This window comes from Glutamicibacter sp. V16R2B1 (genome assembly GCF_005774635.1).
Lineage (GTDB): Bacteria > Actinomycetota > Actinomycetes > Actinomycetales > Micrococcaceae > Glutamicibacter > Glutamicibacter creatinolyticus.
This window is the reverse complement of sequence record NZ_VATX01000006.1, coordinates 1-55932: the sequence shown is the minus strand read 5'-3', so window position 1 is coordinate 55932 and position 55932 is coordinate 1. Positions and strand designations below refer to the sequence as shown.

The 55932-nt window shown below is 64.6% G+C and carries 54 protein-coding genes; 17 read left to right on the top strand and 37 right to left on the bottom strand.

Features of this window, described 5'->3' with window-relative positions; translation table 11 throughout:
• Positions 1-19: 19 nt before the first annotated feature.
• The 3 genes from FDN03_RS04140 to argH form a co-directional block, all read right to left on the bottom strand.
• Complete coding sequence (locus FDN03_RS04140; RefSeq protein WP_249354271.1) at positions 20-553, bottom strand: adenine phosphoribosyltransferase; 534 nt, start codon at positions 551-553, stop codon at positions 20-22.
• A 171-nt stretch (positions 554-724) separates the two neighbouring features.
• Entirely contained in the window at positions 725-1465 is a 741-nt protein-coding gene (locus FDN03_RS04135; RefSeq protein WP_138174389.1) for a maleylpyruvate isomerase family mycothiol-dependent enzyme, read from the bottom strand.
• A 136-nt stretch (positions 1466-1601) separates the two neighbouring features.
• Positions 1602-3020 carry an argininosuccinate lyase gene (argH, locus tag FDN03_RS04130; RefSeq protein WP_138174387.1) on the bottom strand — a complete coding sequence of 473 codons (1419 nt, stop codon included), beginning with the start codon at positions 3018-3020 and terminating at the stop codon, positions 1602-1604.
• Between the two features lie 191 nt (positions 3021-3211).
• On the opposite strand from argH, the gene FDN03_RS04125 reads away from it, so the two are divergent.
• From FDN03_RS04125 to FDN03_RS04100, 5 genes are all read left to right on the top strand, one after another.
• Complete coding sequence (locus tag FDN03_RS04125; RefSeq protein WP_138174385.1) at positions 3212-3622, top strand: ankyrin repeat domain-containing protein; 411 nt, start codon at positions 3212-3214, stop codon at positions 3620-3622.
• Between the two features lie 171 nt (positions 3623-3793).
• Complete coding sequence (locus FDN03_RS04120; protein ID WP_138174383.1) at positions 3794-4345, top strand: O-acetyl-ADP-ribose deacetylase; 552 nt, start codon at positions 3794-3796, stop codon at positions 4343-4345.
• A gap of 947 nt (positions 4346-5292) precedes the next feature.
• Positions 5293-6336: an acyl-CoA desaturase gene (locus FDN03_RS04115; RefSeq protein ID WP_138174381.1), complete on the top strand. Its 1044-nt coding sequence runs from the start codon at positions 5293-5295 to the stop codon at positions 6334-6336.
• Positions 6337-6858: 522 nt separating this feature from the next.
• Positions 6859-7377, top strand: coding sequence for a hypothetical protein (locus FDN03_RS04105; protein ID WP_138174377.1), 519 nt, complete (start codon positions 6859-6861; stop codon positions 7375-7377).
• A gap of 268 nt (positions 7378-7645) precedes the next feature.
• Positions 7646-8905, top strand: coding sequence for a diacylglycerol kinase family protein (locus tag FDN03_RS04100; RefSeq protein ID WP_249354269.1), 1260 nt, complete (start codon positions 7646-7648; stop codon positions 8903-8905).
• Between the two features lie 48 nt (positions 8906-8953).
• Here the strand turns inward: FDN03_RS04100 and FDN03_RS04095 are convergent, their stop codons facing one another.
• Positions 8954-9196: a lipopolysaccharide assembly protein LapA domain-containing protein gene (locus tag FDN03_RS04095; protein ID WP_249354273.1), complete on the bottom strand. Its 243-nt coding sequence runs from the start codon at positions 9194-9196 to the stop codon at positions 8954-8956.
• Positions 9197-9529: 333 nt separating this feature from the next.
• On the opposite strand from FDN03_RS04095, the gene FDN03_RS04090 reads away from it, so the two are divergent.
• Positions 9530-9982: a PGPGW domain-containing protein gene (locus FDN03_RS04090; protein WP_138174373.1), complete on the top strand. Its 453-nt coding sequence runs from the start codon at positions 9530-9532 to the stop codon at positions 9980-9982.
• Positions 9983-10213: 231 nt separating this feature from the next.
• Here FDN03_RS04090 and FDN03_RS04085 read toward each other — a convergent pair whose 3' ends face one another.
• From FDN03_RS04085 to argC, 6 genes are all read right to left on the bottom strand, one after another.
• On the bottom strand, positions 10214-10717 hold the full coding sequence (locus FDN03_RS04085; RefSeq protein WP_054821945.1) for an arginine repressor: 504 nt from the start codon (positions 10715-10717) through the stop codon (positions 10214-10216).
• A 1-nt stretch (position 10718) separates the two neighbouring features.
• On the bottom strand, positions 10719-11678 hold the full coding sequence (gene argF / locus FDN03_RS04080; protein WP_138174371.1) for an ornithine carbamoyltransferase: 960 nt from the start codon (positions 11676-11678) through the stop codon (positions 10719-10721).
• Between the two features lie 3 nt (positions 11679-11681).
• Positions 11682-12935: an acetylornithine transaminase gene (locus tag FDN03_RS04075; RefSeq protein ID WP_138174369.1), complete on the bottom strand. Its 1254-nt coding sequence runs from the start codon at positions 12933-12935 to the stop codon at positions 11682-11684.
• Positions 12932-13849, bottom strand: a complete 918-nt coding sequence (argB, locus tag FDN03_RS04070; protein WP_138174399.1) for an acetylglutamate kinase — start codon at positions 13847-13849, stop codon at positions 12932-12934. The genes FDN03_RS04075 and argB overlap by 4 nt, the downstream gene beginning before the upstream one ends.
• 88 nt (positions 13850-13937) lie before the next feature.
• Entirely contained in the window at positions 13938-15137 is a 1200-nt protein-coding gene (gene argJ / locus FDN03_RS04065) for a bifunctional glutamate N-acetyltransferase/amino-acid acetyltransferase ArgJ (protein WP_138174367.1), read from the bottom strand.
• A 47-nt stretch (positions 15138-15184) separates the two neighbouring features.
• The gene (gene argC, locus FDN03_RS04060) at positions 15185-16216 is read right to left on the bottom strand and encodes an N-acetyl-gamma-glutamyl-phosphate reductase (protein WP_138174365.1); all 1032 of its coding nucleotides are present in this window, start codon (positions 16214-16216) and stop codon (positions 15185-15187) included.
• A gap of 223 nt (positions 16217-16439) precedes the next feature.
• Here argC and FDN03_RS04055 point away from each other — a divergent pair, with 223 nt between their 5' ends.
• The 5 genes from FDN03_RS04055 to FDN03_RS04035 all read left to right on the top strand — a co-directional run bounded on the left by FDN03_RS04055 (position 16440) and on the right by FDN03_RS04035 (position 19892).
• Positions 16440-17411: a quinone oxidoreductase gene (locus tag FDN03_RS04055; protein ID WP_138174363.1), complete on the top strand. Its 972-nt coding sequence runs from the start codon at positions 16440-16442 to the stop codon at positions 17409-17411.
• A 111-nt stretch (positions 17412-17522) separates the two neighbouring features.
• On the top strand, positions 17523-18041 hold the full coding sequence (locus FDN03_RS04050) for a GNAT family N-acetyltransferase (RefSeq protein WP_138174361.1): 519 nt from the start codon (positions 17523-17525) through the stop codon (positions 18039-18041).
• A 94-nt stretch (positions 18042-18135) separates the two neighbouring features.
• Entirely contained in the window at positions 18136-18768 is a 633-nt protein-coding gene (locus FDN03_RS04045) for a rhomboid family intramembrane serine protease (RefSeq protein ID WP_138174359.1), read from the top strand.
• Between the two features lie 67 nt (positions 18769-18835).
• Positions 18836-19210, top strand: a complete 375-nt coding sequence (locus FDN03_RS04040) for a PH domain-containing protein (RefSeq protein ID WP_054821355.1) — start codon at positions 18836-18838, stop codon at positions 19208-19210.
• Between the two features lie 166 nt (positions 19211-19376).
• Positions 19377-19892 carry a phosphoribosyltransferase gene (locus tag FDN03_RS04035; protein WP_138174357.1) on the top strand — a complete coding sequence of 172 codons (516 nt, stop codon included), beginning with the start codon at positions 19377-19379 and terminating at the stop codon, positions 19890-19892.
• A gap of 119 nt (positions 19893-20011) precedes the next feature.
• On the opposite strand, the gene FDN03_RS04030 is transcribed toward FDN03_RS04035, so the two are convergent.
• Positions 20012-20926, bottom strand: a complete 915-nt coding sequence (locus FDN03_RS04030; RefSeq protein ID WP_138174355.1) for a helix-turn-helix transcriptional regulator — start codon at positions 20924-20926, stop codon at positions 20012-20014.
• Between the two features lie 134 nt (positions 20927-21060).
• Between FDN03_RS04030 and FDN03_RS04025 the strand changes: the two genes are divergently transcribed.
• Positions 21061-22293, top strand: coding sequence for an MFS transporter (locus tag FDN03_RS04025; RefSeq protein WP_138174353.1), 1233 nt, complete (start codon positions 21061-21063; stop codon positions 22291-22293).
• A 69-nt stretch (positions 22294-22362) separates the two neighbouring features.
• Positions 22363-23409 (top strand): alcohol dehydrogenase catalytic domain-containing protein, encoded by a 1047-nt coding sequence (locus FDN03_RS04020; RefSeq protein WP_138174351.1) that lies wholly within the window; start codon positions 22363-22365, stop codon positions 23407-23409.
• Between the two features lie 31 nt (positions 23410-23440).
• Here the strand turns inward: FDN03_RS04020 and FDN03_RS04015 are convergent, their stop codons facing one another.
• The 11 genes from FDN03_RS04015 to infC form a co-directional block, all read right to left on the bottom strand.
• The gene (locus FDN03_RS04015; protein ID WP_138174349.1) at positions 23441-24961 is read right to left on the bottom strand and encodes a DUF5129 domain-containing protein; all 1521 of its coding nucleotides are present in this window, start codon (positions 24959-24961) and stop codon (positions 23441-23443) included.
• A gap of 441 nt (positions 24962-25402) precedes the next feature.
• Positions 25403-28093 carry a M14 family zinc carboxypeptidase gene (locus FDN03_RS04010; protein ID WP_138174347.1) on the bottom strand — a complete coding sequence of 897 codons (2691 nt, stop codon included), beginning with the start codon at positions 28091-28093 and terminating at the stop codon, positions 25403-25405.
• 757 nt (positions 28094-28850) lie between these two features.
• Positions 28851-31391: a phenylalanine--tRNA ligase subunit beta gene (gene pheT, locus FDN03_RS04005; protein ID WP_138174345.1), complete on the bottom strand. Its 2541-nt coding sequence runs from the start codon at positions 31389-31391 to the stop codon at positions 28851-28853.
• Between the two features lie 4 nt (positions 31392-31395).
• A complete protein-coding gene (gene pheS, locus FDN03_RS04000; protein WP_171021123.1) occupies positions 31396-32475 on the bottom strand; it encodes a phenylalanine--tRNA ligase subunit alpha in 1080 nt (359 codons plus the stop codon).
• A gap of 110 nt (positions 32476-32585) precedes the next feature.
• On the bottom strand, positions 32586-33236 hold the full coding sequence (locus tag FDN03_RS03995) for a hypothetical protein (RefSeq protein ID WP_138174343.1): 651 nt from the start codon (positions 33234-33236) through the stop codon (positions 32586-32588).
• A 181-nt stretch (positions 33237-33417) separates the two neighbouring features.
• Entirely contained in the window at positions 33418-33852 is a 435-nt protein-coding gene (locus tag FDN03_RS03990; protein WP_138174341.1) for an NUDIX domain-containing protein, read from the bottom strand.
• A gap of 25 nt (positions 33853-33877) precedes the next feature.
• Positions 33878-34870: a cation diffusion facilitator family transporter gene (locus FDN03_RS03985; protein WP_138174339.1), complete on the bottom strand. Its 993-nt coding sequence runs from the start codon at positions 34868-34870 to the stop codon at positions 33878-33880.
• Positions 34871-34961: 91 nt separating this feature from the next.
• Complete coding sequence (locus tag FDN03_RS03980; RefSeq protein ID WP_138174337.1) at positions 34962-35843, bottom strand: RNA methyltransferase; 882 nt, start codon at positions 35841-35843, stop codon at positions 34962-34964.
• 143 nt (positions 35844-35986) lie between these two features.
• Positions 35987-36685, bottom strand: coding sequence for a 50S ribosomal protein L20 (gene rplT, locus FDN03_RS03975; protein ID WP_138174335.1), 699 nt, complete (start codon positions 36683-36685; stop codon positions 35987-35989).
• Between the two features lie 112 nt (positions 36686-36797).
• On the bottom strand, positions 36798-36992 hold the full coding sequence (gene rpmI / locus FDN03_RS03970; RefSeq protein WP_138174333.1) for a 50S ribosomal protein L35: 195 nt from the start codon (positions 36990-36992) through the stop codon (positions 36798-36800).
• Between the two features lie 179 nt (positions 36993-37171).
• Positions 37172-37852: a translation initiation factor IF-3 gene (gene infC / locus FDN03_RS03965; RefSeq protein WP_138174331.1), complete on the bottom strand. Its 681-nt coding sequence runs from the start codon at positions 37850-37852 to the stop codon at positions 37172-37174.
• A gap of 291 nt (positions 37853-38143) precedes the next feature.
• Between infC and FDN03_RS03960 the strand changes: the two genes are divergently transcribed.
• The gene (locus tag FDN03_RS03960; RefSeq protein WP_138174329.1) at positions 38144-38509 is read left to right on the top strand and encodes a DUF1844 domain-containing protein; all 366 of its coding nucleotides are present in this window, start codon (positions 38144-38146) and stop codon (positions 38507-38509) included.
• A gap of 108 nt (positions 38510-38617) precedes the next feature.
• Here the strand turns inward: FDN03_RS03960 and FDN03_RS03955 are convergent, their stop codons facing one another.
• The 11 genes from FDN03_RS03955 to FDN03_RS03910 form a co-directional block, all read right to left on the bottom strand.
• Positions 38618-39955: an MFS transporter gene (locus FDN03_RS03955; protein WP_138174395.1), complete on the bottom strand. Its 1338-nt coding sequence runs from the start codon at positions 39953-39955 to the stop codon at positions 38618-38620.
• Positions 39956-39998: 43 nt separating this feature from the next.
• Positions 39999-40883: an SseB family protein gene (locus tag FDN03_RS03950; RefSeq protein WP_138174327.1), complete on the bottom strand. Its 885-nt coding sequence runs from the start codon at positions 40881-40883 to the stop codon at positions 39999-40001.
• A 169-nt stretch (positions 40884-41052) separates the two neighbouring features.
• The gene (locus tag FDN03_RS03945; RefSeq protein WP_138174325.1) at positions 41053-41223 is read right to left on the bottom strand and encodes a DUF4236 domain-containing protein; all 171 of its coding nucleotides are present in this window, start codon (positions 41221-41223) and stop codon (positions 41053-41055) included.
• 77 nt (positions 41224-41300) lie between these two features.
• Positions 41301-42026: an HNH endonuclease family protein gene (locus FDN03_RS03940; RefSeq protein WP_246049778.1), complete on the bottom strand. Its 726-nt coding sequence runs from the start codon at positions 42024-42026 to the stop codon at positions 41301-41303.
• Positions 42027-42133: 107 nt separating this feature from the next.
• Positions 42134-43072, bottom strand: coding sequence for an excalibur calcium-binding domain-containing protein (locus FDN03_RS16730; RefSeq protein ID WP_246049777.1), 939 nt, complete (start codon positions 43070-43072; stop codon positions 42134-42136).
• 475 nt (positions 43073-43547) lie between these two features.
• Positions 43548-44288, bottom strand: a complete 741-nt coding sequence (priA, locus tag FDN03_RS03930) for a bifunctional 1-(5-phosphoribosyl)-5-((5-phosphoribosylamino)methylideneamino)imidazole-4-carboxamide isomerase/phosphoribosylanthranilate isomerase PriA (RefSeq protein WP_138174323.1) — start codon at positions 44286-44288, stop codon at positions 43548-43550.
• Between the two features lie 33 nt (positions 44289-44321).
• Positions 44322-44471 carry a hypothetical protein gene (locus tag FDN03_RS16385; protein WP_171021122.1) on the bottom strand — a complete coding sequence of 50 codons (150 nt, stop codon included), beginning with the start codon at positions 44469-44471 and terminating at the stop codon, positions 44322-44324.
• 2 nt (positions 44472-44473) lie between these two features.
• Positions 44474-45109, bottom strand: coding sequence for an imidazole glycerol phosphate synthase subunit HisH (gene hisH / locus FDN03_RS03925; protein ID WP_138174321.1), 636 nt, complete (start codon positions 45107-45109; stop codon positions 44474-44476).
• The gene (gene hisB, locus FDN03_RS03920; protein WP_138174319.1) at positions 45110-45730 is read right to left on the bottom strand and encodes an imidazoleglycerol-phosphate dehydratase HisB; all 621 of its coding nucleotides are present in this window, start codon (positions 45728-45730) and stop codon (positions 45110-45112) included.
• Positions 45731-45742: 12 nt separating this feature from the next.
• Positions 45743-46867, bottom strand: a complete 1125-nt coding sequence (locus FDN03_RS03915) for a histidinol-phosphate transaminase (RefSeq protein WP_138174317.1) — start codon at positions 46865-46867, stop codon at positions 45743-45745.
• Positions 46868-46940: 73 nt separating this feature from the next.
• Entirely contained in the window at positions 46941-47297 is a 357-nt protein-coding gene (locus FDN03_RS03910) for a LysM peptidoglycan-binding domain-containing protein (protein ID WP_171021121.1), read from the bottom strand.
• 260 nt (positions 47298-47557) lie between these two features.
• Between FDN03_RS03910 and lexA the strand changes: the two genes are divergently transcribed.
• Entirely contained in the window at positions 47558-48277 is a 720-nt protein-coding gene (gene lexA / locus FDN03_RS03905) for a transcriptional repressor LexA (protein WP_138174313.1), read from the top strand.
• Between the two features lie 126 nt (positions 48278-48403).
• On the opposite strand, the gene FDN03_RS03900 is transcribed toward lexA, so the two are convergent.
• Together FDN03_RS03900 and FDN03_RS03895 are read right to left on the bottom strand one after the other, a co-directional pair.
• Positions 48404-48877 (bottom strand): NUDIX domain-containing protein, encoded by a 474-nt coding sequence (locus FDN03_RS03900; RefSeq protein WP_138174311.1) that lies wholly within the window; start codon positions 48875-48877, stop codon positions 48404-48406.
• Positions 48874-49947, bottom strand: a complete 1074-nt coding sequence (locus FDN03_RS03895; protein WP_138174309.1) for a glycoside hydrolase family 76 protein — start codon at positions 49945-49947, stop codon at positions 48874-48876. The genes FDN03_RS03900 and FDN03_RS03895 overlap by 4 nt, the downstream gene beginning before the upstream one ends.
• A 141-nt stretch (positions 49948-50088) precedes the next feature.
• Between FDN03_RS03895 and FDN03_RS03890 the strand changes: the two genes are divergently transcribed.
• Positions 50089-51072 (top strand): NADPH:quinone reductase, encoded by a 984-nt coding sequence (locus tag FDN03_RS03890; RefSeq protein WP_138174307.1) that lies wholly within the window; start codon positions 50089-50091, stop codon positions 51070-51072.
• 25 nt (positions 51073-51097) lie between these two features.
• Here FDN03_RS03890 and FDN03_RS03885 read toward each other — a convergent pair whose 3' ends face one another.
• Both FDN03_RS03885 and hflX read right to left on the bottom strand, forming a co-directional pair.
• Positions 51098-53089: an ATP-dependent DNA helicase gene (locus FDN03_RS03885; protein WP_138174305.1), complete on the bottom strand. Its 1992-nt coding sequence runs from the start codon at positions 53087-53089 to the stop codon at positions 51098-51100.
• Positions 53082-54650, bottom strand: coding sequence for a GTPase HflX (hflX, locus tag FDN03_RS03880; protein WP_138174303.1), 1569 nt, complete (start codon positions 54648-54650; stop codon positions 53082-53084). The genes FDN03_RS03885 and hflX overlap by 8 nt, the downstream gene beginning before the upstream one ends.
• Before the next feature lie 430 nt (positions 54651-55080).
• Between hflX and FDN03_RS03875 the strand changes: the two genes are divergently transcribed.
• Entirely contained in the window at positions 55081-55686 is a 606-nt protein-coding gene (locus tag FDN03_RS03875) for a methyltransferase (RefSeq protein ID WP_138174301.1), read from the top strand.
• Positions 55687-55932: the final 246 nt, after the last annotated feature.

Here is a 55932-nt window from a genome sequence, read left to right as displayed (position 1 = left end):
GCGGATTCGGGCGCGCGGATCAGACCAGCTGCAGGCTGTGCACGTTGTATCCGGTCAGCTGCTGGCGGCCCTTCAGCTCGTCCAGTTCCAGCACCACGCCGATCCCGGCCACCGTCGCACCGGTGCGTTCGATCAGCCGGGCCGCGGAACCCACGGTGCCGCCGGTGGCCAGCACGTCGTCCAGGATCAGCACGCGGGTGCCGGGGCGGACTTCGTCGCGGTGGATCTCCAGGGACCCCGACCCGTACTCCAGGGTGTAGTCGTCGCGGTAGGTGGGCCGGGGCAGCTTGCCGGCCTTGCGGATGGTGAGCATGCCGGTGCCGGTGGCGTAGGCGGCGGCCGCGGCCAGCACGAACCCGCGGGCCTCCAGCCCAGCGACGATGTCGAACTGCCCGGCGAAGCGGGAGGTCAACTCGTCGACGATCCGGCGCAGCCCATGCGGGTCAGCGAACACCGGGGTCAGGTCCTTGAAGGACACCCCCGGTTGCGGGTAATCGGGCACGATCGCGCAGAGGCGGTCCAACAGGTCACTGATGCTTTCGTTATTCGTCACCCGTCAATTTTAGGCCGTCCCGGCAGTTCCCGCGGCACCCCGCCCGCCCGGGGCGGGTACCGGTGCAGCACAACGCCCGCGTTTCCGGCCCCTGCAGGGGCGGAAAACACGGGGCGGGAGGTGGTTCGGTGAGGCCGTGAATCAGCGCCGATCAACGTGAATCAGCCGGTCTCAGCGTGGCAGCAGCTGTCCCGAGGGCCAGGGCAGCAGCGTCGGGAAGTCGGAGAGCTCGGCGTCGGAGGAGGCCTGCACCACGCCCTGCGGCGGTCGTCCGGCCAGCCAGGCGGCCAGGTCGAAGTCGGTTCCGGTCAGCACGTAGGAGTGCGCCCCCTCCCCCAGCACGATCGGCTCCTTGCCGTGGGGCTGCAGCACGATCCGGTCGGTCTCGGCCACGCGCGGCTGCAGCGCACGGATCAGGTGCTCACTAAAGCTGCGCGGCCAACTGGCGGCCGGACGCTTGAACTCGTTCAGGTCGGTTGCGTGGATCAGCATTTCCCGCCAGGTGGCGTGCATCATGTCGGCCACCGTCGCCCCGGGGCGGTACCCGACGTTTTCCTCCCACTTCTGCACGGTGCCGGGCAGCACGGCGCGCAGCTCGTCGAGCGAATCCAGGGCCAGCGGGCGCAGCGAGTCCGGGCGCATCAGCGCGGCCATGTTGATCGCCTCCACGCGCCCGGCCATGCCCCCGTCGTACATCTCCGGCGGGTTGGCACTGCCGGCGTTCGCGAACTGGCGGATCGCGGCGCGGGCGAAGGAATGCAAGTGCGCGACCAGCTGGGACACCGTCCAGTCCGGCAGCGAACTGGGCTTGGCGAAATCCTCATCGGGAAGTGCGCGCAACTGGGCTTGGAGCTCATCCAATGCCCGGGTGACCTCAGTGATCAGTTCCTCGGGCGACAAATGCTGTGTCATGCTCCACACTGTATCGGCTGCACCGGGAAAACCACCAGCACCACCTGCGAGGCCACAAGGACCACAGCCCGCCGGCACCCGTGGAGGGGCGCGGCGGGCTGTGCTCAAAGCACTGCGGGATGCGGCAGGTGCGCGATCAGCTCCCGGCCCAGGTGCGCACGTCCTGCAACTGGCGTTCGAACTCCTCCAGTTGGGCCTGCACGGCGCTCGGAGCGGTCCCGCCCTGTCCGTTGCGCGCGTTCAGCGAACCCGCGGTGGAGAGCACCTCACGCACCGCCGGAGTCAGGTGCTCGGAGATCGAGGCATAGTCCTCATCGCTCAGATCCCACAGCTCCACGCCGCGCGACTCGGCCAGCTTCACTGCCGCCCCGGATAGCTCATGGGCGTCGCGGAACGGCACGCCCTGGCGCACCAACCATTCGGCGATGTCGGTGGCCAGCGCGAACCCCTGCGGGGCCAGTTCGGCCATCCGCTCGGTGTTGAAGCTCAAGGTGGCGATCATCCCGGCCACCGCGGGCAGCAGCAGCTCCAGGGTGTCGGCGGCATCGAACACCGGCTCCTTGTCCTCCTGCAGGTCACGGTTGTACGCCAATGGCAGGGCCTTCAGGGTGGCCAGCAGCCCGGTCAGGTCCCCGATCAGGCGCCCGGCCTTGCCGCGGGCCAGCTCGGCGATGTCCGGGTTCTTCTTCTGCGGCATGATCGAGGAGCCGGTGGAGAACGCATCGTGCAGGGTCACGAACGAGAACTCCTTGGTGGCCCACAAGATCACTTCCTCGCTGATGCGCGAAAGATCCACGCCGATCATGGCCGTAATCCAGGCGAACTCGGCGAAGACGTCACGTGCCGCGGTTCCGTCGATCGAGTTGTGCACGGCCGAATCAAAGCCGAGTTCGGCGGCGACGAAGTTCGGATCCAGCCCCAGGGTCTGGCCGGCCAGGGCACCGGAGCCATACGGTGAAACCGCGGCGCGCTTGTCCCAGTCCACAAACCGCTGCACGTCGCGCAGCATCGGCCAGGCGTAGGCCAGCAGCAGATGCGAGAGCAGGATCGGCTGGGCGTGCTGCAGGTGGGTGCGCCCCGGCATGGGCGCGTAGGGGTGGGCCTTGGCTTGGGCGACGAGCGCGTCCATCGTCTCGATCAGGCCCTTGGCGATGATGCGCGCATGATCGCGCAGGAACATCCGACCCAGGGTGGCGATCTGGTCGTTGCGGGAACGGCCGGCGCGCAGCTTCCCGCCCAGTCCGGCGCCCGCCCGCTCGAGCAGGCCGCGCTCCAGCGAACCGTGGACGTCTTCATCGGACTCGGCGGCCACGTAGCGCTCGGTCTTGACGTCCTCCTCCAGCTGGTCCAGTGCAGCCAGCATCCCGGAAAGTTCGTCGTCGGTGAGCAGGTTTGAACGATGCAGGACCTTGGCGTGGGCGCGTGAACCGGCGATATCGTAGCTGGCCAGTCGCCAGTCGAAGTGCGTGGACTTGCTCAGTGCCGCCATGGCTTGTGCTGGGCCACCGGAGAAGCGGCCGCCCCATAGCGAACCTTCGTTGGTTGAAGAGCTCATGCCTAGTTCCTTTCAGCAGACACCACGTGGTGGACCGCAAGCTTTATATTCATTGGTAAACACTCTAACAAAGTTTATGCATCGAGGCTCATAAATATTCAACACAGCCCGTCCCAGGCTATTGGGATCCAGTGTCAAAGGCCCTCCGACACATCCTCGTCGCGTGTGCCGTGGCTCGTTAGACTAAAACCATGACTGATACCCCACGACAGCCGGAACTCTCCGACGAGCAAATAGAATTCCTGAACAAGGTTCTGGACATGGCCCGCCAGGGCAAGGTTCAGATGCTCAGCTCAGTAATTGACCAGGGGATTCCGGCAAATCTGACCGACGGCAAGGGCGACTCTCTGCTGATCTTGGCCGCCTACAATTCGCAGCCCGAAGTCGTGAAGGCACTGATTGAGCGCGGTGCGGAGCTGGACCAGCTCAACGCACGCGGGCAAAGTGCGCTTACCTGCGCGGTCTTCAAGCAGGACGAGGAGTCCACCCGGATGCTGTTGGAGGCCGGTGCTGACCCGAAGCTCGGGCCACAGAACGCCTTGGCGGTGACCGAGATGTTCGATCTTCCACGGTTCCGCGCCATCATCGAAGAGTACCTATAGACCCTCCTGCGCCCTGCCAGGCTTCCCGAAAGCTCGCCCCCGACACAGATTTACTGTGGTGGGGGCATACTTTTGCCTGCAGTTACCTGCAAAACCCTTCCACTGCCCATGGCCGCCGCGTAAGGTGATCTTACACATAGAGGAATACGGAGATTCTTGGAGGTTCGACCCATGGAAATCCAACTCGTACGCGGGGATATCACGCGAGTCGGGGCTGAGGCAGTGGTGAACGCCGCCAACCCGTCACTGCTCGGCGGCGGCGGTGTTGATGGTGCCATCCACGAGGCCGCTGGCCCTGAACTCTTGGCCGCGTGCCGGGCAGTGCGCAAGAACCAGTACCCCGATGGCATCCCTTCAGGCATTGCTGTTGCGACCAAGGCAGGAAAGCTGGATGCGCGGTGGGTCATTCACACAGCAGCGCCCAACCTGAATCTAGGCAAGGCGAACCCGAAGATCCTCTCGGATTGCTTCACCAACTCGCTGTACGTGGCTACTCGGCATGATGCTCATTCCGTCGCATTTCCCGCCATCGGCGCGGGAGCCTTTGGCTGGCCAGCACAGCAGGTCGCCGAAATTGCTGCCAAGGCCATCGGCGACTGGGTTGAGACCAACAAGCACGTTACTTCCATTCACCGAATCATTCTGGTTTCCCACACGGATCAGGTGCAGAAGGCATTCGAGAATGCTTTTGGTATGGAGTCTGTCGAGGAGCTGGCTGCATAAAAACGTTTAACGTAGGCGTAGGTACCCCAAGACACGTAGAACAGCTCCCCTTGGGGTAACCCGCCGACCACGGGCGTCGCTGGCGCCCGTGGTGATGCAGTCACAACCATACCGGGAACTTTCTGTCTGGAAAGCGTCGTTGCTGTCGTCTTCGTGGCTGAAGCCAACTGCTTGAAACTCCTACTCTGCGCCTTGCTATCAGGCAGCGTCTGAGCACTGACCGTGGAATTTCCCTGTTTAGGAAAATGGCTGCAACCCAAACCGGCAAAACCGACCGGAAATTCTTCTGGTCCTGCAGTCTTCTGATCGGTTAGTACATGCATCGGCTGGAAGCGGCGCGGCCATACGAGAGGCCGGAATCACCACCCACGGATAAACCCGAGAGTACGCGTTTCAGCGCTCCTGACGGGTCGGGCTATAGAACACCTGTGCACATATTAACCCCGGCCCTGCTCGCGTGCGGGGCGCCGCAGATCGGTTCCCATAGCGGGTTCAAGGGGTACCAAGTGTTCCTGCCGCTGGCTGAAGACGCCAACTAATCTCAAGAGTGAATAGTTGTCAGGGAATCGGAAGTTCTCAGCCTCCTGGGCGGCCCGCCCAGACCTGGCCCAAATAATCGACGCGAGATGGCCACCTGTCGGCGACGCGCAACCTAACAGGTGATACGCCAACGCAGCCTATTCCAGAAGGAACCGCCCAAAGCTTCATGTGTCCTCCTGCCAGTCACGGGCAGCGCTGTCCGCAACAAAACATGAGCCAACCGTCGGTACTGGTCAACCACAGGCGTGTTCGAAAGCTTGAGTGCTTCCACCCTTAGATTCTTCTGTGAAACCTACAGGAATGAAAACTGGCTTCTTAAGATCGCTATATGAAGATCAGACCGTGCGGATAGGCCAGCAAGTCATCGGGTTGAGGACGACATGTCGGAGCACGGGCGAGGAGTGGGCATGAAGGCTGAACAATTTAATGAGGCCTACCGGGATTTGAGTGCGGCCGTACATGAAGCAGGGTTGGTGCGTCGCCGATACAGATTTTATTGGGCAATGCTCATAGGTTGGCTAACGACTCTGGTCCTGCTGCTCGCGGGCGTTTTCGTCCTCGGCGACTCATGGTTCCAGCTGATTATAGCGGCCCTCCTTGGAATCGCGGCTGTCCAATTCGGATTCTTGTCGCATGAAGCAGCCCATAGGGAAATATTCGCTTCACGCGCGTGGAACGAATGGGCTTCCCGCCTCATATCTGCGCTTCTTCTAGGTCTCAGCTACAGCTGGTGGATGGCCAAACATAATTCCCACCATGCTAATCCGAACAAAGAAGAAGCAGACCCCGATGTGAAGTCTAACGTGCTGGCCCTCACTCCGGATGCAATGGCCCAGCGGAATGGCCTTGCCGCAAAAACCTCCCGATACCAAGGATGGTTTTTTATCCCCTTGCTTTCACTGGAAGGACTAAATCTTCACGTATCGTCGGTGAGGATGCTTCTCAGCGTCCCAGGCGTGCGGCACCGCTTCACAGAACTGAGCATGATCACCATCCGCCATGTGGGGCTCCTCGTCCTCGTTTTCGCGGTTCTATCCCCTGGCAAAGCTGTGGCTTTTCTTGGCGTTCAAGTAGCTGTATTTGGGATCAATCTCGGCGGGGCGTTTGCCCTTAACCATATCGGAATGCCGATAGTGCCGGCGGACATAAACCTTGATTTTTTGCGACGTCAAGTCGCCATGTCTCGAAACATCACCGACGGCCCCTTAGTGAGATTCTTAATGGGCGGCCTGCAGTATCAAATCGAACATCACCTCTTTCCTATAGTTCCCCGGCCGAATCTCCCGCAGGTGCAAAAGATGGTCCGAGAATATTGTTCGCAATTAGATATCCCGTATACCGAGCGCACCCTGACCAATGCCGGCACAACCGTGGTGGCGTATCTCAACCAAGTCGGTTTGAAGAACCGCGATCCCTATGTCTGTCCACTGGTACAGCGGTTCCGTGGTTGACTTCTGCTTCTTCCGAAAGGACCCAATCAAATGAAAGTCAGAATTCATTCTGCTATGTGCGTCGCTTCAGGCAACTGTGGTCTTGTAGCACCTGGTGTCTTCCAAAACCCCACAGAAAACGGTGGATTTGTTGAGCTCCTCCAAGATCAGCCGCATGGTGCCGATGCCCTGGCCGCTCGTCGCGCAGAGTACCTTTGCCCTTCAGGGACGATTCAGATTGACGATCACTCCATACCGTCCCGGATGTCTGAAGGACAATAAGCGCCACGGTAGTTAGGTACTTCTTCGACGCCCAGGTCTGACGAAACGATAGTAGGCTCACGGCAAGACGGCATGTTCTTAATCAATCGGTAGCTCACGGGGCAGTCTCCTGCGGGTGAACGACCGATGATCAGAACCTATGGATGGTCTTCGGTGGGGCGATATGCAGGTGTCGTACCTTCCCAGGAACGATCTGAAGCACGAAGATAGCCTGGGCACAGGGCCGGCGTTGAAAGAGCGCTGGTTCGGGAAGGTAGACCCATGCTAAAGGTAGTTCACGATACCAAAATAGTAGACGAGAACACCGCCGGCGAGTCGTTGCTGGCCGTTGCCGTCCGCGTCGGCGCCCAGCAGATTCTGGGCGTCAGTTTGCAGCTGGAATGCTACGCCTACGGCGACGCCCATAGTGGCGAGGTAGGCCAGTACGGTCGCCAGTTCGTGGTCCGCATCCACCATCACGAACCGCTTCAAGTCACTACCGTCGCCGGCGCCGTCTCAGTGCACCAGCCACGGAGTGTCGACAAACGCACGGACGACACCACGGGAAAACCTCGCCGGTTCGTCTCAGCGATCCTGCCAGCGTGGGCCAGAAAGTCCCCGCAGGTGTCCGAAGAACTGCCGCTGCTTTACCTCCCCGGCCTGTCCTCGGATAACTTCGCGCCGGCAGCGCAGTTCCTCGGCTCCACGGCCGGGTTATCCCCGACCACGATCACCCGAATGTATGGCAAAGTGAAACCACAGGCTTCAACCAAGGCTCACCTGCCAACACCGCCTACGTAATTCATGTGGACGACGGAATCCACCGCAAGGTTTGCCTTAAGCAGGAGAAGGTGTGCTTGCCCGTTATGAAAGGGTCCGCCCCTACTGCACGAAGGAAATGATTGCTCCCGACGATGGCCACCGCGAGTCCACCGGGTCGTGGGTGGATCTACTCCGCTCCTGCAAGCACCGTGCTACAACCTGCCGAGTGTTGGCCGTGGGCGGCAGCGCCTCGGGGTTCTGGGCACTGACGCGTGAGGTCTTACCTGACGCTGCTGGGCCGTGAAACTTGTTTCGCAACGCAGCGAATGACCTCAACTACTTGCCAAACTCGGCGCAACCGGGCCAAAAATCAGCCTTGGCTGCGAATCGGAATGCCAAGGACACGAGCGATACCACCGGTGTAGCCAAGGCATTCGCTGTCGAATACGACGCCGCGTGGCACAAAGCTGCGGCGACGAGCATGCATGCTCTCGACGTGCTGCGGGAGTTCTGCAACTTCCCCCTCGAGCACCGAGTTCACCTACCCACGACAAATCCGACTGAGTCGATCTTCGTCACGGTCAGGCAGCGCCCGCGTCTGAACCTGGAGGTTTGCGATGATCTTGCTCCGCAGGGCAATGCCCCAGCCATGTTTGCTTATGCTTTAGTAATGGTTGATAAGTATCGTTCACGGTTCGACCGTATCGTCCTCATCTACAACCCGAGCCCAGCCAAAATCCCGATGTATCTTGCTCAAGAACTGCACGAGACTTTGTCGAAACGCCTTCCGGCAGTACCCGTGCTCGATCGTCCCACCCAATACGCGGGCCATGCCAGGAAAATAGCACGCGAGGAAGCGCAATTCGGGGACCCGTTGCTCGTCTCCATCAGCGGCGATGGAGGATTTAACGAGGTAGTCAATGGCGTCTTGGATATCCCCACCAGCAATGCTGTTTGCGCTGTAATGCCCGGTGGCAATGCCAATGATCACCACCGGAACACGAACAGTAGGCCGCTAGTAGAAGCGATTCTGCACGCCCCTATCAAGAATATTGATCTGCTCCGGCTCACCGTCAGCAATGGATCAGAGGATTGGTCGCGCTTAGCGCACTCCTATATCGGATTCGGTTTAACCCCGTTAATGGCCATCGGCATTGAAGCAGGGCGCAAAGGGGCCCTGCACGAGCTTATTTCCGTAGCCCGCACCATTCGCGGTTTGCGGCCATTTACAATAGTCAGGTCAGACGGCGCCCGGGCTACTATGGACAGCCTTGTGCTGGCTAACATTTCAGGCATGGCCAAGTACGGAAAAATCAGTGAGTCTTCTGGTCTAGTCGATGGCAAGTTCGAAGTTGTCATGTTACCCCACGCCAGTAAGTGGCGAATCGTGTTAATGACGTTGCGAGCCGTCACCATCGGGCTAGGAGAACAACCAAGTGTCAGCAGCTATGCGTTTTGGCTCCAGCAAACCACCCCTGTGCAAGCCGATGGGGAATTAATGCAGATTTCCTTCGGCTCAAAGGTCGTTGTCGATTCAGTACCAAACTCTCTGCGCGTCATCAGCTAATCGCGTCAGGAACGGGGCGGCAAGATGCCGGGGACTTCGTTACACACACTACTGCCGGGTACGTGCCTTCCGTTGCTTGTTAGATTTGGCCCGTAATTGCACAATCCGGGATGCAGCGGCGACAGCGGTTACTAGGCCGCCGGCGACGGATGCAATGAAAAGCGCCAATCCAAGATTAACTTGCCCGGTGAATCCGAAGTAATGCAAGGTGACCTGGTCTTGGTTCTGAGCGATGAAAACGATCAATAGAACCAGCAGTATCAATCCAACAACGGTTGCCACCCAAATCATTCCTATCCGAGTGACGCTAGATTTGGATGGCGTTCCGCGGTCTTTGTCAACTGGGATTTCGTCCTTCATTCTCCGGTGGGGAGTCGTAGCAGCTGACCCGGTGGGTTGATCGACATTACTCGCGCCTGGCCCGGGAGGGATGTCTGAACGAGGCCGTTCGTCCGGTGTGTGGGAAGGGTGTGACATGATTTTCCTCGATCCGTGTCCTTCAGCTGACAGTTGGGTAACCTGTACCGCCAGCATGATGCCTGGGTGTAAACACGTCAAGGGAGACAGCCAGATCCCGAGGTCATATCCTAGGTTCTATATTTCCCCTTCGAGAGAAGAATTTTCATGTCACGCACCTCCTCTTTCCCCCCTTGGATACGAAGAGTGGGGATCGAAGTACTCGGGTGGCTCCTGATCGTCCTCGGTCTGGCGGCACTAGTGTTGCCTGGCCCAGGGCTACTCACTCTTGCTGTCGGCCTCATCGTACTTTCGCTGCGCTATGCATGGGCCAAGCGCCTTTTGATTCCAATCAGGAAAAAGGCGCTCGACCTCGCCGCCCGCAGTGTCCAGGCCTCCGGACGCATCATCAGCAGCGTTCTTGGAGCAGTCATCCTATGCGCCATCGGTATTGTCTGGGGTGTCAGGCCGCCCGCTCCGAGTTGGTGGAAATGGCCCGAAACCTGGTGGTTGCCTGGCGGGTGGGGCCCTGGCTCAACATTGATAGCTTCAGGCCTGATAGCGCTGGCATTGATAATCTACAGTTACCGGCGTTTCCGGACTAATCCCGCCCAAGGCTGACCAGCGCCCGACACTGACGCGCGCAGAAGCTGGCGGTGAATACAGGCTGCGGCTTCTATTCAGTAACAGCAGTCCACTTACCGAGGCGGCAGGAACCTCTGCCCGGAATCTGGGCAATCTGGACCTATCTCTTCCACCCCTGCCCCACGGGCAAATCCGAGGGTCACTTGCAAGCGCGCCCGGGTACGAACATCGCATAGCCTACTCATTCATGAGTCCTCCGTCCCTGTATCAGTTGGTGTCGGCCAGCTGCAGGAAGCGGCTGGCGACCTCGGCGCCGCCATCGGGCGAACGGGTGATCACCATGATGGTGTCATCGCCGGCGATGCAGCCCAGGATCGCGGGGATCTGCGAGTGGTCGATGGCCAGTGCCAGCAGGTTCGCGGCCCCCGGCGGGGTGCGCAGCACGACGATGTTGCCGCTGGCTTCCGCGGTGACCAGCTGCTCCTGGCAGATCTTGGACAGCCGGGCGTCGAGCACCTCCTGGGTGAGCGCGGATTGCGGGGAGCGGTCCCCGCCTTCCTGGCGCACCGCGTAGATCAGCTGCCCGGAGGTGTCCCGGATGCGCACGGCGCCGATTTCCACCAGGTCCCGGGAGAGGGTGGCCTGGGTGACTTCCAGCCCGTCGTCCTTGAGCAGGGCGAGCAGTTCGGCCTGGGACTTGACCGAGTGGTTGCCCAGGAAGGTGCGGATGCGCGCCTGGCGGGCGGTCTTGGTGCTGGGTTGGGCAGCCATGCTACTTCGCTTCCCGCACGCTGGCGGCCAGCCCGGAGGCGTGCAGCAGCCAGGCCATAATGGCCTTTTGGGCGTGGACCCGGTTCTCGGCCTCGTCGAACACCACGGACTGCGGCCCGTCGATGACCTCCGCGGCGATCTCATAGCCGCGGTAGGCCGGCAGGCAGTGCAGCACGATCGCGTCGTCCTTGGCGTGGGCCATCGCCTCGGTGCTCAGCGCATAATCGCGGAACAGGCCCAGGCGCGCCTCCTTCTCATCCTCCTGGCCCATGGAGATCCAGGTGTCGGTGGCGACCACGTCGGCGCCGGCCAGGGCGGCGGCGGCGTCGGTGGTGATGGTGACCGAGCCGCCGGTGGCCTCCGCGCGCTGGCGGGCGGCGGCGACGATCGGCTCGGCCGGCAGGTAGCCCTCGGGCCCGGCGATGCGCACGTGCATGCCGGCGTTGACCCCGGCCAGCAGGTAGGAGTTGGCCATGTTGTTCGCCGCGTCGCCCAGGTAGGCCAGGCTCAGCCCGGCCAGCTCGCCCTTGTGCTCGCGCACGGTGAGCAGGTCGGCCAGCAGCTGGCAGGGGTGGTAGTCGTCGGACAGGGCGTTGATGACCGGCACCGCGCAGTTCTGCGCCATCTGCTCAAGCCCGGCCTGGGCGTAGGTGCGCCAGACGATGGTGGAGACCATGCGCTCCAGGACCTTGGCCGAGTCGGCGATGGACTCCTTGTGCCCCAGCTGGGATTCGGCGGAGTTGATGATCAGCGGGGAGCCGCCCAGTTCGGCGATGCCGGCGTGGAAGGAGACCCGGGTGCGGGTGGAGGTCTTGTCGAAGAACACCGCCACGGTTTGCGGGCCGGCGTACGGGGTGTAGCCGTAGGGGTCGGCCTTCATCGCCTGCGCCAAATCCAGCACCTCGCGCTGTTCGGCCGGTGAGAGGTCCAGGTCGGTCAGGAAGTGGCGGGTTGTTGCCATGGGCTAGTTCTCCTTGTGGGTCAGCAGTGCCTGGCCGATCAGGGCCGGCAGCTTGGCGATGAAGGTGGACAGCTGGTCGCGGGTGATAACCAGCGGCGGGGCCAGGCGGATGGTGGCCGGCCCGGTGGTGTTGATGATGAACCCGGCGTCCAGGGCGGCGGGCACCAGCGCGGCGGCGATGGGCTTGTCCAGGTCGAACGCCAGCAGCAGCCCGCGCCCGCGCACGGCGCTGATCCCGCCGATGCCCTGCAGCTGTGCGCGCAGCCATTCCCCGGTTTCGGCCACGTGGCCCAGCAGCTCGTCCTTGTCGATCACGTGGATGGTGGCCAGGGCCGCGGCGGTGGCCACCGGGTTGCCGCCGAACGTGGTGCCGTGGTCCCCCGGGCGCAGCAGGTCCGCGGCCTTGTGCCCGAACGCGATCATCGCCCCGATCGGCAGCCCGCCGCCCAGCCCCTTGGCCAGGGTCATCGCATCGGGCAGCACCGGGGCGGAGGCGAAGTACTGGCCGGTGCGGCCCATGCCGGACTGCACCTCGTCGAACACCAGCAGCGCCCCGGCCTGGTGGGTGATGGCACGGGCGGCGCGCAGGTACTCGTGGTCCAGTTCGCGCACCCCCGCCTCGCCCTGGATCGGCTCGATGAACACGGCCTGCACGGTTTCGTCCACCGCCGCGCGCAGCGCCTCGATGTCCCCGGCCGGCACCCACTGCACGTTGCCCGGCAGCGGTTCGAACGGTTCGCGGTACGCCTGCTTCCAGGTCAGCGACAGCGCGCCGAGGCTGCGGCCGTGGAACGCGTTTTCCAGGGCGATCACCTTGGTGCGCGGCGCCTGGGCGGTGCCGGCGTTGCGCCGGGCCAGTTTCAGGGCCGCCTCGTTCGCCTCGGTGCCGGAGTTGGCGAAGAACACCTTCGAACCGCCCGGGGCGCCGGAGATTTCCAGCAGCTTTTCGGCCAGCGCGACCTGGGCCGGGGAGGTGAAGAAGTTGGAGATGTGCCCCAGGGTGGCCAGCTGGGAGGAGATCACCGAGTTCAGCAGCGGGTGGGCGTGGCCCAGCGTGTTGACCGCGATCCCGCCCAGCAGGTCCAGGTACTGGCGGCCGTCGGCGTCCCAGACGTGGCAGCCGGCGCCGCGCACCAGCACCCGCTGCGGGGTGCCGAACACCCCCAGCAGGGCCGAGGAGTAGCGTTCGGTCAGCGCGGTGGAGGTCAGTGCGCCCAGGGCGGCCAGCGCGTCGGGTTGATGGGGGTGGGAGGTCATTTCTCGTCCTTTCCGGGCACCACCTGGGTTCCGACCCCGGCGGTGGTGAACACTTCAAGCAACATCGAATGGGGTTGGCGCCCGTCGACGATGTGGGCGCGGGAGACCCCGGCGTCCACCGCGGCCAGGCAGGCGCGCATCTTCGGGATCATCCCGGAGACCAGGGACGGCAGCATCCGGCGCAGCTCATCGTTGGTCAGCGAGGAGATCAGCGAGGACTTGTCCGGCCAGGCCGCGTACAGGCCCTCAACGTCGGTGAGGATCACCAGCTTGCTGGCCCCCAGGGCGGCGGCCAGCGCCGCGGCGGCGGTGTCCGCGTTCACGTTCAGCACCGCCCCGGTCGGCTCCCCGTCGGCCCCCACTTCCGGGGCGACGGTGGAGAGCACCGGGATCATCTGCGCGGCCAGCAGGTTGTCGATCTGGTCGGTGCGCACCGCGGTGACCTCACCGACCAGGCCCAGGTCCACCTCGATGCCGTCCACGGTGGTGCCGGCGCGCACCGCCTGCAGGGTGGCCCCGTCCTCCCCGGACAGGCCCACCGCGTAGGGCCCGTGGGAGTTGATCAGCCCGATCAGGTCGCGCTGCACCTGGCCGGTGAGCACCATGCGCACCACGTCCATGGCCTGGGGGGTGGTCACCCGCAGTCCGCCGCGGAATTCGGATTCGATGCCCAGCTTGTCCAGCATCGCGTTGATCTGCGGGCCGCCGCCGTGCACCACCACCGGGTTGATCCCGGCGTGGCGCAGGAACACGATGTCCTCGGCGAACGCGCGGCGCAGGCCATCGTTGACCATGGCGTTGCCGCCGTACTTGATGACCATGGTGGTCCCGGCGAAGCGCTGGATCCAGGGCAGCGCCTCGATCAGCGCCTCGGCCTTGCGCTGGGCCAGGTCCATGCCGGTCGGCTCCGGCATGGGCGGGGACGCCGGCCGGCCGGTGCCCGGCTGCTCGCCGGTTTTGCTGGGGCTGGGTTGCTGGGTGCTTGACATGGGTGGGCGGTTCCTAGCTGGAGTAGGCGGAGTTCTCGTGCACGTAGGCGTGGGTGAGGTCGTTGGTCAGGATCGCGGCCTGCTCGGTGCCGGCGTTCAGGTCGATCTCGATCAGCACCTGGCGCTGCTCAAGGTCCACCAGGTCGCGGTCCTCGCCCACCGACCCGGCCCGGCACACCATGACCCCGTTGATCGACACGTTCAGCTGATCGGGTTTGAAGGCGGCGGCGGTGGTGCCGACCTCGGAGAGCACCCGGCCCCAGTTCGGGTCGCGGCCGAAGATCGCGGTCTTGACCAGGTTTGAGCGGGACACGGCGCGGGAGACCTCCAGCGCGTCGGCCTCGCTGGCGGCGTTGACGGTGCGCACCTCGATGGTGTGCTCGGCGCCCTCCGCGTCGTCGATCAGCGCCCGGGCCAGCTCCTGGCACAGTTCGGTGAGCAGCGCGGTGAATTCGCCGGTGTCCGGGGTTTCGCCCGAGGCGCCGGAGGCCAGCAGGGCGACGGTGTCGTTGGTGGACATGCACCCATCGGAGTCCGCCCGGTCGAAGCTGGCGGCGGTGGCCGCGCGCAGCGCCGCGTCCAGCTGCGCGGCCGGCAGCTGGGCGTCGGTGGTGAGCACCACCAGCATGGTGGCCAGGCCCGGGGCGAGCATGCCCGCGCCCTTGGCGATCCCGCCGATCGTGTACCCGGCGCCGCGGCGCACCGCCTGCTTGGGCACGGTGTCGGTGGTCATGATGCCGGTGGCGGCGGCCAGCCCGGCCTCGGCGGTGGTGTCCAGGGCGTCGACGGCGCGCTGCACGCCGGGCAGCAGCTTGTCCATCGGCAGCTGCATGCCGATCAGCCCGGTGGAGGCCACCAGCACGTCGGCCGCGGAGATCCCCAGCAGCCCGGCCGCGTATTCGGCCGTGCGGTGGGTGTTGGCAAAGCCCTCGGCGCCGGTGCAGGCGTTGGCCCCGCCGGAGTTCAGCACGACCGCGTCGGCCCGCCCGTCGCCGATCACCTGGCGCGAGTAGAGCACCGGGGCGGCGGCCACCCGGTTGGAGGTGAACACCGCGGCCGCGGCGCGGCTCGGGCCGAGGTTGCGCACCACCACCACGTCGTTGGCGCCGGTGGACTTCAGCCCGGCCGGCACCCCGGCGGCGGCAAAGCCCCGGGGGGCGGTGATCCCGGTGGGTCCGGGGTCCTGGTTATCCGGGTTCTGGGTCTGGCTCATTGTGGCACCGTTCCTCTGTGGGTGGTTCGCTGGATCGTGCTGCGGGTTCACGGGGCGATCCCCTGCCCGGTCAGCCCGGTGGTTTCCGCCAGCCCCAGGGCGATGTTCATCGACTGCACGGCGCCGCCGGCGGTGCCCTTGGTCAGGTTGTCGATCGCCGCGCAGACGATCACCCGCCCGGCGTGCTCGTCGAACGCCAGCTGCAGGTGCACCTGGTTGCTGCCGGTCACGTTGCCGGTGGCCGGCCACTGGCCCTCGGGCAGCAGGGTGACGAAGGGTTCGGCGGCGTAGGCGCGCTGCCAGGCGGCGCGCAGCTGGTCCTGGCTGGTGCCGGGCTTGACCCGGGCGGTGGCGGTGGTCAGGATGCCGCGCGGCATCGGGGCCAGGGTGGGGGTGAAGGAGACGCTGACCGGCTCGCCGGCCACCCGGGACAGGCCCTGTTCGATCTCCGGGGTGTGGCGGTGCCCGCCGCCCACGCCGTAGGGGCTCATCGAGCCCATGGTTTCGCTGCCCAGCAGGTGCGGCTTGACGGATTTGCCGGCCCCCGAGACCCCGGAGGCCGAGACGATCACCACGTCCTGCGGTTCGAGCAGCCCGGCCGAGTAGCCCGGGGCCAGGGCCAGCTGGGCGCCGGTGGGATAGCAGCCGGGCACGGCGATGCGCTTGGCGGAGCGCAGCGCCTCGCGGTGTCCGGGCAGCTCGGGCAGCCCGTAGGGCCAGTGTCCGGCATAGCCTTCCCCGTAGAACTTGGCCCAGGCCTCGGCGGAGGCCAGCCGGTGGTCGGCGCCGGCGTCGATCACCAGCGTGTCCTGGGGCAGCTGGGCGGCGATCTCGGCGCTGGCCCCGTGCGGCAGGGCCAGGAACACCACGTCGTGCCCGGCTAGGTTCTCAACGGTGGTCTGGACCAGCACCTTCTCCGCCAGCGCATGCAGGTGCGGGGCGATGGAGCCCAGCCGGCTTCCGGCCTGGGAGTGGGCGGTGACCGCTCCGATAGTGACCTGCGGGTGGTTGGCCAGCAGGCGAAGTACTTCGCCACCGGCATAGCCGCTGGCGCCCGAGACAGCTACTGAAAACGTCATGTGGCAACTCTACCGCTGGATATGCATGAAACCTAATATTTATTCATAGATTGCGCGGGCTGAACTTTGTCGTCATCTCTTCGCGCCCCCGGGCCGCGGCGGTCCTAGACTGGCAGTAGCGGCCCCGCACCCGCTGCCCCGCTCCGGCGCGGACCCGGCGAGCGCGGTGGGCCGAAGTTGAACAATCAGGATTGCACCGAATGACCAAGGGGATGATGCACGCATGAGCAAGCAGCAGAAGATCGTGGCCGCCAAGGCCGGGGGCCCCGAGGTGCTGGAGCTGGTGGAGGAACCGATCCCCTCCCCCGGGCCGGGCCAAGTGCTGGTGAAGGTCGCCGCGGTCGGGGTGAACTTCATCGAAACCTATCAGCGCTCGGGCGTCTACCAGGTCCAGTACCCGTTCGCGCTGGGCTCGGAGATTTCCGGGACCATCGAACAGGTTGGCTCCGAGGTGCGCAACCTAAAGGTCGGGGACCGGGTCGCGACCTCCGAGGCCACCGGCGGGTACGCGCAGTACGCGGTGGTCGATGCCCAGGTGCTGGGCAAGGTGCCCGAGAAGGTGGACCTGCGCCTGGCCGCCGCCCTGCCGCTGCAGGGCTGCACCGCCCACTACCTGATGCATTCGAGCTACATGGTGCGTGAGGGGGATGTGATCCTTTCCTACGCCGGGGCCGGCGGGGTGGGGCTGCTGCTGACCCAGATGCTCAAGCTCAAGGGCGCCACCGTGATCACCACCGCCTCCACCCAGGAGAAGAAGGACCTGGCCAAGGCCGCCGGGGCGGACTACGTGGTCGACTACGACCAGGTGCCGCAGACCGTCAAGGAGGTTACCGAGGGCCAGGGCGTGCACGCGGTGTACGACGGGATCGGCAAGGACACCTTCGAGATGTCCCTGGCGGCGCTGCGCCGGCGCGGCACCCTGGTGCTGTTCGGCGGGGCCAGCGGCCAGGTGCCGCCGCTGGACCTGCAGCGGCTGAACGCCGGCGGGTCGCTCAGCGTCACCCGCCCGAAGCTCGGGGACTTCCTGACCACCCCGCAGGAACGCGGCTGGCGTTTCGGGGACGTGTTCGGCTGGGTCGCCGAGGGCAAGATCGATGTGCGGGTGGGGCAGGAATATCCACTGGCCGAGGCGGCCGAGGCACACCGGGCCCTGGAGGGACGCAAAACCACCGGCAAGGTGCTGCTGATTCCGTAGGCAGGCAGATACCCCGCCGCCGATGGCCGCCGCTTTCCTGCCCGGAAGGCGGCGGCCATCGGGTTTTCACCCCGAACCAACCAACCAACACCGGACAACAGGAAGTGCGACATGCCGATGCCCGAAAACCCGCCGCTGAACCTGCGCCCTTTTGCCGCTGCGGATCTGCCCTTCTTTTCCGCCCTGGCCCGCGACCGGCAGGTCACCCGGTTCGTGGGTGACGGGCAGCCCTGGGAGGAAGCCCGCGTTGCCGAGCGGGCGCGGCGGGCCTTGGCCGGCACCGCCGTCGAGGAGGCCGGGGCCAGCCGCTGGTTCATTGCCCAGAAGCAGAACCACGCCTCGCCGCCGCAGGATGCGGGGCTGCTGGTCGCCACCCGGGGCGGGCACGAGGTGGAAATCGGCTATTGGGTGGCTCCGGCGTTTTGGGGGCAGGGAATCGGCGGGGCAATGGTGCACGCCGCCCAGGAACTGATCCCGCGGGTGTTCGGGGCGCCAGTGCTCACCGCCCGGGTGCACACCACCAATGTTGCATCGGTTCGGGCGCTGACCCGCCGCGGTTTTGTGGCCGGCCCGGCGCAGGAGGGCCTGCTGGTATACCGTTGGCGGGCGTCCTCGCAGCTGGCCGACTGATCACCCGGCCCGTTGCGCCGGCCCTGCGGGCCGCAGCACGGCGCAGCCGGACCCCGGTTATCCCCACGCCGATCAGGGGTGAAAGGAGGAATCCATGTCCTGGGTCACCACGACGATCCCCTACCTGGTGGTGCTTTGCGCCGCGTCGGCCTGCTGGCAGTTTAGCCGGACGAGCAGGCAGCGGCCCCGCTCTCGCCCGGTGGCCACGCTCAGCGCCGTCGTGCTCATCGGCGTCTCCTGCACGCTGCAGCTCGCGGTGGCACCGTTCCTGCTCGGGGAATGGCAACGCAACGGGTTTTCCGCATGGCTGCACCAGCCCTACCGGTTGGTGACCGCGCTGCTGGTCCAGGACGGTTGGCTGAGCGGCGCGATCTGGAACCTGGCGGCGCTGCTCTGGATCGGGCTGCTGGCCGAAGCGGTATGGGGATGGCGCCGCTGGATTCTCATAGCCCTCGTGTCGGGTATCGGCGCCCAGGTGTGGGGGTGGCTGGTGCAGCCGGTGGGCGCGGGCTCTTCGGTGCTCGTGTTCGGGCTGGCCGGTTCCCTGCTGGTGCGCGGCGCGTGCAGCGGCATTCCGGTGGCCCGCGCCTCGGGCTCGCTGGGGCTGCTGTGTGTGATGGGGTTGCTCGTGAGCGGGGATATCCACGGCGGCGCGGCCGCGTTGGGCGCGTTCACGGCGCTGGCCTTCGACGGACAGCGGCGGCGAAGAAGCCTCCCGGAGCGCTGAGGCCGCGAAGCGTTTGCTGCCTGCAGCCCGGGAGCTGAATGTCCCGCGCTCCGGCTAGAGTCAAGCCATGATCGATTTCAACAACTCCTCGGTGTTCAAGCTCAGCCCCAGCAACATGGCCGATCTGGCCCCGGAACTCACGCCGCTGCTGGTGCCGGGTGAGGAACTGCTCGCGACCTTCAAGGGCGTGCGCGATTCGGTGGCCTTCACGAACAAGCGCCTGATCGCGCTTAACGTCCAGGGCATTACCGGCAAGAAGCGGGACTACACCTCACTGCCCTATTCGAAGGTTCAGGCGTTCTCCGTCGAGACGGCCGGGACCCTTGACCTGGATGCCGAGCTGGATTTGTGGTTTAGCGGACTGGGCAAGGTCCGCCTGGAGTTCAAGGGCAAGGTCGACGTGCGGGCCCTGTCCAAGCTGATCGCCTCCTACGTCCTGTAGCGCCCTGTCCCCTGTTCAGCAGCCTGCCGGTGTTCCGCTTCGGTACGGCGGAGGCGAAGCGGCCGTAGGGAACGTCACGGGCGTCGGGAACGTCACGGGCGAAGGTGCAGAAAAGTACTTCGGGATCCACCGCCTAAAGCCTCCTCGGGCCGCTAGCATTGGAAGAATGACAGCCCTTGATGATTCCGGAGCAGATGTCCTGCCCGAGCCAGAACGCGAAGTGTTGACCTGGGACCAGTTTGGCCAGGCCTCACGTGAGCTAGCCCAGACCATCGTGAATACCGGTTTCGTGCCGGACGTGGTGCTGGCGATCGCCCGCGGCGGCCTGCTGCTGGCCGGTTCGATTTCCTACGCGCTGGGCGTGAAGGCGTGCGGCGCGCTGAACGTCGAGTTCTACACCGGGATTGGCACGGTGCTGCCCGAGCCGGTCGTGCTGCCGCCGCTGCTGGACGAGGGACACCTGCGCGACAAGAAGGTGCTGGTGGTGGACGACGTCTCGGACTCGGGGCGCACCCTGGCCAAGGTCGTTGACCTGGTCGGCGAGTGGGGTTCCGAGGTCAAGACCGTGTGCCTCTACACCAAGCCGCGCACCATCAAGGAACCGGATTTCGAGTGGCGCCGCACCGACAAGTGGATCACCTTCCCCTGGTCGGCCCTGCCGCCGGTGACCGCCGGCAAGTAGCCCCATCAGCTTGGGAGCCGGAAGCGTCTGCTGACGTTTCCGGCTCCTGGCGTTTAAACAGGCACCGTGCGCCGGCTCCAGCCCAGGCGCACCGGCCGCGCTGTCCGGGTGATACAGCGTCAGCCCGGGGTGTTCGTTGCGCCGCGATCGTTGCCCACACCGCTGCCGCCCAGTGCCGGTGCAGCGTTCAGGCTTGCCAGCAGCTTCAGCTTTTCCTCGTTCTTGGTACCCGGCTCGGCGGTATAGAACGACAGGTCGTGCCAGGCGCGGCGTGCGGTGGGAAGGTTCACCGATTGATAGGTCAGCTCGATCTCACCGACCTGTGGGTGCTGCAGGGCCTTGGTGCCTTCATGCCGTTGGCGGATCTCGTGGGAGGCCCAGAGCCGGCGGAAGTCGTCGCTGAGCGTTGACAGTTCCCCAATCAATTCGCGCAGCACCCTGTCGTGGGGTTCGCGTCCGGACTCTGCGCGCAGCAGCGCCACGGTCGCGGCCGCACCAGACTCCCATTCCAGGAAGAAGTCGCGGGATCCGGGATCCAGGAAGTGGTAGCGGGCGAAGTTCGCGGCGCCGTGGGCGGTGGTGGTGGAGCTGTCGAACATCGGCGCGTGCAGTGCCCGGGCCAGCGCGTTGGAGCCGATGACGTCCAGGCGCCCATTGCGCACGAACGCGGCCGAGAGGGTCACGGAGTCCAGCATCCACTGCACCGGCGGGGCCAAGGGCACCTCCCGTCGCCGGGTGGCCTTGCGGTGCGCCGGTTTGGCGGCGCGGGCCAGGTCGAACAGGTAACCGCGTTCCTCCTCATTCAGCCGCAGCGCATCGGCCACTGCATCCAACACGTCTTCCGACACCCCGGCGATGTGTCCCTTTTCCAGGCGCGTGTACCACTCGGTGCTTACTCCGGCGAGCACCGCAACCTCCTCACGGCGCAAGCCCGGCACCCGACGGCGAGCGCTGGTGGGCAGCCCGACCACGTCCGGGGTGAGTCGGGCCCGGCGGCTGGCCAGGAAGTCCCTGATGTCTGCGCGATTGTCCATGCCTATAACGGTACGCCGGGCCGGGCACGTCAAGGGGGTGGTGTTTCTACCCCCATAAACCCGATCTCCCCCATTTCTGGCCGCGGCGGTGAAATGGAGGGTGAGAGTATCCCCGAGCAGTCCCAAGGAGCCCGATGTCTGAACGCACCGCGCTGGAATACGACCCGGCCGCCCCCAGCGGCCACCGCCTGTCCCCGGCAATCTATGCCCTGGCCCTGGGAGTGTTTCTCATGGGCACCACCGAGTTCCTGGTTGCGGGCCTGTTGCCGGCGATGGCGACGGACCTGGAGGTGTCCCTCGCCCAGGCCGGGCAGCTGATCACCATCTTTGCCGTGGGCATGATTGTGGGCGCACCCATGATGGCGGTGGCAACCCGGCGCATCGCCCGGCGCTGGACGCTGATCGGTGCACTGGTAGTGTTCGCCGCCGGCCACCTGGTCGCGGCGTTCGCCCCGAGCTTCGCGGTGCTGGGGGCCGCCCGCTTCATCACGGCGCTGGCCACCGGCGCGTTCTGGGCGGTCGCGGCGGTGGTGGCCACGAGCCTGGCCGCCCCCGGAACGTCCTCTCGGGCGGTGGGGGTTGTCAACGCCGGCGGTATGCTGGCCACCGTACTGGGGGTGCCGTTGGGTGCGCTCGCTGGGCAGTTGTTCAGCTGGCGGGGCGCCTTTGTTGGCCTGGCCGTTCTAGCCGCAGCCGCGGTGGCGCTGATTGCCCGGCAGGTCCCGCACCAGCGGCCGCCGCGCCGTCCGGGGCCGATCCGCAGCGAACTGGGAGCCCTGCGTTCGGGGCGGCTGTGGCTGGCCTTGGCCGGATGCGCCGGCGCCACCGGTGGCGTGCTGGCCGCCTACTCCTATATTTCACCGCTGCTCACCGAGAACTTCGCGATGCCCGCGTCCCTGGTGCCGCTGGTGCTGGCCGCGTTCGGCGTCGGCTCACTGCTCGGCTCGCTGTTCGGCGGCCGGCTGGGTGATGCACGCCCGCACACCACCACGATCATTGCCCCGGCGATGACCGTGCTGCTGCTGGTGGCGCTCATGCTGTGCAGCGACGCCCCGGTGGTCGCCACCCTGCTGAGCACCCTGCTGGGCTTGTTCGGCCTCGGGGCCAACCCGGTGTTAATTTCATTGGCGGTGCGCTACGTCGACCGGGCCCCAACCCTGGGCTCGGCGCTGAGCGTCGCCGCGTTCAACGCCGGAACGGCCCTGGCTTCCTGGGCCGGCGGACGGGCCCTGGAGACCAGCGCCGGGACCAACGGCCCACTGATGGTCGGTGCGCTCATCGCGGCGCTCGCCCTGGTTCCCGTGATCGCGCTCGCGATAACGCAGCGGCGCCGCAGCGGCGCACCCTCCTCCGCGGCCAGGAGCTGAGCTCAACCCGGCTTTCATGTTCCCGCTCTTACCCAGTACCGAAATAGTCAACACGAAAAGAGACCCAACATGCGCGCAACACTGATGTACCAGGCCGGCGACGTTCGGATTGAAAACGTTCCCGACTCCCGCCTCGAACAGCCTACCGACGCCCTGGTGCGGGTCACTGCCTCCTGCATCTGCGGCAGCGATCTGCACCCCTACCACTCGATGGAACCACAACCGGTCCCGGTCCGAATGGGGCACGAGTTCATCGGGATTATCGAGCAGGTCGGCACCGCGGTGACGACGCTGCGGCCCGGCGACTTGGTGGTCTGCCCGTTCGCGATCTCGGACAACAGCTGCCAGTTCTGCAGGCAGAACCTCCACACCTCCTGCAGCCACAGCCAAGCTGGCTTCTGGGATGGCGGGGTTCCCAACGAGGGCGGTCAGTCCGAAGCGGTGCGCGTGCCCCTGGCCGAGGGCACCCTGGTCAAGTTGCCGGTCGCCGCGGACTCGGAGCTCATGCCCTCCCTGCTGACCCTGGCCGATGTGCTCGGCACCGGCTATCATGCGGCGGTCATGGGCGGGGTGGCGGCGGGCAGCCGGGTGACAGTGATCGGTGACGGCGCGGTGGGACTGCTGGGGGTGCTTTCGGCCCGGCTGCTGGGAGCCGAGCAAATCATCCTCATGGGCCGCCACGAGAAGCGCACCGCCCTGGGCCGGGAGTTCGGGGCGACCGAGGTGGTCGCCGAACGCGGGGCGGAAGGCATCGCGAGGGTTCGCCAGCTCAGCGGGGGTCACGGCACCGAGGTGGTACTTGAAGCGGTGGGCCACTACCCCGCCTACGAGCAGGCGTACGGCGTGGTTCGCCCCGGCGGGGTCATCAGCCGGGTGGGCGTCCCCCAGTATGAACAGGCTCCGATCGGCTTTGGCAGCCTGTTCCGTCACAATATCCGCCTAGCTGGCGGGCCCGCCCCGGTCCGGGCGTACATCGAGCGGTTATTGCCGCTTATCCTGGACGGCCGGATTGAGCCGGGAAAGGTCTTTGACGTGGCCACCGATCTGGATGGGGTGCCGCAAGGGTACCGGGACATGGCTGAGCGCAGGAATCTGAAGGTGCTGATCCGGCCCTAGCATCGGCACCTACCCGGGCCCGGCGGTGAAGTTAGAACCGGGAGGAGCCGCCGGCCCCGGAGAAGCTGCCGCCGCCTCCGGAATACCCGTGGGAGATCCCGGAAGAGGGGGAACTGGCGGCCTCACGGGATGAGGTCACCGAACTCACCCCGGAGCTGTAGCCCGTGTTGTAGGCCTGTACGCGCCAGAACATGCCGGCCGGGCTGGTCACGTCCAGGATTGAACCGCCGCCGCGCCGCTGCTGGGAGTAGGAGGAGCGTGACTCGCGCATCTTGCGGCGCATGTCCTCCTTCTCGTCATCGTTCTGGGCGTAGGCATCGATCTGGGCCGTGGCAAAGTCCTCCAGTTTCTCAGTCAGCTGCTCGCGCAGCTGCGCCAACCGGTCCAGGGCGGTATCGGCGTCGATCACCTCCGCCTTCAGCTCAGTGCCGATGAACTGTGCCTCGTCCACGGCGGTGTGGCGGAAGGATTCCAGTGCGGCCCCTGCCGCCTCGGTTCCTGCTTCGGCGTCCTTGACCAGCTGCGGAATCTGCTCCAGGTCCTCCAGCAGCGGCGCGGTCTGGGCCCGCCAGGCCGTTTCCCAGGTGGCGGACCGCGTGTAGAGGGCCGAGGCGGCGATGATCGCATCATCGGTGGAATCCAGCTCTTGGGCGGCGGACAGGAAGTTCTCGGTACGTACCACCCCCTGGGCAGAGGAGCGTTCCTTCTTGGTGGCAGCTTCCAATTCCTGCTGTTCGGTGAAGGAGGAGCGGTAGCTGGCGACGAAGTCGGCGAACCGGCGTTCCAGGTCCGCGGCATGGTGGGAGCCCGTGGGCAAGGTCCGGGCCGCCAACTCAGTGGTGTCCAGGTCCATGGTCACGTTCGTCAGGTGCGTCGTCCCCGTCTTCAACTGGTCAGCAAATTTCTTGCGCCGGTTCGAACGCACCTTGGCGACACTGCCCCAAACGATGCCACCCACGCCCCCACCCGCAGCGGTTACCACCCACACCACGGGGTTTTTATACCAGGGCCGGTTCATGAACGCGGCTCCTTCGGTCGCCACCGCAATGATCCCGTCGCTCCAGCGGGCTTGTTTGAAGTCCTCATAACCCGCTTCGTGGATCTTTTCCATCAGCTCGTCGCTGACCTTCCGGTCTTCGCCGAAATAGGTTCCGACCTGCCCGGAGTCCGGGCCCTCAAGGGAAAGGGTGATGATGAAATATCCGTCCGCCCAGTAATCGCCGTGGTCCTCTGGCTTCTGTGAGATCCACTCGGGGTGCGCGGTACGGGCATAGAGCAGTGTCTTGGTGTTGATGTTGTCCGCGTAGTTTCCCTCGCGGGTGTAGACAACAACCTTGGTCGGCTCGTAGAAGTCGACCTCTTCCAGCGCCTCCCGTACCCGGTCCTCGTTGATCACCCCGGCGGTGTCGTTCACCGTCACAGATTCCAGATTTTGTCCGGCGGGAACGGTTACGGCCGGGGCGGCGTGGGCTGCAGGAAGGATCCCCAGCAATCCCAGGGCCGCCACCGCTGAGGCGGCGGCGGTTCGAATCGGGAGGCTGACTTGAGACATTGGGGTTCCCTTCCCAGGCTGCTGACTAGTTCGTGCGGAGGTTGGTCTATCTTCATCCTATCCATAGACGCATATTTGTCACTGCTCTCGACCCGCGAGAACGGCATGCCAGCTTAGGGCACGCTGATCGCCTGCCCCGTGGTAATCGGCAGGAGCGCCACCCGGCATTCAGGGTAGTAACGCGGCAGATCGACTGCCAATAGGCCGCACCACCCGTTTTGCCTAGCGCTCGAGTCAGACAGTGGCTGGCCTTTCCTCTAGACATTAACTAGACGCTTTGCGGTAGCGGCGACAATCCGGGTAGGCAGGCACAACAGGAACAATTCGAGAGTCATCACCGCAGCCGACAGCAGCAGGACGTCCGGGCGGCTGGCAAGCAATAGGGGCTCAAAGCAAACGCCGTGAGCCCCTATTGATCGGTCTAATTATTTACCTAGATCACTACTTTGATCCATTGTTGCCACTGCCCTTCGTTTCCTCTGACAAGTCTGCACGAGTTACTCGTTCACCGGCACCGTTGTAAATCGCATTTGTAACGACTGTCCAACTTGCTCGTGGCCAAGTGCGGAAGGTGATATGTCCGCCGGCAATTGTCACATTGCCCTTACCGTAGGTGAACTGCGCAATATTAGTTCCACCAGCAATTGCGTCAGTACCCTTGGCGTAGCCACTGACTAGCAAATCGCCCTTGGTCGGGTAGGTGGAAACTCGGGCCTTCTTCTCCTTTACAGTGAAAACAGCGTCATTGTTGTACCAAGTTGGCCAATTCTTTGGCATCCCCCACGCTGCCGGCTTCGAAACATCATAGGTCTGGGCAAGCAGTGCACCTGGGGCATTAAACGTCTCCCTATCCTCCGGTCGGATATTCTTGGCCGGTAGATCCAAAGCGCTAATTGCGGTCTCCGATCCGGAGCCCAAAGCGACAAGGTTGCCACCCTTTTTCACGAAGTTTTTCAACTTCTTCGCTCCATCTGGAACGCCCGCCGCCCACGCGAACTCCTCCGGATACTTACTGGTATCGAGTCCCTTTGTTAGCCGCTCCGTTGTAATACCGGGAGCAAGGACGATGGTGTCAAACTTCTTACTGAGATTGTTGTAGTCCTCCGCCTCAACCACCTCGTAATTCATTCCAAATTGATCCATCATCCACATCATCCAACCACCGGGCATGTTGTTGGCACCTCTGACCAAGCCCACGCGGGTGTTCTGCTTCAGCTTGATGGCTGAGGTTTTCGGCATCTTAGAAATCGCATGCACTGGAAGGGCCGTATCCTTCACTGCCTGTTCAAGAGTCTGTCGCGCTTTCTTGCCTGATGGTATTAGCAAGGCGCCCTCGGGCAAGGTTTCCCCTGAAACCTTCACTTTGGAGCTGGCTCGGTATGTGACAACGCCTTCGTCCTGAAGAGCATCAATTATCTTGCCTAGCCCGTAGGAACTCGGCGATAGGACGTAAGCCCCCTTACGGCCGGGGTCCCTGGGCAGCCGCACCGATTCCTGTACGACTTCGCGCACCGATTCCGTTTTTGCTTTGAATTTTGAATCGATGGCTTTCACATCAACCCCGAAGAACAGGGCGAGATTGTCAGTTGTTTCACTGTACGGCATGATCAACGGGCAACCATTCGTACACTTGCGCGCGCTATCCGGATATTCGTCAATTCTCAACAGCTGATCGACCCAGCGGCCCAGTGGTTGCTGAGTCCGGATAATGTAGGCTCCCCTGTCGTATTTCTGCCCGTCGGCGTGGAAGCTCCTCGTTGCACGCTCAATTTCGACCTTGCCCAGATTGAGAATGTTCAGCATCTCGTAAACTGCGTACGGGTCGCGTTGCTCGGCCGGTACGACATACGCGTATGCACTGGCTTCCCAATCGAGAGTATCTCGCGTGAATTGGTAGAGGTTGTTGTAGAGGAAGTCTTGCGCGTCCTCCGCTACCGTGTTCATTCCGCTCAGCGCGGCTTTCACCTGGTAGTCAACGTTCTGCTTGAAGGTCCAAGATGTCGCCCTGTAGGGATTAGGGTTCCGCATTGTCGCAGGTTGGTCATCGAGCTTCTCGTCCTCGAAGGTATAAGCAAGATCCCTATTCGAAGCGATTTCACTGAGCCATACAGATGTGCCCTGAAAAGAACCATAACCCGCGACGTCCGCGTTCCACATGATGCCATACGCATCATCATGTTGGACTCCTGACAAGCCCTCGGCTATCAGGTCCTTTTGTGCTTCCATTCCTACGGAATTACTGCCGGTCACAGTTTTCGGGTCTATCGCAGTCGAGAGTGGTTCATCCCATGGTGGAACCCAAGCACGAGGACTCAGTGTTCCCGCTTGATGCATGTAGTGCTGGACCACCGGGCGATACTTCTGCTCGATTCCTAGCCGTGTGCGCGATTCCTTCTGTGTGTACATGAACCAGTCTCGGTTATTGTCGTGACCAACATACCGGTGATAAAGGTCCGGGTACGTCCGGTTGTACTTAGTCCCCGCCGTTTTGTTGAAGTACTCGACGACCATTTTTTGACCGTCAGGGTTGGCGGATGGAACGACCACGACGACCATGTTGGACAAAATCTTCTTCGTCTCGTCCGAGTCTTCGGTGGCCAGTTTATGGACCACGTTGATTAGCCCCTGAGTCGTTCCTACTTCGGTGGAATGGATGGAGGCCTCTACGTAATAGACAGGAACTGTAGTCTTGGCCAACTCTCTGGCGTAGTCATCAGTTGAAACTCCTTGCTTTTTCGCTTCGGCTGCCAGGGCTTTGGGATCCGCAAGGCGGTTGTTGATCGCTAGGATGTCGTCCAAGCGGTTCAAGTTCTCTTCGGAACTCATTCGGAGAAGGGGATAGTCATCTCCGTCTGTGGTCTGATCAACGACTTCGTAATCAGCCTCCGCGGACTTCTCCGCAATGAGCTGGAAGTACTTCTTAATCGTTTCGAAATCAGCGAGCTTGCCCTCATCTCCAATTTCAAATCCGAAGTAATCAGCCGGTGTGGGAATCCCGGAGATTTTGTTCTCCATGCTCGGTGAAACCGAGAGTTGTGCCCCTGGAACATGTCCTCCGGCAGCCGGTGAAGCCACAAGGCCCACCATGGCGGCAAACGCTATACCGCCTAACACGCGCTTTCGAGCTTTCATTACTTTCTCGCCCTTGAGTCAGCACCTGCACAAGGAGGCAGGTTGTATTTGGATCTGCAGAAAGGTCTGGTAGCCGTATGGCCAAAAATCACGTGATCGAGTCCTTGTGGGACTGTGAACAATCTATGTGAGCCCTGTGAGCACCACAATTGAAAAACGTCTGCGGGTTCTTGGTTTCTGTGAGGTTTTGTCTTCGAGCAGTTTCGGTATCTCTGAAGCAATGTGAGGCATTCGGAGACTGCGCAGCGCCAAGTCATTAGGGGATCATCATCCAACTGGCGTCGAGATCGAACAACTATTAGCGGTACACCGCCGAAACTCGCAAATCAACTACATCGCAAAAATCTATACGCTTGGGGTAAGTACCCCCGCAAGACGGGAATGAAGTGGCGTTTAATCTGAAAAACGCCTTCATAGACGTTTTGAAGCACAGAACGTCTCAGCCCCTAAATTTGCTCAGCGCTAACCATTTCGCATGCTTAATCGTGACGCAAATTCTCCTGTCCCGCTAAACACCTTCCAAATGGGGACTCCACAAATTCACCTTTTGCAGGACGGCTCATCCATTGAAAACGAGTCTGGGACGACGCAAACCTTGCTAGGCGATACTTCTGAGCTCGCTCCATACCTGCTGTAGCACCGTACTTGTTGCTGTTTGGTTAAGTCTTCTCTGGCACGGCACTTTTGGAGCGTCACGCAAAAAGCGCCCTGCACCGCCCCCAATGTGAGGAACGGTACAGGGCGCTATCGCGGATTGCTAGCGCTGCACGGCGCCGAAGCGATCGGCGGCGACCGCCACGGCCGCGGCACGGGCCTCGGAGGCCTCGTCCGCGGTCAGGGTGCGGTCCGTGGCGCGGAAGCGCAGCCCGAAGGCCAGTGACTTCTTGCCGTCCTCGATGCCCTGGCCGGAGTACACGTCGAACAGTGCGATGTCCTCCAGCAGTTCACCGGCGCCCTCGCGCAGGGCGCTCAGCACGTCGCCGGCGACGACCTGCTCATCCACCACCAGTGCCACGTCCTGGGTGGCCAGCGGCTGGGTGGTCATCTGCTCGGCGACAACCACGGCCGGGGCGGCGGCCATCAGGGCCTCGCCGTCCAGTTCCATGGCCACCGTGCGCGCGGGCAGGTCCAGGTCCTTGAGCAGCTGCGGGTGCAGTTCGCCGGCGTAGCCGATCAGTTCGCCGTTCACGCTCAGCGCTGCGGTGCGGCCCGGATGGAACGCCTGGTGCTTGCCCTGGGCGATTTCCAGTTCGGAGCCCAGGATCCCGGCGGCGGTGCGCGCAACATCCAGTGCGTCGGCCCAGTCCCAGGCGCGCGGGGTGAAGCCCACCCCGGCGGCGGCCTCGTGACCGGTGAGCACGGCGGCCAGGTGCCAGGGCTGGTTCGGGATGCCGGCGCGCAGTTCGGCCAGCACCTCATCGCTCGGCTTGGCGCCCAGCGGCGGCAGCACCTTGGAACCGGTCTGCGCTCCGGGCAGGAACACCAGCCCGCCCTCGTACAGCGCCAGGTCGCGGAAGCCGCGGCCGTGGTTGCGCCGGGCGATCTCCAGCAGCCCGGGCAGCAGCGAGGTGCGCAGCAGCCCGTATTCGGAGGAGATCGGGTTGGCCAGCTTCACGCTGGGCACCTCGGTGCCCGCCTCGGGGGTGCCGAACGTGTTGTTCTGCGCGGCCGAGACGAACGGGTAGGCCAGCACCTCGGTCAGTCCGGCGTCGGCCAGGCCCTGCAGCAGGCGGCGGCGCTGGGCCTGGGTGCGGGTCAGCCCGCGCCCGGGCGGGGCGACCGGCAGGGTGGCCGGGATCTGGTCGTAGCCGATGACGCGGGCCACTTCCTCCACCAGGTCCTGCTTGATCGCCAGGTCCGGGCGCCAGGTCGGGGCGATGACCTCAAAGCCCTCGCCGGTGGCGGTCACGGTGCCGCCGATCCCCTCCAGCGCGGAGATGATCTGCTCCTCGGTGTAGTCGATGCCCACCAGGGAGCTGGCGTACCCGGCCGGAAGCAGGATGCTCACCGGTTCGGCGGGGTTGCCGTAGTCGGTGATGTTCGCGGTTTCGGTGCCCCCGGCCAGCTCGACCAGCAGGTCCACGGCACGCTGGGCGGCCACGTCGGCCACATTCACATCCACCCCGCGCTCGAAGCGCTTGGACGCCTCGGAGGGCAGCTTGTGCCGGCGGCGGGAGCGGGCGATGGAGACCGGTTCGAAGTTCGCGGCCTCGATGACCACCCGGGTGGTGGCCGCGCCTACCTCGGTGGAGGCCCCGCCCATGACCCCGGCGATGCCGATCGGCCCGGAGTCGTCGGTGATCAGCAGGTCCTCGGTGTTGAGGGTGCGTTCCTTCTCATCCAGGGTGGTCAGCTTCTCCCCGGCGGTGGCGCGGCGCACCACGATCGGCCCGGCGAGCTTGTCCGCGTCGTAGAAGTGCAGCGGCTGGCCCAGTTCGAGCATCACGTAGTTGGAGATGTCCACGGGCAGGGAGATCGACCGCACCCCGGCCAGCGAGAGCCGGGCCGCCATCCAGCGCGGGGTGGGGCGGGCCGGGTCGATGCCGGTGACCTCGCGGGTGACGAAGCGGGTGCAGCCGGGCACCCCGTAGATCGGGGCGTCGTCCGCAACGCGCACCGGGTGGCCTTCAGCGGCGGCCTGGGTCAGCTTGATCGTGGCGGCCGGGTCGGTGAACTCGGTGCCGGTGGCCAGCGCGTATTCGCGGGCCACCCCGCGGATGGAGAAGCAGTAGCCGCGGTCCGGGGTGACGTTGATTTCCGCGGCCTGGTCCTTCAGGCCGAACAGCTCCAGCACATCGGTGCCCAGTTCCGGGTCCAGCCCCAGGCGGGAGAGCACGATGATCCCGTCGTGGTCCTCCCCGATGCCCAGTTCGCGCGAGGAGGCGATCATCCCGGTCGAGACGTGGCCGTAGGTCTTGCGCGGGGAGATGCGGAAGTCCCCGGGCAGCACGGCGCCGGGCAGGGTCACCACGACCTTGTCCCCGACTTCGAAGTTGTGTGCGCCGCACACGATGCCCTGCACGCCCGAGGGATCGATCCCGTCCCCGGTCAGGGTCTGCCCGGTGCCCTCGGGCACCACGCGCACCTGGCACCAGTTGATGGTCTTGCCGTTCTTCTGCGGCTCCTTTTCCAGGCTCAGCACCTGGCCGACCACGATCGGGCCGTGCAGTTCGTCGGAGGGACGGTGCACGTCCTCCTCTTCCAGCCCGACCTTGACCAGGTCGGCCATCACGTCCTCAGCCGAGGCGTTGGCAGGTACCTGCGCGTACTCGCGCAGCCATGACAGTGGTACTCGCATTGGGTTAGATCTCCATCCCGAAGTGCTGGCTGAAACGGACGTCGCCCTCGATCATGTCGTGCATGTCGGGCACATCGTTGCGGAACATGAGCGTGCGCTCCACGCCCATGCCGAACGCGAACCCGGAGTACACCTCCGGGTCGATGCCCGCGGCGCGCAGCACGTTGGGGTTGACCATGCCGCAGCCGCCCCACTCGATCCAGCGCGGCCCGCCCTTGGCGCCGGGGTGCCAGATGTCCAGCTCGGCGCTGGGCTCGGTGAACGGGAAGTAGGCAGGGCGCAGGCGGATCTCGGCTTCGGCGCCGAACATCTGCCGGGCGAAGTGCTCCAGGGTGCCGCGCAGGTCGGCCATGGTCAGGCCCTTGTCCACGGCCAGGCCCTCGAACTGGTGGAAGACCGGGGTGTGGGTGGCGTCCAGCTCATCGGTGCGGAAGGTGCGCCCGGGGCAGAGCACGTACAGCGGCACCTCGCGTTCGAGCATGGAGCGCACCTGCACCGGGGAGGTGTGGGTGCGCAGCACCAGGTGCGCGTCGGCCGGTTCGATGAAGAAGGTGTCCTGCATTTCGCGGGCCGGGTGGTCCGGCTTGAAGTTCAGCGCATCGAAGTTGAACCACTCGGATTCCACTTCCGGGCCCTCGGCGATTTCCCAGCCCATGCCCACGAAAATGTCCGCGACACGGTCCTGCAGCACCGACAGCGGGTGGCGGGCGCCCAGCGGGCGGCGCACCGGGGCGGCGGTGACGTCCACGGTCTCCTCGACCAGGATGCGTTCGGCCTCCTCGGCCTGCAGCACCTCGGTGCGCGCGGCCAGGGCCTTGTTCACCTTGCCGCGGGCGGCGCCCACCAGCTTGCCGGCGGCGGCCTTCTCGGTCTTGTCGAGCTTGCCGATCTGCCGGTTGGCCAGGGACAGCGCGGACTTCTCCCCGGTGTGCGCCAGGCGGGCGGCCTTGAGCTCATTCAGGTCGGCGGCCGCGGCGATGGCCGACAGGGCGGCCTCGACGGCGGCGTTCACGCCCTGCTCATCGGTGGGGTGCGGTGGCGCGGCGCCGTCCACCGGCGTTTCTTGGATTGTCTGGTCAGACATGGGGATCTGGTGATCCTTCTCTTCGCTGGTAATTGACTTGTTTCCCATTCTATTGGCAAGGCCCGCCAACGACTGATTCGATGACGGGCCTGATGCGTGAGTGGGCGGTTTTAGTGGGCCGCGGTGTCCTTGGCCTTGGGGGCCATGGCCAACACGATGATCAGGGTCAGCACCAGCAGGGCGCCGCCAAAGACCACGGAGTAGAACAGGGCGTAGTTGGCCTTGCCGGTGGCCTCGTATTCGGTGGCTCCCTGCACCATGTCAAAGGTCACGGTGTGACCCTCGATGGTGGCCGGGCCGGTGGTGGAGGTCACCGAGCCGGGGAAGGTCACCGACATGGTGGCCTTGGCGGCGTTGGGGTCGGTGGAGCCCGGGGCGTTGCCGCGCATGGCGAACTTGAAGCCGTCCTCGGTGGTGCCCAGCTGAACCGGCAGCTCAAAGCCCTGGAAGGCGTCCTGCAGCTGCACGAAGTTCATCGAGCTGACCGTGTTGAAGCGCAGGCCCACCCGGTCCTGGGTCTCGATCTTCTCGTAGGTCCAGTTCTCCCCGGCCATCTGGTCCAGTTGGCGGGTGTCGATCTTGGTGGCCAGCACGTCATCCAGTGAAGCACCCTGCAGCAGGGCGCGGTCGGTGGTCACCTCCACGGTGCCGCTGGCCTTGTCCTGGCCCTCGATGGTGACGTGGGCGTCCGTGTTCACGCAGCCGGCCAGGGCCAACATGGCGGTGAACATCATCGCCAGTACACCTACAAGTTTCTTCACGCGCTCTCTCCTCAGCACAGCCCCATCCAGCGGGCTCGTTCACTAGCGTTCGGTGGTCTTCTTCGCTCTATTGATCCGCCCCGCCGCGCGGGCCGAGCGTTTTTGCTCCTCCCAGCTTACGCGGGTGGGCCCGGTCGCGCCCAGTTCGCCGGGCCCGTGGCGCAGTGCCGGGCGCAAGCGCCTAGGGCCCGACCGGGGCCTTCGCGTCGGCGACGCAGGCCTGCACGATCGGTTCATCGGCCGGGATCCAGGGCACCGCCTGCCACGGCTCGGCGCCCAGCTCCAGCCAGCGCAGCTGGTCGTGTCCGTCCAGCGGGCGCGGGGTGCCGGAGGCGATGGTGGCGAACCACACGCGCATCGCCGCCCGCTCGTTCAGCGCCCAGCCCTGCTCAAGCGGACCGTAGATCTCATCGCCCAGGGTGATCTCGATGCCCAGCTCCTCGCGGATCTCCCGGCGCACCGCTTCCACCGGGTCCTCCCCCGATTCGACCTTGCCGCCGGGGAACTCCCACAGCCCGGCCAGCGCGGCCGGACGGTTGCGCCGGGCGGCCAGCAGCCGGGTGGGGTGCTGCAGCGAGTCGACCAGGGCGATCGCGACGATCTGCTTCAGGCTCATCAGGCTCTCTTCTCGTGTGCTTCACTCAGGCGGTGCCGGGCTGGCCGGGGGTGGGCCCGGGCTGCTCCGGGCTCTGCAGCCCGGCGCTTTCCGGGTCCGCCGGCAGCGCGCGCCGCTTGATGTCCGGTTCGATGTAGATCAGGCTGCGCAGCGGCACCGCGGCGCGGATGTCCTTTTCCAGCCTATCGATGTGATCGGCGATCTGCGCGCCGGTGGCGTCCGGGGCCACCACGATCTTCAGTGCGATCAGCAGCTCCTCGGGGCCCACGTGCATGGTGCGCAGGTGCACCAGTTCGGTGTCCGCGTTGGCCACGGCACCGCGGATGGCCTGCACGTGCGCCTTGCTGGCCGACTCGCCCAGCAGCAGCGAGCGGGTCTCCACGGCCAGGATCACCGCGATCACCACCAGCAGCACGCCAATGGCGGCGGTGCCCGCGGCGTCAAAGCGCCCGTCCCCGGTCAGGATGGTCAGCCCCACCCCGAGCAGGGCGAAGGTCAGGCCCAGCAGTGCCGCGGTGTCCTCCAGCAGCACCACCGGCAGTTCGGGGTTCTTGGTGCTGCGCACGAAGCTGAGCAGCCCGCGCCGCCCGCGGGCCCGGGCGCTTTGCTTGATCGCGGTGCGCAGCGAGAGCCCCTCGGCGATGATCGCGAACACGATCACGGCCAGCGGCACCCACCACCACGGCCCGGTGATGCCGTGCGGGTCGTGGAACTTCTCATACGCCTCGTAGAGGGCGAACAGCCCGCCGGCGCTGAACAGGATGATGGCGACCAGGAACGCGGACACAAAGCGCTCTCCCCCGTACCCGAAGGGGTGCTCGGTGTCGGCCTTGCGCTTGGAGCGGCGCCGCCCGATGAGCAGCACCAGCTGGTTGCCGGTGTCGGCCACCGAGTGGATGGCCTCGGCCAGCATCGAGGAGGATGAGCTGAGCAGCCAGGCCACGAACTTGGCGATGGCGATCGCCAGGTTGGCGCTGAGCGCCGCGATGATCGACTTCGTGCTTTCTTCACTCGCCATTGGCGTCCCTTTCGGCCGTGTACACCTTGTGCGGGCACCGGTGCGGTGAGCAAAAGCTGGTGCCCTGCCTCGGACTATGTCAGCAACCGGGTCAGGGGCGCAACGCCCTTGCCGAAGCGTACAGGCAGACGGTGGCGGCGGTGCCCACGTTCAGGGATTCGGCCACCCCGTACAGCGGCACGGCGATCCTGTGGTGGGCGGCCTGCTTTTCGGTCTCGTCCAGCCCCTGGCCTTCGTTGCCGAACAGCCAGGCGGTGGGCACGTCCAGGGCCGGCTGCCCGGCCGCCGGTTCCCCGCCCTGCCCGGCGCGGCGCAGCACCGCCTGGTCCTGCAGGGTGTCCAGGTCGTGTTCGGCGTAGCCGTCGGCGGCCAGCAGCTGGATGCCGTGCAGGGTGGCGGTGGAGGTCAGTTCCGCGAAGTCCACGTTGCCGATCACCGGCAGGTGGAAGAGCGAGCCGACGGTGGAGCGCACCGTCTTGGGGTTGTAGATGTCCACGCTGCCCTTGGTGAACAGCACCGCGTCCGCCCCGGCCGCGTCGGCCGCGCGCAGGATGGTGCCGGCGTTGCCCGGGTCCTGCACCCGGCAGAGCACCGCGATCAGCCGCGGTGCGGAGTCAAACAGTTCCCGCAGGTCCGGTTCGTTGCGCCGGGCGACGGCGATGATGCCCTGCGGGGTGATGGTGTCGGCCATGGCCGCGAGCACCTGTTCGGTGACGGTGCGGGCCGGGATCTGGGCGTCCTGCAGCAGTTCGCTGAATTCGGAGGAGGAGCCCAGGAAGTGTTCGGTGGCGTACACCGAGACCAGCACCTGACCGGTGGCGGCGTGCGCCTTCAGCGCCTCGCGCACGGCCTGCGGGCCTTCGACCAGGTAGTGTCCGCTGGCTTTGCGTCCGGCGCGGGTGGCCAGCCGGGCGACGGCTTTGACCTTGTCGGCCCGCAGGTTGGACATCACCGGTTCTTCATAGCTGGTCATGATTCGAGAATACCGGCAAATACGGTGCCGGGCAGAACACCAGCGGGTGCAGACCATGGTTATGGTCTGCACCCGCTGGTGTGTTTCCTCACCCGCATCCGGCGCCTGGCACCGGTGCCGGGTGGTGAAGGATGAGTAAGGCTTTACTTCATCTGCTGACGAGCTTCGCCACCGGCGGGCTCGTAGCCTGCGGCCTTGGCGGACTCGATCGAGTTGAACCAGTACTCGGCAGTGGTCTGCTCGTACCAGGTCGAACCCGGCACGTGGTACTTGTTCGAGCCGGAGTTGCCCTTGATGACGAAGCCTTCCGGAGCGTCCTGACCCTCGATGGCCTTGATGCCACCGGCGGCTTCGGCCTTGGAGGCCGAGGTGTGGGCGGAAGCAGCGGCAGGAGCCTTCTCAGCCTTCGGGGCGGCAGCCTTGGCGGCGGCGGCCTGCGGGGCCTTGGCGGCTACTGCCTCAGGCGCTTTTGGGGCGTTGACGTCAGCCGGCAGGGCACCCTTTGCTACCTGGACCAGCGCGGCGAAGGCGTTGGCGTCGGAGACGGCCAGCTCGGCCAGCATGCGGCGGTCAACCTCGACCTCGGCGGCCTTCAGGCCCTGGATCAGGCGGTTGTAGGTCATGCCGTTGGCGCGGGCAGCGGCGTTGATGCGCTGGATCCACAAGCGGCGGAAGTCGCCCTTGCGCTTGCGGCGGTCGTTGTAGCTGTATACGAACGAGTGGAGCAGCTGCTCCTTGGCCTTGCGGTAAAGGCGCGAACGCTGACCGCGGTAACCCTTGGCGCGTTCCATTACGACGCGACGCTTCTTATGGGCGTTGACTGCCCGCTTCACACGTGCCACGTGTGTACTCCTTCAAATCTTGTTCCCGCTGGCGAAGGTCCTTCTCCGGCGGTGAAAACTAGTGGTTGGTTGGGGTAAGGCTTCCCCGAGTAATGCTTGCGAAGGGGAAGGCCTAGAGGCCCAGCATCCGCTTGATGGTCTTCACATCGGCCTTGGCAACGAGCTGGTCAGAGGCCAGGCGACGGGTGATGCGGGAAGACTTGTGCTCCAGGTAGTGGCGGCGGTTGGCCTGCTGACGCGCCAGCTTTCCGCTGCCGGTCACCTTGAAGCGCTTCTTGGCGCCACTATGAGTCTTGAACTTCGGCATAGCTGCCGTTCTCCTTACGTGCTCCGATCGGATCCGTGCCGGACCCGTCGGGGATCATCCGAAGCGGGCCCCTCAAAGCGAGACGACCGCTGTTGTTCTTTTCTAGTGCGGCCCTTCCGCGGAGGAAGGACCGTTCGCCCTGAAGGCGGCGGGTTCCGGGGGAACCCGGAGGGCTCGGCTTACGCCTCGCCCTCGGCCTGGGCCCGTGCCTGCTCCAGCTTGGCGCGAGCCTCGTCGTCCATGGAGGAGGCCACGTTCTGCCCCGAGGTTTCCTGCGGAGCGTCGGTGGCGACGCGGCGCTTGGAACCACGACCGCCGGACTTCTGCTGCTGTTCGCGACGGGCCTCGGCCTTGTTCTTCAGCGGACCGACCACCATGACCATGTTGCGGCCATCGATGCGCGGGTTGGACTCAACGGCTCCAACTTCCGCAACGTCCTCTGCAAACTTCTCCAGCAGGCGGATGCCCATCTCCGGGCGCTGCTGCTCACGTCCACGGAACTGGATCATGGCCTTGACCTTGTCACCGGCGCCCAGGAAGCGCAGGGCGTGGCCGACCTTGGTTTCGTAGTCGTGCTTGTCGATCTTCAGGCGGAAGCGGACTTCCTTCAGGACCGTGTTGGTCTGGTTCTTGCGGGCCTCGCGTGCCTTGACGGCGGCTTCGTACTTGTACTTGCCGAAGTCCATCAACTTGCACACTGGAGGCTTGGCGTTGGGGGCCACCTCGACCAGGTCGAGATCGGATTCGTGAGCCAGGCGCAGGGCGTCCTCGATGCGGACAATTCCCACCTGTTCACCATTTGGGCCAACGAGGCGTACCTCAGGTACGCGAATGCGCTCGTTAATGCGTGGATCGCTGATGTGTAACTCCTGTTAGTCGTAAGTAGTGCTGCCCAGCAACGAAAAAGGCCTCCGCTGCTGATGCAGGCGAAGGCCACAAAGTCGACTACAGCACCAAGGGTTCTGCTGAACCCTGCTGCCTTGGAATCCCCGTGAGGGATTCCCGCCGAAGTACCCGGACGCCTGCACGGCGACAGCGGGTGGGAGATGGCCTCCACTTGCATGTCTCGATCATGATCCCTTGGTCACATAACCTGTTTCAGGCCAGAACCAAGTAACCCAATCGAGTCGGTCTGTGACAAGCTTAGCAGTATGAGTACCGAAGATTCCAATTCAATGCAGCAGGCCGTCGATCAGCAGGTCCGCGATATCGCCGAGGTTCCTGCCGTTGAAATCATCACCACCGCCGCGGTGCACCTGATGAGCGCCGCCGCCGTGAAGTGCGGCCTGGCCGAAGGCAAGGACGCCGCCGAGCTGAAGGACCTGGACGAGGCCCGCAAGCTGATCACCGCACTGGCAGGCCTAGTCACCGCCGGGGCGCCGGAGATCGGCTCGCAGCACGCCGCTCCCCTGCGCGATGGTCTGCGCAGCCTGCAGCTGGCCTTCCGGGAAGCTTCGATCATCCCGGATGCGCCGGGCAAGGGCCCGGGCGAGAAGTTCACCGGCCCGGTCAGCTAGTCCCTGAGCGGGGCACCGGCAGCCGAGGCTGCGATTAAAATTACATGATGCAACCGGGGGCGCGGCAGGATTTTCCTGCCGCGCCCCCGGTTTCTCTTCGGCCGTGCACTACCGCACCTGGACCAGCTTGCGCCGGGCCTTGCGGCGGATGCGGCGGCGGATCTGCTGGGCGATCAGTGCGGCGAGCACCACCACCATGGCGATCACCCCGACGGCGGCGAACGCGGCGGCCGGACCGGCCAGGTCCACCACGGCGCCGGTGACGGGGGATCCCAGCGCGGTACCGGCGGTCATCGCCGAACCGTACCAGCCCATCGCTTCCCCACGACGGTGCTCGGCCACCAGATCGGTGAGCCATTCCGAGGCCGCGGACAAGGTCGGGGCAACCAGCAGGCCGGGCAGCGCGGAGAGCAGCGCAAGGGACCAGGTGTCGGTGGCAAAGTACATCGGGATGGTGAGCACCGCCATGCCCAGCAGCAGCACGAGCGGGGAGATCCGGCGTTCGATCATGCCGTAGACCAGCCCGCCGATCAGGGAGGCGCCGCACCAGAAGAGGAACACGATGCCCAGGTCCCCCGGGTTGCCCTGCTGCTCCAGCTCGGCCACGATGCTCACCTCGGTGCCGGTCAGCAGTGCGCCGGCACCGCCCGAGGCGATGAACACGGCCAGCACCGAGGCGCTCATCCAGGTGAAGCTGGTCTTGACCTTGCGCCCGCGCTCGCGCAGCCGGGCCCGGGCGGACTTGCGTCCGGCGGCGATCAGCTCGCCTTCCACCTCGTGCACACCGGCGGGGGCGGCGGCCACGAAGCTGGCTTCGGCCCCCAGCCGCTCCTCGTGCACGTTGGCCTTCTTGGCCTTCGCCTTGGGATCCTCGCTGCGGGTGGGAGGGTTCAGCAGGAACAGCCCCACCCCGCCCAGCGAACCGAGGATGCCCACCGCGGTCAGCCCGAGCGTGGTGTCCAGCTGCGTGGCGATGATGCCGGCGGAGGCCGGGCCGACGATGAACACCAGCTCGGTGGCCATCGCATCCAGGGCGAAGGAGGAGCGTCGTTGCTCGCCGGTGGTCATTACGCCCAGCGCGGTGCGCACCACGGAGAAGACCGGCAGGGCGAACAGCCCGCCCAGGAACGCCAGCGGATAGATCCACACCAGCGGCACATGCGGCACCGTGCTCCACACCGCCACTTCGATGATGATCGAGGGAATCAGCGCCCGGCGCAGGCCCCACTGGTCTACCTGGTGCCCGCGCCACGGGGCACCCACGGCGATGCCCACGGTCATCAGGGCCACCACGATTCCGGCCGAGGCCCAGTCCTGGCCCAGGTTCAGAACCAGGTGCAGCAACAGCAGCATGCTCAGCGCCGAGTGTGGAAGTCGTGCGATCATTCCGATCACCAGCAGGCCGCCGATCGCCGGTTGGCGAAGGATCTGCCAGTAACGTTTCATGCTCAAGCTGTTGCCCTCCTAAAGGTTCATATTTGCTCGGTTCTTAACTTGGTGCGCTCAGCAGGCTGATTTCCAGGGAGTCCACCGCTTCGGCGAACTGCGGGTTGTTCGCCAGCGTCCCGTGGACCCGATTGGTGACCTCGCGGGCACGCTGTTCACTTGTGCCCGGGGCAAAGACAAACTGCAGCAGCAGCTCCGGCCCGGAGCCGCCGCCGGCCACCGGCTTGCCGCCCTTGTCCCGCGATCCGACGCCGTGTCCGGGCCCGACGCGCACCTGCCGCAGTTCGTCATGGCCCTCGGTCGCCTGGCCGATGAGTGCGCCCAGCTGTTCGTCAAGGTAGCTGGGGGTCCACTGCACCTGCTTGGCCAGGGTCCACACCCCGGGGCGGCGCAGCACAAAGGTGTAGTCGCTGCCCGGATCCAGCACTAGCAGGTCCGCTTCCTCGCTGACCGCGGACAGAGCCGCGCGCGGGGCGTAGACCGCTACCGGGCGGGCTTCGGGATGCCAGGCCTGCAGGCGTTCCACGGTGGTGAACACCGGAAGGGCCATCCGGCCATCTGGCGCCTTGATCTTCACCAGCGCCATGTCCGCTTCCTTGTCGGAGGCGAACCCATGCTCGGTCATCGCCTCTTCCCCCAGCTGGGCCACGATGGCGACAAACACCCGGGCGTCGGCCAGTGCCCGGTGCACCGCGGCCTCATCGCCGGTGCCGGCGCGCAGCTGGTCCAGGGCCTCGACGACCTGTGCGTTGGCTAGGCCGTCGTCCTTGTCGAAGTTGTGCAGCGGGTTGCCGTCCCCGCTCAGGTCGCGTCCTTCCCAGCTTTGGCCGGCCGAATCGGACTTGCTGCCGGCCTGCGCCAGGGCCGCGGCGATGTGGCCGGGCAGGTGGCGTTTGGGCTCGGGCAGGGAGGAGGAAGTGGAGCTCATGTACCCATGCTATAAGCTCGCGCAAGTGCGCCGGACCGCTTGTGACCTCGGTTAAACGTGATGTGGGCCGGGCGCGGTGTCTTCCACCGGGCCCAGCCCACTCAACACACGTACTTTAGCTGCTGCTCTCATCTCCTATTCCGGGTTGCTGCTCTAAAGCAACCCGCGCTTAGAACAACTTCTTACGGAACGAAAGGCCCTTCCCCAACCGAATGTTTACTGTTCCCCGAGAAGAGATCGAGACCGGGCCAGCCTTCTTAGAAACTGATGCCCCGGATTTCGAGATGTTTAAGGTCGTCGACTTGCCTAGTTTCTTGCGCTTGCGAAAGGTAAACCCCACCGTGGCACTCCTTTAGTTAATACAGCTAGTCAGAACGAATACAGCAGGCATGTACACCTGCTGATGTGCCGGGACCTTCAGTTACAGTGACTCTGCAGGACACGGGCACTAGCGTTGTGCTCGGCTTTTGTCATCCAGAGGTCGTATTTATATTTGACCTCGACCTGCCGCGTCACGTACTCGCACCAGAAGCCCCTATTCGGTGGCAACCACGAGGCGGCATCCCTGTCACCCTTAGACGCGTTGGTCGGCCCGTCGACCGCAAGCAGGTTTAGCGGATCATTGGCGAATTCATAACGAGACTGCGACGACAGCTTCTGCGCCCCCTTTTGCCAAGCATCCGAAAGCGCGACCACATGGTCGATCTGCACTGCGTTACTCGTTCCCTGTCCCCGTTGGAACTCGATTAGCGCACCGGTATACGGATCTTCAAGCGTCGCAGTCAAAACCACGCAGTTAGCTGTGCCCGTTTTGTAGGTGTGCACCGTAAGATCGCGGGCGAGCATGTCATTCCTCGCATCGCAACCGTTATGATCCGGATCGCCCCAACCGTTTCCGAACAAACTCCGGTCATATCCGGTTTTGGGTGCCCGCCCCTTGATTGCGATCTGTCCCAGCATCGCGGTTGCATCCGAAGTTTTGGAAGTCGTCTGCTGGGATTGATTGCTCGGGGCAGTTTCTTCGCTCTGCTCAACAACCTCATCTTCGGTCAAAGATTGAGCTGTTGGAGCCGGTTCCTCTGTGACGATCGTAATCGGCAACGCTTCCTTGCGGATGGTAATCTCCGCCGGAGGCTCGGACAATTTCGAAGGATTCTCGGCTGACGACACTTTTCCCGCCGGAATGCTCGATGGGGCGGCACAGCCCCCGAGCAGTCCGATGCAGAGGCCGAGCCCGAGTAGTCTTATCTCTACTCGCACCCGACTCCGTCACCGTCACGATCCAGATGTTTGCCATAGCCCGGTTCGCCCCTATAAACGGGCGCTGCGCCAGCATTACGTGCTTCAGTGCAGTTTTTGAAGTAACGGCTAGTATTAGGAGCTGGTTTCGGTGCCGCAGGTTTCGGTGTACTTGCGGGCTTTCGCACCTTTTTCTTCTCGGCTTCTTGCTTCGCCTTCTTCTGGGCTGCAGCTTTTTCAGCAGCGGCCTTTTCCTGGGCCGCCTTCGCGGCGGCAGCTTTTTCTTTCTTGGCCTTTTCTAGTGCAGCTTTTTCCTGTTCAGCCTTCTCTTCGGCGGCTTTCTTCGCCTCGGCCGCCTTCTTGGCCTCAGCCTCTGCTGCCTTCTTGACCTTAGCCTCGTCTGCCGCCTTCTTTTCAGCAAGAAGCAACTTCTCGTGCTCATTAGCGGTTACCCAGACAAGCGCTCCGTTCGCGTCCTTGTCACAGTACAGTTGCTCGTGGCCTTGTTCCATCACTAAGTCGTCGCCGTCGCAAAGGTCCCCTACATAGTCATCCAGCACTGGGGCCGGTGTCGGAGTGGAGGACTCGGTTGCAACTGCAGGTTCCGGGCTTGCAGAATCATTCTGCTGAACGGCGGGCGCTGCATTGGGTTCGGGTGCTGGCACCGGATTCTGAATACCGATAATGCCCGCGGCGACGATAACCAACCCGGCGAGAATACCGGTGCCCTTGGCAGCCATTTTGCGATTCGACCGAGCAACCCAGGGAATGCGGCCGACAAAGATCGCAATCGCGCCGAGCACCACTCCTAACAAGGCAAGGAGCAGGACCACTTCCGGCAGGAATATCAGAAGTAGCAGCAACCCTAAAAGGACCAGCGCTAGCAAAAGTTTTCGATTAGTTTTCGTCATTTTTGGGCTCGGTGGAGTCCCCGGAAAATTGGTGCTCATGATGTCCCCCCCAGACAGTGAAAGATACAACAATAGTCTTGGATGAGTTCGCGTTTAAAGCAAATTTGTTTAGCTAAAAAATTGTGACATTTTGATAACAAAAGAAGCCGGGGGTCTTCAGCAGTTCAAGGTTCCACCTCAGCCGTCGGCTCACCTAATGCCACGTCATCGTGAGAAGTAAACCAGTACGACGGGCGGCGTTGTTAGTGAGTGAGCAAAGGCTCCAGACAGCCGTGAGAAAGGCCCGGAGATTATGTTTGGATTGACGCGTTAGACCCGCGGGGGGGCTCCCGGACACGGTCCGTCAAATTGAATCTCTGATCCCGCACGCGAACCTGTCAGCGCAGCAGTGATCACCCCGACCACGGCTGGATGGAGTCGCTCGACAGTCGTCTTTCAACGGCGTATGGGTCCCGCGAACACTTTCCGTGTTCACGAGACCCATAATTCAACTAATCAGTTGCACCCGACTTAGCTAAGCCCGTCCGGCCGCGACTTCCAGGGCGTCCTGCAGGGTGAAGCGACCGGCGTACAGCGCCTTGCCCATGATGGCGCCTTCGACGCCCTCGGGAACCAGTTCGCGCAGCGCGCGCAGGTCATCCAGGGAGGAGATGCCGCCGGAGGCCACGATCGGCTTGTCGGTCTTGGCGCACATTTCCAGCAGCAGTTTCACGTTCGGGCCGCGCAGGGTGCCGTCCTTGGTGACGTCGGTGACCACGTAGCGCGGGCAGCCGGCGTCCTCCAGCCGGGCGAGCACCTCCCACAGGTCCCCGCCTTCCTTGGTCCAGCCGCGACCGGCCAGGGTGGTGCCGCGCACGTCCAGGCCGACGGCGATCTTGTCGCCAAAGCGCTCAATGGCCTTGGCGGTCCATTCGGGGTTCTCCAGGGCGGCGGTGCCCAGGTTCACTCGGGTGGCGCCGAATTCCAGGGCCCGCTCCAGTGAGGCGTCATCGCGGATGCCGCCGGAGAGCTCCACCTTGATCTGCAGTTCCTGGGCGATGCGCTGGACAATGTCGGTGTTGTGTCCGCGGTCAAAGGCGGCGTCCAGGTCCACCAGATGCAGCCATTCGGCGCCGTCGTTCTGCCAGGCCAATGCGGCTTCCAGCGGATCGCCGTAGCCGGTCTCGGAGCCGGCTTCGCCCTGGACCAGGCGTACGGCCTGCCCGTTGGCGATGTCGACGGCGGGAAGCAGTTCCAGGTGTGTTTGCTCGCTCATTGTTTCCTTTGTGTTCTGCGGTGGCGTAGGGCGCTACAGGGTCAGGACCCACCCGGCAATGACTGCCATGGCGGCCAGCGCCCAGCAGGCGATGATCCAGGAGATGTGGGCTTTCTGGCTTTTCAGGGAGATCGCTCCCCCGGCCAGGAAGGCTCCGACTCCCAACAAGACAACGGTCCACATGTTTAGAGGGTCTCCAACCAGTTGCGCAGCAGGCGGTTGCCCGCCGTGCCGGATTTCTCGGGGTGGAACTGGACCGCGGAGAGCGGTCCGTTTTCCACGGCGGCGACGAACGGGGTGCCGTGGGTGCTCCAGGTAACCTTGGGGGCGCTCATCGCCGGCTGGGTGATGTCAAACTCCCAGTGGCGCACGCCGTAGGAGTGCACGAAGTAGAACCGCTCCTGTTCGATCCCCTCGAACAATCGGCTGCCCTCGGAAACCTGGACGGTGTTCCAGCCCATGTGTGGGATCACTTCGGCTTCCAGGCGCTCCACGACGCCGGGCCATTCGCCCAGTCCCTGGCTGCGCACCCCGTGTTCCACGCCCTCATCGAAGAAGACCTGGTGGCCAACGCAGATGCCCAGCACCGGTCGGCCGCCGGCAACCCGGCGTCCGATCCAGCGCGGCGCGTCAATGGCCTTGAGCTGTTGCATCACCGAGGCGTAGGCCCCCACCCCGGGGACCACCAGGCCATCGGCTTCCAGGATCGCGGTGGAGTTGGCGGTCAACTCCACGTTGGCTCCGGCCGCCTCCAGGGCGCGTACCGCAGAGCGGACATTGCCGGACCCGTAGTCCAGGACGACTACGTTTTTACTTCCCACCTACAGCGCACCCTTCGTGGACGGGATTTGGTCCCCCATGCGGGGGTCGGTTTCCACCGCTTCGCGCAGCGCCCGTGCCAGGGCCTTGAACTGCGCTTCAACGATGTGGTGTGGGTCGCGCCCGGAGAGTACCTCGATGTGGGCGCAGATCTGGGCGTGGAAGGTCAGCGACTCGAAGACGTGGCGCGTCATCGACCCGGTGAAGTGCCCTCCGATCAGGTGGTATTCCTGGCCGGCCGGCTCCCCGCCGTGCACCAGGTAGGGCCGCCCGGAGATGTCCACGACGGCGCGGGCCAGGGCCTCGTCCAACGGCGCGTAGGCGGTGCCGAACCGGCGGATGCCGGCCTTGTTGCCCAGGGCGGTGCGCAGCACCTCGCCAATGGTGATGGCGGTGTCCTCCACGGTGTGGTGCACGTCGATGTGGGTGTCGCCGGTGGCGCGCACGGTCAGGTCGATCAGCGAGTGCTTGGACAGTGCGGTGAGCATGTGGTCGAAGAACGGCACGGAGGTGCTGATCTCGGACTTGCCGGTGCCGTCCAGGTCAAGTTCGACGAACACGGACGATTCGCTGGTCACGCGTTCCATGCGGGCTTTGCGGCCGCCCAGGGATTCGGCAGACATCTTCTTCCTTCGCTAGCTTCTGGCAGTTTGCTGGTGCGCCGGTTCGAGCAGCTCGCTGAGCCGGTCGAGGAAGGCGGTGGTTTCCGCCTCGGTGCCGGCGGTGACGCGCAGGGTGCCAGGGATCCCGTTGTTACGCACAATGATCCCTGCCTCGAGCAGGCCCTGCCAAATCGCTTCCGGATCCTGCAGCCCGCCGAAGAACACGAAGTTCGAATCGCTGACCGAGGGCTGCAGGCCCAGTTCGGTCAACCGGGTGACGATCCGGTCACGCTGGGTCTTGATCTGTTCGACCTCGGCCAGCAGCGCGTCCACGTTTTTCAGTGCCGCGATCGCGGTGGCCTGGGTGACCGCCGAGAGGTGGTAGGGCAGGCGCACCAACCGGATGGCGTCACTGACTTCAGGGGCCGCGGCCAGATAGCCAAGGCGTGCCCCGGCCAGCGCAAACGCCTTGGACATGGTCCGGGTGACGATCAGGCGCTGGCGGCCGGGCAGCAGGCCCAGCGCGGACTTGGTGCCGGCCAACGCGAACTCGGCGTAGGCCTCATCGACGATCACGATCGCGTTGTTCTCGCTGGCCGCCTCGTAGACGGCCTGGATGACATCCAGCCCCAGGGCGGTACCCGTGGGGTTGTTGGGTGAGCAGAGGATCACGATGTTCGGGCGGTGTTCGCGCACCTGGCTGGCCGCCGATTCGGCGCTGAGCGTGAAGTCCGCGGCACGGGTTCCGGCGATGAAGGCGGTGTCGGTGCCGCTGGCCAGCAGCGGGTACATGGAGTACGTGGGTACGAAGCTCATGACGCTGCGTCCCGGTCCACCGAAGGCCTGGAGGATTTGCTGCAGGATTTCGTTCGAGCCGTTCGCCGCCCAGATGTTCTCGGCGCGCAGTTCATGCCCCAGGTAGTCGGCGAGCAGTTCACGCAGTTCGGTGAATTCGCGGTCCGGGTAGCGGTTGAGGGTGGTGGCGGCCTTGGCCACTTCTTGTGCAATTGCCTCGACCACGGCCGGCGGCAGTGGATGGGTATTTTCGTTGACGTTCAACTGGATGGGCACGTCGATTTGCGGCGCGCCGTAGGGAGAGAGCCCGCGGAGATTCTCACGCAAGGGCAGTTGACTTAACAGTTCACTGCGGTCTTTCACACGGTAATTCTAAGCTGGGGCGGGCGCTGGCAGTGAATCAGTGACGCTCCAGGCGGTAACAATGAACCGTGGGCTACTGCTGGTCCAGGACCGGAATCTGCAGGGTTTGTCCGGCCTGCAGCACGCCGCCATGCAGCGAGTTCATTTCGCCGATGTAGCGAATGGCATCTTCCTGGTTGTAGCCTTGCGCGTATTCGCTGGCCAAGTCCCACAGGGTGTCCCCGGGAATGACGGTCACCTCCACCGTTTCAACGCCTACTGGCTCCTGGTCGGAGGCCATTACGGAGTTGGAGAACGTGGTCAGCAGGAAAGTTGCGGCCAGGGCCAGCAGGAAGACCGGAACCCCGATCAACACAACCCAGCCGCGTCGGGTCAGGCGGATTCGCATGCGTGTGGTGCTTTGATCTTTATCCAGTGCCGTAGTGGCCATGGCCGATCTCCTCTCAGGACGAGCGTGATGCGAGTTTCTAATGTTCGAACATCTCATTCGAAGATATGTTCGGATCTAGTACATCTTTTCTAACAGAGCTCGGCGACACTTGTCTAGATAGTTCGAACAAATCTTTGAAAGAGGCTTCGAAATCCACTAGGATTTCGAAGTAAATCGAGCATGAAGACATCACAACAGTCAGCACCGACAGTTTGACCGCTCGGCCATGACTCGCAATCGTTAGGGAAGGCAGAAATTACATGTCAGCATCACAACGCACTCCGCGTGCCAATGCTCGGTCGCTGACCATCCGCCAGAAGAAGATCCTGGAAACCATCCAGCGGGCCATCGGGAACAACGGCTACCCGCCCTCGATGCGTGAGATTGGCGACTCGGTCGGGTTGGCCAGCCTCTCCTCGGTAACCCACCAGTTGGGTCAGCTGGAGAAGCTCGGCTATATCCGCCGTGACCCGCGCCGTCCCCGCGCCATGGAAATTCTGCTTCCGCTGCAGCTGAACGACGAGTCTGAATCCGCTTCCAAGGAACCGGCCGCCCAGCCGGAGCCGGCCGATGAGACCAAGGTCATTGAGCTAAGCACCTCGGCGGACACCACGATGGTGCCACTGGTTGGACGCATTGCCGCCGGTGGTCCGATCCTGGCTGAGCAGAGCGTCGAGGATGTCTTCTCCCTGCCGCGTCAGCTCGTGGGCCACGGTGAGCTGTTCATGTTGCGGGTTTCGGGCGACTCCATGGTGGATGCCGCCATTTGCGACGGCGACTGGGTGGTGGTGCGCCGTCAGCAGACCGCCGACAACGGCGACATCGTTGCCGCCCTGCTGGATGAGGAAGCCACCGTCAAGACCTTCCGCCAGCGTGATGGCCACACCTGGCTGCTTCCGCAGAACTCGCGCTACGAACCGATTCTGGGCGACAGCGCCACCATCATGGGCCGAGTTGTTTCGGTGATGCGTTCGCTCTAGCCTTCCTGCCACCTTCGGCACAGTCCCGGTGTTTCGCGTTACCAAACGCGGCACACCGGGATCTTGTTTTGGCTCTGCTCGACGCTCCCACCCAAGCCGGGAATCAATTCATCCGGATAACGTCCGCTAGGGAGCGAGGCAGGTGAAGGCCGGCAGTGGCAGGCGCAGTTGTTCAAGGACCACCTTTTCGTGGGGCACCACGGGGATTGGCAGGTCATCGAGCCTGAACCAGCGAAGATCCACGGCTTTGTCCGGCTCGTGGATCTCGGGTGTGCCCTGCCAGGTGCGGCATTCGAAAAATAAGTCGACGCGGCCGGGCTGTTCCTTGACCGCAGCCGGGCGCTGCAGCACCGTCAGGGGGTGAAGATGTTCTTCGCGGACCCGTACACCCAGCTCCTCGCCGGCTTCTCGAATGGCTGCCGCTACTGCGCTTTCCCCATTCTCCAGATGCCCGGCGGCGGCAGCGCCCCAGTACCCGTCCAGGAAACCAGTGCCTCGCCGCTGTTGCAGCAACACGGCGTCGGCTTGGCGAAAGATCACGTAACTCACTGCGATGAGTCCGCTGCGTGCCGGAGGCAAGTCCTGCGGTGGAAGGCTCATGAGGTCCTTCGTTTCAGGTCGGTGCTCTGCGTGACGACCGCTGCGGCCGAGAGGATGCTCCAGCGCTGCACGGCTTCCGAGAGCTGGGCCGTCTGCTTGTCCAGGACGGTGGCGGCGGTATCGGAAACGAGCCGCGCGGCGGTTTGCCGCGCCCGCTGCGGCAGTCGGTGATCCGTAGCGGCCAGCGCCAGGTAGCGGCAGAGGATTCCGGTGAATAGGCCCCCATCCCCGCCCTGTTCCAGGCGCAGCCCCTGCTGTGGAACGGTGAGCCCACGGTCCACCGCGTCGATGAGGTCGGCGGCCTGGCGCAGGTACCGTTCGTCCCCGAGCTCCAGCCAGGCCCCAAGGATTGGGCCCTGGTTGTAGGTGTAGATCTGTCCTTCGAGCCGATGTCCGGCGTTAACCAGATAGATCCCATCCAGGTAGAGGCCCAGGGTGGGGTCGAAGAGCTTCTCGCGCATCCAGTCGACCAGCGAGGCAGCGGTTTTCCGGTCCCCGATGCGGGCGAAGTGCAGGGCCGCGGGGCCGTTGACCGGCACGTTCTTGAACGCGCGTTTGCGTGACCAGTACAGACCACCGCCAAGCACCGAATCCTGACCGCTGCGCAGTTGGCGGGTCAGCGAGTCCACCGCCGACTGGGCAAGTTTTGCCGGTTGCTGGTGCAGTTCCAGGCACAGCGCGTTCAGCCGGTGGCTGGAGAGCGCCAGCCAGGCCATGTCATCAAAGAAATAGTTCGGGAACACCCCGAAGTTGCGGATCTTGATCCCGCGCAGCAGCCGCAGCCCGCGGCGCACCTCGGCCTTGGCTGCCTCGGGTGCGCCGGCCCGCACATAGTGACACCCCATGTCCACGATCGCGTCCAGGTAGTGGGCCTGCCACCAGTAGTGCCATTCAGACCATGGGGCGTCCCCTCGGATCCGGCGCCCACGGGCTGCCGGCGCGTTAGGGGTGGGAACCGGTGCCCGCAACGCTCCGATCCAGGTGCCGGGCAGCCCCATGAGCCGGTGCCCGAAACGGTCGTTGACATCACGGGCAGCGTTGTCGGCCAGCGCGGTCCAGCTGTGGGTCATGCACTGCTCCTCTACCTGACGGGGGTCGGTGGGCAACCACCGGGTGCGGCGGTGTTCTGTGACGAGTCTACGTTTCCCGCCCAGCGCGCGCATTTGCCGCCGTACTTGGCTTGGCGTCGGCCGCGGGAGCATGCTGGAGACATGATGCGTGCAGCGGTTATCGATGTTCCCGGTCCGGCTGAATCCATTGCGGTGCGTGAGGTTCCGATTCCCAGACCGCAACCGGACGAAGTGTTGGTGCGCGCCGAGTTCTCCTGCGTGAACCATGTGGACACCTTTGTGCGTTCCGGCGCGTACGCCACCGAGCTTCCTTCCCCGTTCATCATCGGCCGGGATGTGGCCGGCACGGTCGAGGCCGTGGGTGAGTCGGTCACCGGGTTCAGCGTCGGGGACCGGGTCTGGTCAAACTCGTTGGGGTATGACAGGCGGCAGGGGTCCTTTGCCGAATTCTGCGTGGTGCCGGCCGCACGGCTTTTCACGCTCCCGCAGAACGTGGCGGATTTGCGCGGCGTGGTGGCGCTGTCCCATGCCATGACCACCGCGTGGCTGGGGCTGGGGCGCAGCGCACCGCTGGCCGCCGGGCAGTCGGTGTTCATTGGTGGGGCGGCCGGTGCCGTGGGCAGTGCAGCCGTGCAGTTTGCCTGCGCCCGGGGCGCCCGGGTGATTGCCAGCGCCGCCCCGGCGGATCATTCCTGGGTCAGGGATTTGGGGGCTGACACCGTGCTGGACTATGCCCGGCCCGACCTCATCGAAGCGGTGGCCTCCCATGTGCCCGAAGGTGCCGCGATCTGGTGGGACACGTCGGGTCACCAGCAGCTGGCCCAGCTTATCCCGGCGCTGGCCAACCGGGGCACCGTGTTGATTTCCGCGGGCCTGCAGGCCGAGGCCAGCATTCCGGTCGGTGCGCTCTACACCCGGGATGTGAGCGTGAAGGGTTTCGCCGTCTCGAACGCGAGAGCCGAGGAACTTTCTGCGGCGGCCGCCGCGCTGAATGAGTTGCTGGCCACGAGGGAGCTGAAGTACCGGGTGGATCGCGAATTGCCCTTGGAGCAGGCTGGCGAAGCCCACCGGCTGGTGGAGGCCGGTGGGCTTCATGGAAAGGTTCTGGTGCGCCTGCGCGGCTGACCCGGGCGGGGGCGGCCGGCCCCGGCTACTTGTTCGGGTTCAGCCGTTTGAGCACCCCGAGGATGACCTTCTTGTCCGGAGTGGGCCACATCGGCGGCAGCGAGCTCTTCAGGTAGCCGCCGTAGCGTGCAGTGGCCATCCGGGAATCCAGCACCGCCACCACGCCCTTGTCGTTGATCGACCGGATCAGGCGTCCGGCCCCCTGGGCCAGGCGCACCGCAGCGTGGGCGGCGGAGACCTGCATGAATCCGTTGCCGCCGTGGCGGGCGATGTCCTGGGTGCGGGCCTTGGAGATCGGGTCATCGGGGCGCGGGAACGGGATCTTGTCGATGATCACCAGCCGGCAGGCGTCCCCCGGCACGTCCACCCCCTGCCACAGGGTCATGGTGCCGAACAGGCACGCATCCCGGTCGGCGCTGAAGTCGGCGACCAGGGATTTCATGCTCGCCTCCCCCTGGCACAGGATCGGCACGTCCAGCTTCGGGCGCAGGATCGCCGCCGCCTCCTCGGCCGAGCGCTTCGAGGTGAACAGCACCAGCGCCCCTCCCCCGGAGGCCTCGATCAGATCCTCGATCTCATCCAGGGTTTCGGCGCTGAGCTGCCGCCCGGGCTTGGGCAGGTGCTTGGCCACGTACAGGATCCCCTGCTTGGGGTAGTTGAACGGACTGCCCACGTCCACGCCCTGCCAGGAGGGGGCGCCCTCCCCCATCAGGCCCAGCGCCCCGGCGACGGAGTCGAACTGGGCGCCGATGGCCAGGGTGGCGCTGGTGAGCACGACCGTGCGCCCGTCAAACAGGCCCTCGCGCAATTTGCCGGCCACCGACAGCGGCGCCACGTTCAGGGTGGCGGGGGTGGATTCATCGGCCTCCACATAGCCACGGCCCTCAACGAACTCACGCGGCCGTGACGTCCAAATCACCTCGCGGCGTTCCTCGTGCTCCAGCATCCGCAGCGAGTCATCGAGCACCGCCTGCATCTGCGAGCGGGCCGTCTGCCGGCCACCGTCCACCGGATCCCCGGCTTCGGGCTTGGTCAGGGACAGGATGACCCGGGCCTGTTCGGCGATGTCGTTCAGTGCAATCCCGCTGGCCTCGTCCAGGCCGCGTTCCAGCAGGCCAGTGGCCTGCCCGGACAGCGCCTTGTCCAGCCGGTTGGCGGCGTTGACCATTTCATCGACGTTGACCGCGCAGTGGCGCTTCATCGACCCGGCGGCGGTGAGCACGGTGCGCGGAGACAACGCGCTGGCCACCGAGGAAGTGACCCGGTCCTGCAGTTCGTGGGCCTCATCGATGATCGCCACATCGAAGTCCGGCAGCACCGAGAGCCCCTCGAACGCGGACACCGCCAGCAATGCGTGGTTGGTGATCACCACGTCGGCCTCGGCGGCCCGGGCCCGGGCCATCTCGGAGAAGCATTCATCGGCCATCGGGCACTTTTGGGAGCCCAGGCATTCCATGGCGGAAACCGAGACCTGGCGCCAGGCCTTGTCCGAGACCCCGGGCACCAGTTCGTCCCGGTCCCCGGTCTCGGTTTCCTCGGCCCACTCGCGCAGCTTCATGACCTCGGTTGCCAGCGGGGAGAAGACCTGGCCGGCGGCCGGGGCCTCGTCCATGGCGAACAGCGTGCCCTCGTCATCCGGGTACCCGCCGCCGAGCTTGTACTGGCACAGGTAGTTGGCCCGGCCCTTGAGCAGGGAGACGTCCATGGGACGCGAAAGCTTGCCCTTCAGGGCGTTAAGCAGGCGTGGGACATCGCGGCCCACAATCTGGGACTGCAGCGCCAGGGTGGCGGTGGAGACGATCACCGGCTTGGCCGAGGTCTGGGCGTAGGCCAGGGCCGGAATCAGGTACCCCATCGACTTGCCCGTACCGGTGCCGGCCTGCACCAGCAGGTGCTCGTCCTCCTCCAGGGCGCGCACCACCTGGCGCACCATTTCCTGCTGCCCGGTGCGGCTTTGGCCGCCCATGGAGGACACGGCGGTCTCCAACAGGTCCAACGCCTGCTTCTGCTTATCCATGAATGTTGTACTGCTCCAACTCCGCAGCCAGCGACTTGCGGACCTTGACGATCATGCGGGTGCCCGATTCCTGGTGCTCGCTGTCCAGGATCTCGGCTTCGGCCTGGTGCAGCTTGGCCACCAGGTCCCCGCGCTCATACGGGATGAGCACTTCAAGCTGGATGTCCGGCCGCGGGATCGAGGAGCTGATCTTGGCAAGCAGCTCGTCGATGCCCTGCCCGGTGTAGGCCGAGACCACCACCGAGTTTGATTCGCGGTTGCGCACCCGTTCGATGACGTACGGGTCGGCCACGTCGGCCTTGTTCAGCACGATGATCTCCGGGATGTGCATGGCCTCCACCTCGGTGAGCACCTTGCGCACCGCGGCGATCTGGCCTTCGGGATCCGGGTGGGAGGCATCCACCACGTGCAGGATCAGATCCGAGTCGGCGATCTCCTCCAGCGTGGAGCGGAACGCCTCCACCAGCTGGGTGGGCAGGTTGGAGACAAAACCAACCGTGTCCGCCAGTGTGTAGGTCAACCCGTCCTCGGTGGCCGCCTGGCGCACGGTGGGATCCAGGGTGGCGAACAATGCGTTCTCCACCAGCACCCCGGCGTTGGTCAGCCGGTTGAGCAGCGAGGACTTGCCGGCGTTGGTGTACCCGGCGATCGCCACGGAGGGGACCTCGTTGCGCCTGCGGTTGGCGCGCTTGGCCTCGCGGGCCGGCTTCATGCCCTTGATCTCGCGGCGCAGCTTGGCCATCCGGTCGCGAATGCGCCGGCGGTCCATTTCGATCTTGGTTTCACCAGGACCGCGCGAACCGATGCCGCCGCCGGCGGCGCCAACCCGGCCACCGGCCTGGCGGGACATCGACTCGCCCCAACCGCGCAGGCGCGGCAGCAGGTACTCCAGCTGTGCCAGTTCCACCTGGGCCTTGCCCTCGCGGGACTTGGCGTGTTGGGCGAAGATGTCCAGGATCAGTGCGGTGCGGTCAATGACCTTGACCTTAACGATGTCCTCCAGCGCACGGCGCTGGGAGGGCGCGATCTCCGCGTCCACGATCACGGTATCCGCCCCGGTGTCGGCGACGATGCCGCGCAGCTCCTCGGCCTTGCCCGATCCCAGGTAGGTATTCGGGTCGACCTTCAGGCGACGCTGCACGACCCCGTCCAGGACTTCCGAACCGGCGGTTTCGGCCAGCGCGGCCAGTTCGCGCAGCGAGTTCTCGGCCTCCTGGGCGGTCCCTTCGGACCAGACCCCGGCCAGCACCACGCGTTCCAGGCGCAGCTGGCGATTTTCAACTTCGGTGACGTCTTCGAGTTCGGTGGACAACCCGGCTACGCGGCGCAGCGCGCGACGATCGGCCAGATCTTCCTGGAAGCCGTCGTATTCGGTGTGCTCCTGGACGAAACTGTCCAGGGCGGTGGCGCGGTTGGCGAAGATGTCCTCTTCGTCCTCGGCGGCGAACCGGTGCGTGGTCGGCGTCTGCTGCTTGTCGGCAGCCAGGATCCGGTCGATGGCGGCCTGGATCTGCTCGTCATCCATCGGCGAGTTGTTCTCGTTGGACTCGGTATTGGTCATGTTCCCCTTTGAAGTGCTGTACATTCCAGAATAGTGCTCGCTGCCCCCGGTTGGCGATTGGCCACGGGGACGTTCGATGTGATTCGACATGGTTGTCTTCCTTGCGCTGTTCGCTGCTGATTAATGATTCGAATCGGCAACACGCTGGAACAAGGGAAATTAAGATCCCTGGCAAACACTTCACCTTGAGAGCTGGGCAAGGAAGGGAAGCAGTCCAAAGAGAAAAACCCTGATGTCGTCCATGGAATCTCAACGCTGGGGGCATCAGAAATATGCCCGGGCTGTTAGCGGGATTCGCGGGTTACCGTGCTGACGGTGTTAGACGAAAATCAGGATCATGCCAGAAATTGTACCAGTTGCCCGGTCCTGGCGATATTGCGTAGCGCACATCGTTTGTTGGCCGTGAACACTCCGGGATAATCTTCGGTGTATGAGCTCGGATCACTACTTCAGCGCCACACCCGCGTCCGCCGATGAACGGCGCACCATCACGGTCGAGCTCAACGGCCAGAAGTACCAGGTGCAAACCGCTTCGGGGACCTTCTCCCCCACCGGGCTGGACAAGGGCACCGCGGTGCTCTTGGAGCACGTGCCGGCCCCACGCGGCACCGTCCTGGACATCGGCTGTGGCTGGGGTCCGGTCGCCATGACCGCGGCACTGCAGAACCCGGATTCGAAGGTTTACGGGGTTGAGGTCAATGAGCGCTCCATCGACTTGGCCCGGCTCAACGCCCAGGCGCTTGGACTGGAGAACCTGACCATCAGCGACCCCGACGGGCTCGAGGATGACCTGCAATTCGACACCATCTGGTCCAACCCGCCGATCCGCATCGGCAAGGACGCGCTGCACGAGCTGCTGCTGAAGTGGCTGCCCCGGCTGGCTCCGGGCGGTGAAGCGTGGATGGTGGTCCAAAAGAACCTGGGCAGCGATTCACTGCAGAAGTGGCTGGTGGGGCAGCTGCCAACGGACTGGAGCATCACCCGCGAGACCAGCTCCAAGGGCTTCCGCATCCTGAAGGTCACCCGGCCGAACTAATCCGTGCCCGGGCCAAGCGCCGTTCGAAGGTGGCTGGCCTTGGCCAGCACGAAGCGCTGCCTGCCTAGACGATATGAGGTGTAGGGCTTGGTAGGTCTGGTCAGAGCTGGAACCTCCGCTTCATAATGATTGAACGCTCTACGGCGTAGCGTGGATCACCAACATGATCACCACGAACCCGTGGATTTCCTCGGGTCTGTGGCGCCACTGTTGTGTTGGTGCCGACAGATGAACGAGGAGGTTCCA

Bases quoted from the DNA above. Each gene is read 5' to 3' on its own strand.
- argB (WP_138174399.1), bottom strand. From the start codon at position 13,849: ATGCCGGAGCCGACCGGCATGGACCTGGCCCAGCGCAAGGCCGAGGCG.
- argJ (WP_138174367.1), bottom strand. From the start codon at position 15,137: ATGAGCCAGACCCAGAACCCGGATAACCAGGACCCCGGACCCACCGGG.
- FDN03_RS03910 (WP_171021121.1), bottom strand. From the start codon at position 47,297: ATGGCCACTACGGCACTGGATAAAGATCAAAGCACCACACGCATGCGA.
- FDN03_RS03985 (WP_138174339.1), bottom strand. From the start codon at position 34,870: ATGGCGAGTGAAGAAAGCACGAAGTCGATCATCGCGGCGCTCAGCGCC.
- FDN03_RS04015 (WP_138174349.1), bottom strand. From the start codon at position 24,961: ATGTCTCAAGTCAGCCTCCCGATTCGAACCGCCGCCGCCTCAGCGGTG.
- FDN03_RS03900 (WP_138174311.1), bottom strand. From the start codon at position 48,877: ATGAGCCTTCCACCGCAGGACTTGCCTCCGGCACGCAGCGGACTCATC.
- FDN03_RS04115 (WP_138174381.1), top strand. From the start codon at position 5,293: ATGAAGGCTGAACAATTTAATGAGGCCTACCGGGATTTGAGTGCGGCC.
- priA (WP_138174323.1), bottom strand. From the start codon at position 44,288: ATGAGCGAGCAAACACACCTGGAACTGCTTCCCGCCGTCGACATCGCC.
- FDN03_RS04125 (WP_138174385.1), top strand. From the start codon at position 3,212: ATGACTGATACCCCACGACAGCCGGAACTCTCCGACGAGCAAATAGAA.
- hisB (WP_138174319.1), bottom strand. From the start codon at position 45,730: ATGTCTGCCGAATCCCTGGGCGGCCGCAAAGCCCGCATGGAACGCGTG.
- FDN03_RS04035 (WP_138174357.1), top strand. From the start codon at position 19,377: ATGACAGCCCTTGATGATTCCGGAGCAGATGTCCTGCCCGAGCCAGAA.
- FDN03_RS16385 (WP_171021122.1), bottom strand. From the start codon at position 44,471: ATGTGGACCGTTGTCTTGTTGGGAGTCGGAGCCTTCCTGGCCGGGGGA.
- pheT (WP_138174345.1), bottom strand. From the start codon at position 31,391: ATGCGAGTACCACTGTCATGGCTGCGCGAGTACGCGCAGGTACCTGCC.
- rpmI (WP_138174333.1), bottom strand. From the start codon at position 36,992: ATGCCGAAGTTCAAGACTCATAGTGGCGCCAAGAAGCGCTTCAAGGTG.
- FDN03_RS03980 (WP_138174337.1), bottom strand. From the start codon at position 35,843: ATGACCAGCTATGAAGAACCGGTGATGTCCAACCTGCGGGCCGACAAG.
- FDN03_RS03950 (WP_138174327.1), bottom strand. From the start codon at position 40,883: ATGAGCTCCACTTCCTCCTCCCTGCCCGAGCCCAAACGCCACCTGCCC.
- FDN03_RS04050 (WP_138174361.1), top strand. From the start codon at position 17,523: ATGCCGATGCCCGAAAACCCGCCGCTGAACCTGCGCCCTTTTGCCGCT.
- FDN03_RS04135 (WP_138174389.1), bottom strand. From the start codon at position 1,465: ATGACACAGCATTTGTCGCCCGAGGAACTGATCACTGAGGTCACCCGG.
- FDN03_RS04020 (WP_138174351.1), top strand. From the start codon at position 22,363: ATGCGCGCAACACTGATGTACCAGGCCGGCGACGTTCGGATTGAAAAC.
- FDN03_RS04090 (WP_138174373.1), top strand. From the start codon at position 9,530: ATGTCACGCACCTCCTCTTTCCCCCCTTGGATACGAAGAGTGGGGATC.
- FDN03_RS03890 (WP_138174307.1), top strand. From the start codon at position 50,089: ATGATGCGTGCAGCGGTTATCGATGTTCCCGGTCCGGCTGAATCCATT.
- FDN03_RS03960 (WP_138174329.1), top strand. From the start codon at position 38,144: ATGAGTACCGAAGATTCCAATTCAATGCAGCAGGCCGTCGATCAGCAG.
- FDN03_RS04105 (WP_138174377.1), top strand. From the start codon at position 6,859: ATGCTAAAGGTAGTTCACGATACCAAAATAGTAGACGAGAACACCGCC.
- FDN03_RS04120 (WP_138174383.1), top strand. From the start codon at position 3,794: ATGGAAATCCAACTCGTACGCGGGGATATCACGCGAGTCGGGGCTGAG.
- FDN03_RS04010 (WP_138174347.1), bottom strand. From the start codon at position 28,093: ATGAAAGCTCGAAAGCGCGTGTTAGGCGGTATAGCGTTTGCCGCCATG.
- lexA (WP_138174313.1), top strand. From the start codon at position 47,558: ATGTCAGCATCACAACGCACTCCGCGTGCCAATGCTCGGTCGCTGACC.
- FDN03_RS03895 (WP_138174309.1), bottom strand. From the start codon at position 49,947: ATGACCCACAGCTGGACCGCGCTGGCCGACAACGCTGCCCGTGATGTC.
- FDN03_RS04075 (WP_138174369.1), bottom strand. From the start codon at position 12,935: ATGACCTCCCACCCCCATCAACCCGACGCGCTGGCCGCCCTGGGCGCA.
- FDN03_RS03955 (WP_138174395.1), bottom strand. From the start codon at position 39,955: ATGAAACGTTACTGGCAGATCCTTCGCCAACCGGCGATCGGCGGCCTG.
- FDN03_RS03875 (WP_138174301.1), top strand. From the start codon at position 55,081: ATGAGCTCGGATCACTACTTCAGCGCCACACCCGCGTCCGCCGATGAA.
- FDN03_RS04040 (WP_054821355.1), top strand. From the start codon at position 18,836: ATGATCGATTTCAACAACTCCTCGGTGTTCAAGCTCAGCCCCAGCAAC.
- FDN03_RS03990 (WP_138174341.1), bottom strand. From the start codon at position 33,852: ATGAGCCTGAAGCAGATCGTCGCGATCGCCCTGGTCGACTCGCTGCAG.
- FDN03_RS16730 (WP_246049777.1), bottom strand. From the start codon at position 43,072: ATGAGCACCAATTTTCCGGGGACTCCACCGAGCCCAAAAATGACGAAA.
- FDN03_RS04055 (WP_138174363.1), top strand. From the start codon at position 16,440: ATGAGCAAGCAGCAGAAGATCGTGGCCGCCAAGGCCGGGGGCCCCGAG.
- pheS (WP_171021123.1), bottom strand. From the start codon at position 32,475: ATGTCTGACCAGACAATCCAAGAAACGCCGGTGGACGGCGCCGCGCCA.
- FDN03_RS04030 (WP_138174355.1), bottom strand. From the start codon at position 20,926: ATGGACAATCGCGCAGACATCAGGGACTTCCTGGCCAGCCGCCGGGCC.
- FDN03_RS04025 (WP_138174353.1), top strand. From the start codon at position 21,061: ATGTCTGAACGCACCGCGCTGGAATACGACCCGGCCGCCCCCAGCGGC.
- hflX (WP_138174303.1), bottom strand. From the start codon at position 54,650: ATGACCAATACCGAGTCCAACGAGAACAACTCGCCGATGGATGACGAG.
- argH (WP_138174387.1), bottom strand. From the start codon at position 3,020: ATGAGCTCTTCAACCAACGAAGGTTCGCTATGGGGCGGCCGCTTCTCC.
- FDN03_RS04045 (WP_138174359.1), top strand. From the start codon at position 18,136: ATGTCCTGGGTCACCACGACGATCCCCTACCTGGTGGTGCTTTGCGCC.
- FDN03_RS04095 (WP_249354273.1), bottom strand. From the start codon at position 9,196: ATGATTTGGGTGGCAACCGTTGTTGGATTGATACTGCTGGTTCTATTG.
- argC (WP_138174365.1), bottom strand. From the start codon at position 16,216: ATGACGTTTTCAGTAGCTGTCTCGGGCGCCAGCGGCTATGCCGGTGGC.
- argF (WP_138174371.1), bottom strand. From the start codon at position 11,678: ATGGCAACAACCCGCCACTTCCTGACCGACCTGGACCTCTCACCGGCC.
- FDN03_RS03885 (WP_138174305.1), bottom strand. From the start codon at position 53,089: ATGGATAAGCAGAAGCAGGCGTTGGACCTGTTGGAGACCGCCGTGTCC.
- FDN03_RS04085 (WP_054821945.1), bottom strand. From the start codon at position 10,717: ATGGCTGCCCAACCCAGCACCAAGACCGCCCGCCAGGCGCGCATCCGC.